Source organism: Metabacillus sp. 22489, assembly GCF_052044855.1.
Classification (GTDB): Bacteria; Bacillota; Bacilli; order Bacillales; family Bacillaceae; genus Metabacillus; species Metabacillus niabensis.
Genome location: NZ_JBQENT010000008.1, coordinates 1 through 57,671 on the forward strand (window position 1 = coordinate 1; position 57,671 = coordinate 57,671).

56 protein-coding genes and 2 other annotated features (1 of these 58 running past the window's edge) are annotated in these 57,671 nt (G+C 34.6%); of the genes, 49 read left to right on the forward strand and 7 right to left on the reverse strand.

Features of this window, described 5'->3' with window-relative positions:
- The first annotated feature begins 349 nt into the window (after positions 1-349).
- From ACTJJ9_RS06710 to ACTJJ9_RS06725, 4 genes are all read left to right on the forward strand, one after another.
- Positions 350-1,342 carry a class I SAM-dependent methyltransferase gene (locus ACTJJ9_RS06710; protein ID WP_440768557.1) on the forward strand — a complete coding sequence of 331 codons (993 nt, stop codon included), beginning with the start codon at positions 350-352 and terminating at the stop codon, positions 1,340-1,342.
- Positions 1,343-1,784: 442 nt separating this feature from the next.
- A complete protein-coding gene (locus ACTJJ9_RS06715; protein ID WP_095303448.1) occupies positions 1,785-2,972 on the forward strand; it encodes an acetate kinase in 1,188 nt (395 codons plus the stop codon).
- A gap of 304 nt (positions 2,973-3,276) precedes the next feature.
- Positions 3,277-4,131 carry an EcsC family protein gene (locus tag ACTJJ9_RS06720; protein ID WP_440768558.1) on the forward strand — a complete coding sequence of 285 codons (855 nt, stop codon included), beginning with the start codon at positions 3,277-3,279 and terminating at the stop codon, positions 4,129-4,131.
- Positions 4,124-4,636, forward strand: coding sequence for a MogA/MoaB family molybdenum cofactor biosynthesis protein (locus ACTJJ9_RS06725; protein ID WP_440768559.1), 513 nt, complete (start codon positions 4,124-4,126; stop codon positions 4,634-4,636). The genes ACTJJ9_RS06720 and ACTJJ9_RS06725 overlap by 8 nt, the downstream gene beginning before the upstream one ends.
- 99 nt (positions 4,637-4,735) lie before the next feature.
- On the opposite strand, the gene ACTJJ9_RS06730 is transcribed toward ACTJJ9_RS06725, so the two are convergent.
- Positions 4,736-5,098 carry a hypothetical protein gene (locus ACTJJ9_RS06730; protein WP_440768560.1) on the reverse strand — a complete coding sequence of 121 codons (363 nt, stop codon included), beginning with the start codon at positions 5,096-5,098 and terminating at the stop codon, positions 4,736-4,738.
- Between the two features lie 579 nt (positions 5,099-5,677).
- On the opposite strand from ACTJJ9_RS06730, the gene ACTJJ9_RS06735 reads away from it, so the two are divergent.
- The 8 genes from ACTJJ9_RS06735 (at position 5,678) to ACTJJ9_RS06770 (ending at position 13,465) form a co-directional block, all read left to right on the forward strand.
- Entirely contained in the window at positions 5,678-6,880 is a 1,203-nt protein-coding gene (locus tag ACTJJ9_RS06735) for an argininosuccinate synthase (protein ID WP_145583742.1), read from the forward strand.
- Entirely contained in the window at positions 6,877-8,253 is a 1,377-nt protein-coding gene (gene argH / locus ACTJJ9_RS06740) for an argininosuccinate lyase (RefSeq protein WP_145583744.1), read from the forward strand. Before ACTJJ9_RS06735 ends, argH begins: the two co-directional genes overlap by 4 nt.
- 120 nt (positions 8,254-8,373) lie before the next feature.
- On the forward strand, positions 8,374-8,532 hold the full coding sequence (locus ACTJJ9_RS06745) for a hypothetical protein (protein WP_170944520.1): 159 nt from the start codon (positions 8,374-8,376) through the stop codon (positions 8,530-8,532).
- A 286-nt stretch (positions 8,533-8,818) separates the two neighbouring features.
- Entirely contained in the window at positions 8,819-9,580 is a 762-nt protein-coding gene (locus ACTJJ9_RS06750; protein ID WP_440768561.1) for an SDR family oxidoreductase, read from the forward strand.
- Positions 9,581-9,748: 168 nt separating this feature from the next.
- Entirely contained in the window at positions 9,749-10,861 is a 1,113-nt protein-coding gene (ald, locus tag ACTJJ9_RS06755; protein ID WP_145583749.1) for an alanine dehydrogenase, read from the forward strand.
- 151 nt (positions 10,862-11,012) lie between these two features.
- Positions 11,013-11,693 carry a metal-dependent hydrolase gene (locus ACTJJ9_RS06760; protein WP_145583751.1) on the forward strand — a complete coding sequence of 227 codons (681 nt, stop codon included), beginning with the start codon at positions 11,013-11,015 and terminating at the stop codon, positions 11,691-11,693.
- An 83-nt stretch (positions 11,694-11,776) separates the two neighbouring features.
- Positions 11,777-12,031 (forward strand): hypothetical protein, encoded by a 255-nt coding sequence (locus tag ACTJJ9_RS06765; protein WP_186324272.1) that lies wholly within the window; start codon positions 11,777-11,779, stop codon positions 12,029-12,031.
- A gap of 117 nt (positions 12,032-12,148) precedes the next feature.
- Positions 12,149-13,465, forward strand: coding sequence for a DRTGG domain-containing protein (locus ACTJJ9_RS06770; RefSeq protein ID WP_095300666.1), 1,317 nt, complete (start codon positions 12,149-12,151; stop codon positions 13,463-13,465).
- 33 nt (positions 13,466-13,498) lie between these two features.
- Here ACTJJ9_RS06770 and ACTJJ9_RS06775 read toward each other — a convergent pair whose 3' ends face one another.
- On the reverse strand, positions 13,499-13,792 hold the full coding sequence (locus tag ACTJJ9_RS06775) for a YtpI family protein (RefSeq protein ID WP_145583755.1): 294 nt from the start codon (positions 13,790-13,792) through the stop codon (positions 13,499-13,501).
- A gap of 275 nt (positions 13,793-14,067) precedes the next feature.
- Between ACTJJ9_RS06775 and ACTJJ9_RS06780 the strand changes: the two genes are divergently transcribed.
- Positions 14,068-15,006 (forward strand): DHH family phosphoesterase, encoded by a 939-nt coding sequence (locus tag ACTJJ9_RS06780; RefSeq protein ID WP_145583757.1) that lies wholly within the window; start codon positions 14,068-14,070, stop codon positions 15,004-15,006.
- A gap of 83 nt (positions 15,007-15,089) precedes the next feature.
- Here the strand turns inward: ACTJJ9_RS06780 and ACTJJ9_RS06785 are convergent, their stop codons facing one another.
- The 3 genes from ACTJJ9_RS06785 to ACTJJ9_RS06795 form a co-directional block, all read right to left on the reverse strand.
- Positions 15,090-15,278 (reverse strand): hypothetical protein, encoded by a 189-nt coding sequence (locus ACTJJ9_RS06785; RefSeq protein WP_095300663.1) that lies wholly within the window; start codon positions 15,276-15,278, stop codon positions 15,090-15,092.
- Positions 15,279-15,765: 487 nt separating this feature from the next.
- Positions 15,766-16,266 carry a sporulation membrane protein YtrI gene (gene ytrI, locus ACTJJ9_RS06790; protein WP_145583759.1) on the reverse strand — a complete coding sequence of 167 codons (501 nt, stop codon included), beginning with the start codon at positions 16,264-16,266 and terminating at the stop codon, positions 15,766-15,768.
- Positions 16,263-16,598, reverse strand: a complete 336-nt coding sequence (locus ACTJJ9_RS06795; protein ID WP_095300661.1) for a YtrH family sporulation protein — start codon at positions 16,596-16,598, stop codon at positions 16,263-16,265. The genes ytrI and ACTJJ9_RS06795 overlap by 4 nt, the downstream gene beginning before the upstream one ends.
- Before the next feature lie 233 nt (positions 16,599-16,831).
- Between ACTJJ9_RS06795 and dnaE the strand changes: the two genes are divergently transcribed.
- From dnaE to ACTJJ9_RS06835, 8 genes are all read left to right on the forward strand, one after another.
- Complete coding sequence (dnaE, locus tag ACTJJ9_RS06800) at positions 16,832-20,224, forward strand: DNA polymerase III subunit alpha (RefSeq protein ID WP_145583761.1); 3,393 nt, start codon at positions 16,832-16,834, stop codon at positions 20,222-20,224.
- A 145-nt stretch (positions 20,225-20,369) separates the two neighbouring features.
- On the forward strand, positions 20,370-21,599 hold the full coding sequence (locus ACTJJ9_RS06805) for a malic enzyme-like NAD(P)-binding protein (RefSeq protein ID WP_145583763.1): 1,230 nt from the start codon (positions 20,370-20,372) through the stop codon (positions 21,597-21,599).
- A 16-nt stretch (positions 21,600-21,615) separates the two neighbouring features.
- Positions 21,616-22,230 (forward strand): FadR/GntR family transcriptional regulator, encoded by a 615-nt coding sequence (locus ACTJJ9_RS06810; RefSeq protein WP_170944357.1) that lies wholly within the window; start codon positions 21,616-21,618, stop codon positions 22,228-22,230.
- Between the two features lie 426 nt (positions 22,231-22,656).
- Positions 22,657-23,535, forward strand: a complete 879-nt coding sequence (gene accD / locus ACTJJ9_RS06815) for an acetyl-CoA carboxylase, carboxyltransferase subunit beta (RefSeq protein ID WP_145583768.1) — start codon at positions 22,657-22,659, stop codon at positions 23,533-23,535.
- Positions 23,529-24,506, forward strand: a complete 978-nt coding sequence (gene accA, locus ACTJJ9_RS06820) for an acetyl-CoA carboxylase carboxyl transferase subunit alpha (RefSeq protein ID WP_095300656.1) — start codon at positions 23,529-23,531, stop codon at positions 24,504-24,506. The genes accD and accA overlap by 7 nt, the downstream gene beginning before the upstream one ends.
- A 447-nt stretch (positions 24,507-24,953) precedes the next feature.
- On the forward strand, positions 24,954-25,913 hold the full coding sequence (gene pfkA / locus ACTJJ9_RS06825; RefSeq protein ID WP_095300655.1) for a 6-phosphofructokinase: 960 nt from the start codon (positions 24,954-24,956) through the stop codon (positions 25,911-25,913).
- A 192-nt stretch (positions 25,914-26,105) separates the two neighbouring features.
- Positions 26,106-27,866, forward strand: a complete 1,761-nt coding sequence (pyk, locus tag ACTJJ9_RS06830) for a pyruvate kinase (protein ID WP_440768562.1) — start codon at positions 26,106-26,108, stop codon at positions 27,864-27,866.
- Between the two features lie 142 nt (positions 27,867-28,008).
- Positions 28,009-28,398: an FxsA family protein gene (locus ACTJJ9_RS06835; RefSeq protein ID WP_307190578.1), complete on the forward strand. Its 390-nt coding sequence runs from the start codon at positions 28,009-28,011 to the stop codon at positions 28,396-28,398.
- A 94-nt stretch (positions 28,399-28,492) separates the two neighbouring features.
- On the opposite strand, the gene ytvI is transcribed toward ACTJJ9_RS06835, so the two are convergent.
- Positions 28,493-29,611 carry a sporulation integral membrane protein YtvI gene (gene ytvI, locus ACTJJ9_RS06840; protein WP_095300652.1) on the reverse strand — a complete coding sequence of 373 codons (1,119 nt, stop codon included), beginning with the start codon at positions 29,609-29,611 and terminating at the stop codon, positions 28,493-28,495.
- A 123-nt stretch (positions 29,612-29,734) separates the two neighbouring features.
- Here ytvI and ACTJJ9_RS06845 point away from each other — a divergent pair, with 123 nt between their 5' ends.
- The 26 genes from ACTJJ9_RS06845 to ACTJJ9_RS06970 all read left to right on the forward strand — a co-directional run bounded on the left by ACTJJ9_RS06845 (position 29,735) and on the right by ACTJJ9_RS06970 (position 56,395).
- Entirely contained in the window at positions 29,735-30,199 is a 465-nt protein-coding gene (locus tag ACTJJ9_RS06845) for a DUF441 domain-containing protein (protein ID WP_095300651.1), read from the forward strand.
- Between the two features lie 642 nt (positions 30,200-30,841).
- Entirely contained in the window at positions 30,842-31,960 is a 1,119-nt protein-coding gene (gene citZ / locus ACTJJ9_RS06850) for a citrate synthase (RefSeq protein WP_095300650.1), read from the forward strand.
- A gap of 178 nt (positions 31,961-32,138) precedes the next feature.
- A complete protein-coding gene (icd, locus tag ACTJJ9_RS06855; RefSeq protein ID WP_095300649.1) occupies positions 32,139-33,410 on the forward strand; it encodes an NADP-dependent isocitrate dehydrogenase in 1,272 nt (423 codons plus the stop codon).
- A 151-nt stretch (positions 33,411-33,561) separates the two neighbouring features.
- Positions 33,562-34,500, forward strand: coding sequence for a malate dehydrogenase (mdh, locus tag ACTJJ9_RS06860; RefSeq protein ID WP_440768563.1), 939 nt, complete (start codon positions 33,562-33,564; stop codon positions 34,498-34,500).
- Between the two features lie 160 nt (positions 34,501-34,660).
- Positions 34,661-35,137 carry a MaoC/PaaZ C-terminal domain-containing protein gene (locus tag ACTJJ9_RS06865; RefSeq protein ID WP_145583772.1) on the forward strand — a complete coding sequence of 159 codons (477 nt, stop codon included), beginning with the start codon at positions 34,661-34,663 and terminating at the stop codon, positions 35,135-35,137.
- A gap of 515 nt (positions 35,138-35,652) precedes the next feature.
- Positions 35,653-36,375: a response regulator transcription factor gene (locus tag ACTJJ9_RS06870; RefSeq protein WP_095300669.1), complete on the forward strand. Its 723-nt coding sequence runs from the start codon at positions 35,653-35,655 to the stop codon at positions 36,373-36,375.
- Entirely contained in the window at positions 36,368-38,137 is a 1,770-nt protein-coding gene (pnpS, locus tag ACTJJ9_RS06875) for a two-component system histidine kinase PnpS (RefSeq protein ID WP_145583774.1), read from the forward strand. The genes ACTJJ9_RS06870 and pnpS overlap by 8 nt, the downstream gene beginning before the upstream one ends.
- Before the next feature lie 248 nt (positions 38,138-38,385).
- Complete coding sequence (gene hflK, locus ACTJJ9_RS06880) at positions 38,386-39,414, forward strand: FtsH protease activity modulator HflK (RefSeq protein WP_095300645.1); 1,029 nt, start codon at positions 38,386-38,388, stop codon at positions 39,412-39,414.
- Positions 39,404-40,330, forward strand: a complete 927-nt coding sequence (gene hflC, locus ACTJJ9_RS06885) for a protease modulator HflC (RefSeq protein ID WP_095300644.1) — start codon at positions 39,404-39,406, stop codon at positions 40,328-40,330. Before hflK ends, hflC begins: the two co-directional genes overlap by 11 nt.
- Positions 40,331-40,516: 186 nt before the next feature.
- Complete coding sequence (gene polA, locus ACTJJ9_RS06890) at positions 40,517-43,153, forward strand: DNA polymerase I (RefSeq protein ID WP_095300643.1); 2,637 nt, start codon at positions 40,517-40,519, stop codon at positions 43,151-43,153.
- A gap of 39 nt (positions 43,154-43,192) precedes the next feature.
- Positions 43,193-44,017 (forward strand): DNA-formamidopyrimidine glycosylase, encoded by an 825-nt coding sequence (gene mutM / locus ACTJJ9_RS06895; RefSeq protein ID WP_095300642.1) that lies wholly within the window; start codon positions 43,193-43,195, stop codon positions 44,015-44,017.
- Positions 44,018-44,178: 161 nt separating this feature from the next.
- Positions 44,179-44,817, forward strand: a complete 639-nt coding sequence (gene ytaF / locus ACTJJ9_RS06900; protein WP_095300641.1) for a sporulation membrane protein YtaF — start codon at positions 44,179-44,181, stop codon at positions 44,815-44,817.
- 17 nt (positions 44,818-44,834) lie between these two features.
- A complete protein-coding gene (gene coaE / locus ACTJJ9_RS06905) occupies positions 44,835-45,446 on the forward strand; it encodes a dephospho-CoA kinase (protein ID WP_095300640.1) in 612 nt (203 codons plus the stop codon).
- Positions 45,447-45,719: 273 nt separating this feature from the next.
- A complete protein-coding gene (speD, locus tag ACTJJ9_RS06910; protein ID WP_095300639.1) occupies positions 45,720-46,100 on the forward strand; it encodes an adenosylmethionine decarboxylase in 381 nt (126 codons plus the stop codon).
- A 138-nt stretch (positions 46,101-46,238) separates the two neighbouring features.
- Positions 46,239-46,634: a cytosolic protein gene (locus ACTJJ9_RS06915; RefSeq protein ID WP_095300637.1), complete on the forward strand. Its 396-nt coding sequence runs from the start codon at positions 46,239-46,241 to the stop codon at positions 46,632-46,634.
- A gap of 247 nt (positions 46,635-46,881) precedes the next feature.
- Entirely contained in the window at positions 46,882-47,340 is a 459-nt protein-coding gene (gene nrdR, locus ACTJJ9_RS06920) for a transcriptional regulator NrdR (protein ID WP_095300636.1), read from the forward strand.
- A gap of 92 nt (positions 47,341-47,432) precedes the next feature.
- Positions 47,433-48,878, forward strand: a complete 1,446-nt coding sequence (locus tag ACTJJ9_RS06925; RefSeq protein WP_095300635.1) for a replication initiation and membrane attachment family protein — start codon at positions 47,433-47,435, stop codon at positions 48,876-48,878.
- A 39-nt stretch (positions 48,879-48,917) separates the two neighbouring features.
- Positions 48,918-49,856: a primosomal protein DnaI gene (gene dnaI / locus ACTJJ9_RS06930; protein ID WP_095300634.1), complete on the forward strand. Its 939-nt coding sequence runs from the start codon at positions 48,918-48,920 to the stop codon at positions 49,854-49,856.
- A gap of 222 nt (positions 49,857-50,078) precedes the next feature.
- Entirely contained in the window at positions 50,079-50,900 is an 822-nt protein-coding gene (gene ytxC, locus ACTJJ9_RS06935; protein ID WP_174879178.1) for a putative sporulation protein YtxC, read from the forward strand.
- A gap of 240 nt (positions 50,901-51,140) precedes the next feature.
- Positions 51,141-51,384 (forward strand) — a binding site (T-box leader).
- 151 nt (positions 51,385-51,535) lie between these two features.
- Positions 51,536-53,473 (forward strand): threonine--tRNA ligase, encoded by a 1,938-nt coding sequence (gene thrS, locus ACTJJ9_RS06940; RefSeq protein WP_095300632.1) that lies wholly within the window; start codon positions 51,536-51,538, stop codon positions 53,471-53,473.
- Between the two features lie 139 nt (positions 53,474-53,612).
- Positions 53,613-53,740: a sequence feature (ribosomal protein L20 leader region), on the forward strand.
- Between the two features lie 75 nt (positions 53,741-53,815).
- Positions 53,816-54,337, forward strand: coding sequence for a translation initiation factor IF-3 (gene infC / locus ACTJJ9_RS06945; RefSeq protein WP_170944356.1), 522 nt, complete (start codon positions 53,816-53,818; stop codon positions 54,335-54,337).
- A 20-nt stretch (positions 54,338-54,357) separates the two neighbouring features.
- Positions 54,358-54,558: a 50S ribosomal protein L35 gene (rpmI, locus tag ACTJJ9_RS06950; RefSeq protein WP_095300630.1), complete on the forward strand. Its 201-nt coding sequence runs from the start codon at positions 54,358-54,360 to the stop codon at positions 54,556-54,558.
- Positions 54,559-54,590: 32 nt separating this feature from the next.
- Positions 54,591-54,950, forward strand: a complete 360-nt coding sequence (rplT, locus tag ACTJJ9_RS06955) for a 50S ribosomal protein L20 (RefSeq protein WP_095300629.1) — start codon at positions 54,591-54,593, stop codon at positions 54,948-54,950.
- Between the two features lie 237 nt (positions 54,951-55,187).
- A complete protein-coding gene (locus ACTJJ9_RS06960) occupies positions 55,188-55,457 on the forward strand; it encodes a DUF1294 domain-containing protein (protein ID WP_095300628.1) in 270 nt (89 codons plus the stop codon).
- A 61-nt stretch (positions 55,458-55,518) separates the two neighbouring features.
- A complete protein-coding gene (locus tag ACTJJ9_RS06965; RefSeq protein ID WP_440768564.1) occupies positions 55,519-56,106 on the forward strand; it encodes a TVP38/TMEM64 family protein in 588 nt (195 codons plus the stop codon).
- A 124-nt stretch (positions 56,107-56,230) separates the two neighbouring features.
- Positions 56,231-56,395, forward strand: coding sequence for a hypothetical protein (locus ACTJJ9_RS06970; RefSeq protein ID WP_170944354.1), 165 nt, complete (start codon positions 56,231-56,233; stop codon positions 56,393-56,395).
- Positions 56,396-56,436: 41 nt separating this feature from the next.
- Here ACTJJ9_RS06970 and ACTJJ9_RS06975 read toward each other — a convergent pair whose 3' ends face one another.
- The gene (locus ACTJJ9_RS06975) at positions 56,437-56,847 is read right to left on the reverse strand and encodes a sigma-w pathway protein ysdB (protein WP_095300627.1); all 411 of its coding nucleotides are present in this window, start codon (positions 56,845-56,847) and stop codon (positions 56,437-56,439) included.
- A gap of 121 nt (positions 56,848-56,968) precedes the next feature.
- Between ACTJJ9_RS06975 and ACTJJ9_RS06980 the strand changes: the two genes are divergently transcribed.
- Entirely contained in the window at positions 56,969-57,460 is a 492-nt protein-coding gene (locus ACTJJ9_RS06980; RefSeq protein WP_095300626.1) for a dUTP diphosphatase, read from the forward strand.
- A gap of 84 nt (positions 57,461-57,544) precedes the next feature.
- On the forward strand, positions 57,545-57,671 hold the 5' portion of the coding sequence (locus tag ACTJJ9_RS06985; RefSeq protein WP_440768565.1) for a M42 family metallopeptidase. The gene runs 959 nt beyond the window's last position; only the first 127 of its 1,086 coding nucleotides appear in the window; it begins with the start codon at positions 57,545-57,547; its stop codon lies off the right edge, out of view.

Here is a 57,671-nt window from a genome sequence, read left to right on the forward strand (position 1 = left end):
GTCAACTAATTCATTTATTTGACGAAGCATATTATCCTTAGGGACAACGATATCGTAAATACCAGAATATGGACTGAGGTTTAGAGATTGTTGATTGGAGATCATGCGAACACCACCTAGAGTTTATATATCTATTATAAATGAAAAGAGCGAAGGCTTCCTCATAATATCGAGGAAGCCTTCGCTTTATTAAAGATATAGAGACTTTTTCAGTGGCCTCGTTTATGGTGGTCTTTTTTGATGGAAGTAGATTGGTGACCATCTTTTATCCTCGCCAATCTTCTTATTTTTTGACTTGTAGTTAAGCAATGTCTAAAATGGTTATGTATGATGGTGAGGAGGAAATGAAATGAAGACAGTTTCTAAATTAGAAAATTTGTTTGCAGTGATAAATGAAACGGCTGAACTTATTGCGAAGGAATGTCAATTAACTTATATAGAAGCGGTAGCTGAAACAGGAGAAAACATGTTTCAAGGAGCAATTCTCCAAGAGGATATGAGTGAAGTAACTGTAAAAAATATTAAGCGTAAATATGAATCAATCGATATAAATTCCTTTGAGAAGGAAGAAATTCGAAAAGCCTATCAATTAGCAATATTAAAGGGGCTTAAAGATGGGGCTCATCCAAATCATCAAATGACACCAGATACGATTGGGTTATTTTTAGGGTATTTAGTTAGTAAATTTATTGATGGTAAAAAGGAACTTTCAATTTTAGATCCTGCCGTCGGAACTGGAAATTTACTTACTACAATTCTAAATTATCTTTCAACAGTTGAAGAGATAACAAGCTATGGTGTAGATGTTGATGACCTGTTAATTAAATTAGCATATATTCAGGCAAATCTTCAAGAACACCCTATTCAGTTCTACAATCAGGATAGCTTAGAAAGATTATTAATCGATCCTGTAGATGTGACTATTTGTGATTTACCTGTAGGGTATTATCCGAATGATGTAGAAGCATCAAATTATGAACTGAAGGCGGATGAAGGACACTCCTATTCACACCATCTTTTTATAGAACAGAGCATGAAACATACGAAAGAAGATGGATATTTATTTTTTATTGTCCCTAACTCTTTATTTGAAACTAATGAGGCTCCAAAATTAAATCAATATATAAAGAAAGTTGCAATTATCCAAGGATTCATTCAACTGCCTCTATCATTATTTAAGGATGAAAGACATGGTAAGAGCATTCTGATATTGCAAAAAAATGGTGAAGAAAGTAAACGACCAAAGCAAGCACTTCTAGCTAAATTACCAAAATTTTCAAACAAAGAAGCGATGAACTCGATTATGAAACAAATTGACGAATGGTTTAAAGAAAATAAATAGATCTATAAAAAAAGTCTTTCACAAAAGTGAAGGGCTTTTTTCATATTTCCTCGATAGAACAAAAAACAAAAAATACCAATTTTATAAAAATAACCCTTTGAAAACGGTTAATAATAGAGGTTGAATTATAAGAATTATTAGACTTTTAACTGTAAACGATTGCACTTTTAACTACACCTTGAAATGTTGAATTGTCAGTGTTTAAATGAAAAAGATGGATAATAATCGGGAGCTTTTTACAGAATATATATGAAAATGGATAACGGTATGAAGAAGCTTCTTTCATAAAAAGCGCAGTGAGGAAGAAAAATACTGAAGGGAATATGAATCGGAACTAATTAGTAATTGACTTTATTCGCCTTCAGATTAACTCTTCCGACAACATCTGTCTTGATCAACTGAACACGTCCATAGTGCGATAGAAAAAAGGAGAGTAACCATAATGGCAAAAGTAATTGCAATAAATGCTGGTAGTTCATCATTAAAATTTCAACTTTTTGATATGCCAAGTGAAAAAGTTGTAACAAAAGGGTTAGTTGAAAGAATTGGAATTTCAGATTCAATCTTTACAATTTCAGTAAATGATGAGAAACAAACGGAAGTAACTGATATTCCTGACCATGCAGTCGCAGTAAAAATCTTACTTTCAAAATTAACGGATTTAGGAATTATTCAATCATTAGATGAAATCGAAGGTATTGGACATCGTGTCGTACATGGTGGAGAAATATTTAATGATTCGGCAATTATTACGGATGAAACATTGAAACAAATTGAGGACTTATCTGAGCTAGCACCACTGCATAATCCAGCAAATATTGTTGGGATTAAGGCTTTTAAAGAAGTATTACCTAATGTACAGGCTGTTGCAGTGTTCGATACGGCGTTTCATCAAACGATGCCTGAGCAATCTTTTCTATATAGTCTCCCATATGATTATTATAAAAAGTTCGGCATTCGAAAATATGGCTTCCACGGCACATCACATAAGTATGTATCACAACGTGCAGCAGAATTATTAGGAAGACCAATTGAACATCTTCGTTTAATTTCTTGTCACTTAGGTAACGGGGCAAGTATTGCGGCTATTGAAGGTGGTAAATCAATTGATACGTCAATGGGCTTTACACCACTTGCTGGGGTTGCAATGGGAACACGCTCAGGAAATATTGACCCAGCGCTTATTCCATATATCATGGAGAAAACTGGTAAAAATGTTGACGAAGTATTAAATGTATTAAATAAAGAGAGTGGAATTTTAGGTATGTCAGGTATTTCAAGTGATTTACGTGACAATATTCAAGCAGCAAGTGAAGGAAATGAGCGAGCTAAAATTGCTTTAGAAGTCTTTGCTAGCCGGATTCATAAATATATTGGTTCTTATGCTGCAAGAATGTCTGGCGTTGATGCGATTATCTTCACTGCAGGAATCGGAGAAAACAGTTCTGAAATTCGTGAACGAGTATTAAAAGGCCTAGAGTTCATGGGAGTATATTGGGATCCTTCTCTAAATAAAGTAAGAGGAGAGGAAACGTTTATTAGTTACCCACACTCACCTGTAAAAGTTATCGTTATACCTACGAACGAAGAGGTTATGATTGCAAGAGATGTTGTTCGTCTAACACATTAATAAATAGTGAAAGAGGGTGATTCAAAAGGGTCTGACTCCTCCAACTTACACAATACATAGACTAACTATTAGTCGGTATATTGTGTTTGAGGGGGGCTAACCTTTGGTTTTGAGTCGCCCTCTTTTTATTTAAACCACCTAAGAAAACCTCACTATAAATCGAAATATTTCTTTTTGGAGCAAAATTCTACCACTAAAGGAAACTCCTCATTATGTTATGATAAAAACAAAGCAAAAAAATCAATGTTGCTCTTTGTACGCACCTAAAAAAATCATTCATATCGATAATAAGGAGAAGCTGAATATGATGAGTGGAAGCGAAAAATTATTATTAGCAGAAATTGAGAAATGGGAGCAAGAGTTACAAAAAGATATTCGTACAGATGTTGAGCGAACTTTGCATAAATGGATAAATAAAAAAATGAATGAATTACCAGTTTCTGTAAAACGAATCCTCTTTAGTAAGTTTGATAAGTGCTTCTTCCATTTACATTCAATTATCCAAGGGTCTTATAGTCAGCAAGATGCAAGAAATCAAATTCTATTAACAGCGAAATCGTTAGGAGAGGATATTTACCAACTAAAGGATTTACAAAGTCTTTCGATTGATCAGCTGCATTATTTAGCAAATCTCCAAACATCTAAACATCGTATTTATTCGCTTATACAAGGTGGAATGACTGGCACGGGTGGAATCTTACTTTCAGGGGTAGAAATTCCTGCACAAATCCTCATAAATCTTCGAGCTGTTCAATTAATAGCGATGAGCTATGGATATGAAATCAATACACCATATGAAATGATGACATCACTTAAAGTTTTCCATGCTTCCCTTATGCCAAAACATCTTCAATCTGTAGGGTGGAGTGAATTGAAAAATGAAATACATATAGGAGCAGCTCAAGCTTATTTTTATGAAGGGGAAGAAAACCTTGCAAATAATTATGATGTTGAATTTCTTTTAAAGCAAATTGTTAAATTATCAGTCATTGCTTTATTGAAGAAAAAAATAATATCAGGTGTGCCGTTAATAAGTATGATGATTGGCGCAGGTATGAATTATCGTTTAACTCGTCAAGTAACAAACTTTTCAAATATTTATTATCAATACAGAATCATTTTTGAAAAAAATAGTCATGCTGGAGGTTATGATGAGTAGTATAGAGCATAAAAAGGAAGCTCCTCGATTTGTTCAATGCAAAGTAATTACAATAAGTGATACTCGGACGAAACAAACTGATAAAAGTGGGACACTTATAAATCAGATGTTAAGCGAAAATGGCCATAAAGTTGTTGACTATTGTATTGTGAAGGATGAAGAAACACAAATTCGAGAAGCGATCATAGCAGGATGTCATTCAAAGGAAATAGATGCTATAATCACAAATGGTGGTACAGGTATTGCAAAAAGAGATGTAACAATTGAAGCGGTGCAATCGATCATTGAAAAGGAAATCCCTGGATTTGGAGAAATTTTCAGGATGTTAAGCTACCAAGTTGATATTGGCTCATCTGCAATTCTTAGTAGAGCAATTGCTGGTGTATTCAATGATACAGTGATTTTGTCTGTACCTGGATCGACGGGTGCAGTCAAATTGGCAATGGAAAAACTAATTCTTCCTGAGTTGGGACACATAATGAGGGAAGTAACAAAGGATTTATAAGAAGCAAATAGAACGACATAATTTAGGGATGTAAAAGCTAAATTGTCGTTCTTTTTTTTTGTGTAAGAGAATTTGTAAAGGACCTTAAACTAAAATTTATCAATAGTGATATTGATGACTCTCTAGACTTTGCGATGTTTTTGCCTTACGTTTAATGCTAGGAGCTTCTCGAAACCAATTCCATAGGTCATTAATCATCGATGCTAGCTCTGAAATTTCTTCGTTTAATCTGCAGGATTGTTCAAAGCTTTCTTCGTCGTTCAATTCCTCCTGCTTTCGTTTTATTTTAGCTTCAATTTCGCGGATTCTTTCTGGAATTCCACCTCGAATGGTCTCCCATTTTTCGATGATATCTATTTGGGTATTCACACTATAGCAATCCCATTCCATCGTCAATGTAGGAATAAATATTTTTAATCTTTGGTCATACTTAAACACTTCTGAACAATATGCTTCCTCCACTTTGATTGCCGTCTCCTTTGAAATATTATCAGTTTTGTTCTTGCAAATTATATTAATAGTTGGAATACAACCTTCGAGATCCCTACTAAAAGGAGTGTGACACTAGAGATGTCATACAGCCATTTTTCACGGCACTCGTTGCTAAAACACTATTATTAGTATAAGCAACAATGAAAACGAAAACAGCTATTTTTTTGATAATCATAACATTCAGAATCATACTTATCATTTCATTTATTTGTAATGAACGTTGAACATACAAATCAATTATGACAAATATACAATATGTATGAACGAAAAGTGTATAAATACGTATACATTATTATATAGGAAAAATTGTCTCGTTATGAATCAGATAGCGCTGTTATTAGGTTTTGGAGGATAAAGTATTTTCCTTAAGAGTAAGAAGTAGAAATAGAAAAGAGTTGAACAATTTTATTTTTATGCAAACATTTTATAAAAATATGCATTTTTCTATTGACGAAAACAAGATACAGTTGTAAAGTGATACTTACAAAGAAAATGTATTTTTATAAAGGTATATTCATTTTTATACAACAGCCGAGGAGGAACAAATAGATGAAAAAAGTTGTGCTAGCATATTCTGGAGGATTAGATACCTCTGTTGCAATTAAATGGTTACAAGAACAAGGATATGAAGTTGTGGCATGTTGCCTTGATGTAGGTGAAGGGAAAGATACTGCATTCGTCCAACAAAAAGCTCTACAAGTCGGAGCTATTCAATCATATATGATCGATGCGAAAGAAGAGTATGCAAATGATTTTGCTTTAGTCGCTTTACAAGCACATGCACTATATGAAGGGAAGTATCCTCTCGTTTCTGCACTTTCACGTCCTTTAATTGCAAAGAAGCTTGTTGAAATTGCTGAAAAGGAAAATGCTGTTGCCATTGCACATGGTTGTACAGGTAAAGGAAATGACCAAGTTCGTTTTGAAGTTTCAATAAAAGCATTAAATCCTGAACTTGAAGTACTTGCTCCAGTAAGAGAATGGGGATGGTCACGTGAAGAAGAAATTGAATATGCATCAAAACACGGTATTCCAATTCCAATTAATTTAGATAGCCCATATTCAATTGACCAAAATCTATGGGGAAGAAGCAATGAATGTGGTATTTTAGAGGACCCATGGGCAGCTCCTCCAGAAGGTGCTTATGATTTGACAGTGCCATTAGAAAAAACGCCTGATGAAGCAGAAATTATCGAAATTCATTTTGAGCAAGGTGTACCAGTTAAAATAAATGATCAAGCTTATCCATTACATGAATTAATTCTTACATTAAATGAAATCGCAGGTAAACATGGTGTAGGACGGATCGACCATGTTGAAAATCGCCTTGTAGGAATCAAATCTCGTGAAGTGTATGAATGTCCAGGTGCTATGACGTTAATTAAAGCACATAAAGAGCTAGAAGATTTAACATTAGTAAAAGAGGTTGCACATTTTAAACCTGTTATTGAACAAAAGCTAACAGAGCTTATTTATAACGGATTATGGTTCTCTCCATTAAAAAATGCATTACATGCGTTTTTAAAAGAGACTCAAAAATATGTAACGGGTACTGTTCGCGTAAAATTATTTAAAGGTCATGCAATCGTTGAAGGAAGAAAATCAGAGTATTCATTATATGATGAAAAACTTGCAACATATACAAAAGATGATGCATTTGATCACAATGCAGCAATTGGATTTATTGAATTATGGGGACTTCCAACAAAAGTGAACAGCATGGTGAAGAACAATAAGAAGGTGGAAGTATGAAAAAGCTTTGGGGTGGTCGCTTCCAAAAAACCCCTGAACAATGGGTGGATGAGTTCGGCGCATCCATCCATTTTGATCAGGAACTAGTTGAGGAAGACATTATGGGAAGTCTTTCCCATGTCAAGATGCTGGGGAAATGCAACATCTTAACAGCAGATGAGGTAGAGCAAATAACAAAAGGCTTAAAAACATTACTTGAAAAAGCGAAAAAGAAAGAGCTAACGTTTTCGGTCAATTATGAAGATATTCATTTAAATATTGAGAAAATGCTAATTGATGAAATTGGTCCAGTAGGTGGAAAATTACATACGGGTAGAAGTCGGAATGACCAAGTTGCTACAGATATGCACTTGTATTTACGGAAACATGTTTCAATCGTTGTTGAGCTTATCGAAGGATTGCAAAAATCGCTTTTAAATAAGGCTGAAACACATGTTGAAACGATTTTACCCGGATATACCCACCTTCAAAGAGCACAGCCTATTTCTTTCGCTCATCATTTAATGGCTTATTTCTGGATGCTTGACCGTGATAAGCAAAGATTTACAGAATCCTTTAAACGTATTAATATCTCCCCATTAGGAAGTGCAGCACTTGCAGGCACTACCTTTCCGATTGACCGTGAATTTACTGCGGAAACTCTTTCATTTGATGGGATATATGAGAATAGTTTAGATGGTGTAAGCGATCGGGATTTTATTATTGAATTTTTAAGCAATAGCTCACTTTTAATGATGCATTTATCTAGATTTTGTGAGGAAATTATTCTTTGGTGTTCACAGGAATTTCAGTTTATTGAATTAGATGATACGTATGCTACAGGTAGCAGCATTATGCCACAAAAGAAAAATCCTGATATGGCAGAGTTAATTAGAGGAAAAACAGGACGAGTATATGGGAACTTGATGTCGTTGTTAACTATCCTAAAAGGACTTCCATTAGCTTACAACAAAGATCTGCAAGAGGATAAAGAAGGAATGTTTGATACGGTTAAAACGATTGAAGGAAGCCTGCAAATATTTATTGGAATGATAGATACATTAAAGGTGAATAAAGATAAAATGGAAAAAGCTACAAACGAAGACTTTTCTAATGCTACTGAATTAGCTGATTATTTATCAACGAAAGGAATGCCATTTAGAGAAGCACATGAAGTAGTAGGAACACTTGTTTATAAATGCATTCAATTAGGAATATATTTAAAGGATTTATCATTCGAGCAGTATAAAGAAGCTTCAGACTTATTTGAAGATGATTTATATGACATTATAAATCCGTATGAAGCAGTAAGAAAGCGGATGAGTGCTGGTGGTACTGGCTTTGAAATGGTTAAAAAGGCTATTGAGAAGGCAAAAACAACGGTAAATGAATAATAATAGAAGTAGATTACAGGAGAGGGAATTTTATCCTCTCCTTTTATAGTTTATTTTGAATAAGCTCCCTAATTTCAGAGACAATAAGCAAGGTCGAATGAAAAATAAGGAGATGATAATATGAAAGAAAAGAGAGTAACACGACAAACGTATTATTATGATCATCTTGGTGAGCAAGAGACGATACAGCAAATAACAGATGCATATTTTGCAAGTGGTGTTCTTGAGCAGCAATATGAACAAAATTTCTTACAAGAACATCTTCGTCCAAAGGAATAATAGTTTATTTTAGAGGAGTAGAGAAAGTCTACCCTCTTTTTTTATGATACAAGCTCTGCTAAGTTGTACTCCTCGATAATAAAGGTAAGTGTAGTCCTTCATTGAAAATTTTCATACCCTCTACAAGAAATAACAAATTTCCAAGCAACAATATTGTAAAATAGAGTTAAGTTCATTCAAAATAAAATAAAGAGATTTGGTGGATTGTTTTCTTAGCTCCTTCATAACGGGAACATACTCTTTAAAATAGTATAAGGACAAGTTTTAGATGGGGAGGAACTTTATCGTGCGACATGCCCTTATTACGGCAGGATCAAAAGGATTAGGTAAAAAGGTAACAGAGGAGTTTTTAAGAAGAGGTTTTTCTGTTACGGTAAACTATCACCAAGATTTAAATGCTGTAAACGACTTACAAACTACATATGCCCATTTAAGTAATAGACTACTTTTTGTTCAAGGGGATGTAACAAAAAAGGATGACTTAACAAATATGATTGAGCAATCACTCGATCGATTTGGAAGAATTGACTGTTTAATAAATAATGCAGGACCTTACATTTTTGAACGAAAAAAGCTTGCTGATTATACCGATGAAGAGTGGTATCAAATGATTGAGGGCAATTTAAGCTCTGTCTTTCATTTGTTTAAAAGGATTGTACCAATTATGAGAAAACAGAAATATGGTCGAATTATTACATATGGGTTTCAAGGCGCAAATTCTTCACCTGGTTGGTTACACCGATCTGCCTTTAGTGCGGCGAAGGTTGGTTTAGTATCCTTAACAAAAACGATAAGTATTGAAGAAGCAGAGCATCGGATAACAGCAAATATGATTTGTCCAGGAAATATTGTCGGTGAGATGAAGGAAGCTACTATAGAGGAAGCAAGAAGTTCACATGATAACCAAACCCCGATTGGTCGATCGGGAACAGGGGAAGATATAGCTCGTACAATTTCCTTCTTATGTGAAGAAAACTCTGATATGATCACGGGTTCAATAATTGAAGTAACCGGTGGTGTAAATGTCATTCATCGCTTTCATTCGTAGGATTATGAGAGAAGGATATTTTGAATTACAAAGGACACTTTCATTTTAATTATAAATATACATATCCAAATTGAGGAAAACATTTCATTAAACCTTGTTTTTATGAAAACATAAGATAATTTACGGTCATACTGATGATATAAGCATGGTATATGAGGAGGAAACACTATGAAAATTGGTATTCCTGCAGAGATAAAAAATAATGAAAATCGTGTAGCAATTACTCCAGCAGGTGTTTTCCATTTAACAAAAGCAGGTCATGAAGTATTTATCGAAAAAAATGCTGGGATAGGATCGGGCTTCACAAACGATCAATATGTTGAAGCAGGTGGTAAGATTGTTGAAACAGCAAAGCAAGCCTGGGAAATGGATATGGTTATGAAAGTGAAAGAGCCGTTAAAGGAAGAATATCAATATTTCCGTGAAGGATTATTATTATTTACTTACTTACATTTAGCCGCGGAAAAAGATTTAACAGAGGCTTTAATTAATCATAAAGTGATTTCAATAGCATATGAGACGGTTGAACTAGCAAATGGTTCTTTGCCATTATTAACTCCAATGAGTGAAGTAGCTGGAAGGATGGCTGCACAAATTGGAGCACAGTTTTTAGAAAAATCAAAAGGAGGCAAAGGGATACTATTAGCAGGCGTTCCTGGAACGAAACGAGGAAAGGTAACGATTATTGGTGGGGGAGTTGCAGGAGCAAATGCTGCAAAAATCGCTATAGGTCTTGGCGCAGATGTGACGATCCTAGATGTTAACCCAGAGCGAATTAGACAGCTGGATGAATTATTTGGCAATCAGTTAACAGTGCTTATGTCAAATCCACATTCAATAGAAGAAGCAGTAGCTGAAGCAGATTTGGCAATTGGGGCTGTGTTAATTCCAGGTTCAAAGGCTCCGAAATTAGTTGCTGAAAGTGTTGTTGAAAAGATGGAAAAAGGGTCAGTGATTGTCGATATTGCGATTGACCAAGGTGGGATATTTGCAACAACTGATACAATAACAACACACGATAATCCAACATATGTAAAACATGATGTAGTACATTATGCCGTTGCTAATATGCCTGGTGCAGTTCCGCGTACTTCAACATTTGCTTTAACTAGTGTTACTGTTCCATATGCCTTACAAATTGCTTCAAAAGGTTTGAAGAAAGCTTGTATCGAAAATAAAGCATTATTAAAAGGGATTAATACAATGAATGGAAATGTAACATATAAGGCAGTAGCAATAGCTCACGAATTACCTTATGTAGAGCCAACTACTTTACTATAAGCTTTATACATCTATCGAGAATATTGCGTAACAAATTTTTAAAATAAATTGGTCTCTAAATTGGAGGCCTTTTTTGTTTAAAATAGAACTATAAAAAGATATGATAAAATTAGATGTTTTTTGAAAAATAAGAAAAGAAAGGTGATCCCAAATGGAAGTATCTTATCATGGACATTCTGTAGTAAAAGTAATAGCAAACGAAAAAACGATAATGATTGATCCCTTCATTAAGGGGAATAGTTTAACAGATTTATCTGTTGATGATTTAAAGGTTGATGTTATCATCTTAACACATGGTCATAATGATCATGTTGGGGATACGGTCGAGCTTGCAAAGAAAAACAATGCCCTTGTTATTGCTCCGTATGAACTAGCTGTTTTCATCGGTAAACACAATATAAACACCCATCCAATGAATATTGGTGGGGCATATGAATTTGATTTTGGACGTGTCAAGCTTACGCAAGCATTCCATGGTTCTAGCTATGAACAGGAGGATGGTACAGTCGTTTATACAGGGATGCCTTCTGGTGTTCTCTTAACAATTGATAATAAAACGATTTACCATGCTGGTGATACTGCATTGTTCTCTGATATGAAATTAATTGGCGAGCGCCATTCAATAGATGTTGCTTTTTTACCGATTGGAGATAATTTAACTATGGGACCAGATGATGCAGTTGATGCTGCTCTATGGTTAAAAGCGAAGCAAGTTGTGCCGATTCATTACAATACGATGTCAGTAATTAAACAAGATCCAGTTGCGTTTACAGACAAACTTCCAAAGGGTGTTGGAGTACCTTTAAAAGTGGGAGAAAAAATAATTTTATAAGAATATACAAAGAAGTGGAGTGGACATCCACTTCTTTTTTTTATTATCCATGCATACAATATAGCATCAAATGAGGTGAAAGGGTGTTACAATTGAAAAATTTACTTTATGCATTGATTACATTATTCATGCTTTATATCGGTCTCCAACAAATAACATTAACAGGAGATCGGATGCAAACGGTTTTTATAATGAGCTGGCTATGCTTGGCGATTTTTGTCATAAGTGGAAACTTTGCACATTATTTATATGGATCCAAAAAGAAAGTTCAAGGGAGGAATGTTCAAAGGTATAAAAATAAAAAGCAAAAACAATCAAAGGTTTATCTTCGTCAATAGTCATACAGAATATTCATAAATTTATCCTATAAAATGAAACGTTCATTGCGAATCGTTCATACCACCCTTATAATAATAGTTGATATTAGGAAATACCTACAAAAAGGGTGAGGTAGCTTGGCTACGAAGCATGAGCGAATTTTACAATATATTAATTCACTTCCAGTTGGAGAAAAAATCTCAGTAAGACAAATTGCGAAAGAGATAAATGTAAGTGAAGGAACAGCGTACCGAGCGATAAAAGAGGCGGAAAATAAAGGGTATGTTTCAACGATCGAGCGAGTAGGTACAATACGAATTGAAACGAAGAAAAAGGAAAACTTTGAAAAACTAACATATGCAGAGGTTGTAAATATTGTTGATGGACATGTTTTAGGTGGTCGTGCGGGATTACATAAAACATTAAATAAGTTTGTTATTGGCGCTATGAAAATAGAAGCGATGATGCGATATACAGGAGCAGGAAATCTATTAATAGTAGGTAATCGTACGGATGCCCATTATTATGCATTAGAAGCGGGAGCAGCAGTTTTAATAACAGGTGGTTTTGATACTGATGAGAGTGTAAAAAAGCTCGCAGATGAACTTGAGCTACCAATCATATCAACTAGTTATGATACTTTTACTGTAGGAACAATGATTAACAGGGCAATATATGACCAGCTTATAAAAAAGGAAATTGTCCAAGTAGAAGATATTCTTACTCCTTTTGAAAAAACGATATGCCTATCACCTTTTGAAACAGTTGCTACGTGGTACCGACTAAACAATGAAACCGGACACGGTAGATATCCCGTTATTGATCAAAATAACAAAGTTCTAGGTATGGTTACAGCCAAGGATATTATGGGTCATACCCATTCAACTCAAATTGAAAAAATTATGACGAAAAATCCTGTTACTGTTATTGGGAAAACATCTGTAGCGTCAGCAGCTCAAATGATGGTTTGGGAAGGGATTGAAGTATTACCTGTTGTTGATCAGCAAAATAAACTACAAGGAATGATTAGCAGGCAAGATGTATTAAAGGCATTACAAGTCATACAGCGACAGCCTCAAATAGGAGAAAAATTAGATGATATTGTCACAAATCAGTTTGTGACAATTGACGATGAATCTAAGCGGAGTAATATTTTCCGATGTGAGGTTAGTCCACAAATGACAAACCACCTTGGAACGATTTCTTATGGTGTATTTACGACTCTTGTAACAGAGGCGGTAAATCGATATTTACGTGCACAAAAAAAGGGAGATATCATTGTTGAAAATATAACTATTTATTTCATAAAGCCTGTGCAAATGGAAGCTATATTAGAAATACAGCCAAAGATTCTCGAGGTTGGCCGAAAATTTGGTAAGGTTGAAATAGAAGCGTATAGTGATGGAATGGTAGTGGGGAAAGCGATGATGATGGTTCAATTAATCGAAAGATAGAGCAAATTGAGAAGAGATAATCTCTTCTCAATATTATTTTTGAGCCTCTTTTACAACTTGAGGTAAATAGTGCTTATACGCTCGAAACCCCGCCCAGCTACTACCAAAACCTATTAGAAGAAAGACTATGCCGACAATTAACGTGATAGTTGACCGGTTTAAAAACAATTGATTTAGACCGAAACTCGCAACGAATAATCCGAGCGCTATGCTTGCTTTTGCTGAAATCCATTGTTTTTCAACAGGCTTATTAGAACGATAAGCTTTTACACGATAGTACACATAAAAGGAAAGTGAAAATACAATCAATACGACTAAAACTGGCATAAGAATAACCTCCAATATTTTTCCGTTAAAGGGTAAAAACAATTAAAATGATTTTACCATGTCCAATGAAAATATGAAATTAAATAAAACACCTTAACCTAAAACCTCCTATTTATTTTTCACTCTCATTCACCGCGTTTCCTTCTTTTTAATTCGTTCCTTTTATGTTTTAATAACATATAAAGCGAAACTTATCAGAATTTCTATTAGGAGTTTCCTCGAGAAAAGAACTAAAAAGCTTGTTAAAAAAGGAAACCATATTAAAGGAGATACATATGAAGCGACAAATATTAGAAGAAATCAAAGCAAACAATACGATTATTATTCATCGTCATGTAAGACCTGACCCAGATGCTTACGGATCACAATGCGGCCTTGCTGAGTTATTAAAAGCGTCATACCCAGATAAAACAATTTATGTTGTAGGGGAAAGTGACCCAGCGTTAGATTTTCTTTACAAAATGGATATAGTTGAGGATGAGATTTATAAAGAAGCGTTAGTCATTGTTTGTGATACAGCAAACCAGGCTCGTATTAGTGACCAACGCTATAAAAATGGAAAAAAACTTATTAAGATTGACCATCATCCAAATGAAGATCAGTATGGAGATTTATTATGGGTAGATACATCTGCAAGTGCTACGAGTGAAATGATTTATGAATTATTTTTAGAAGGAAAGGAATTTGGTTTAGTCCTAACTAAAAAAGCTGCTAAGCTATTATTTGCTGGAATTGTCGGTGATACAGGACGCTTCCTTTTCCCGAGTACAACAGAGAAGACATTTCGTTATGCAAGTGCTCTTATCTCTGAAGGAATTGAATTTACACCTTTATATAATGAACTATATAAAACAAAACGAAATGTTGCGAAATTAAGCGGTTATGTTCTACAGAATTTTACGTTGAGCTCGTCGGGAGCAGCATCGATGTTTATTACAAAAGATATTTTAGCAGAATATGGTGTCACACCATCTGAGGCATCTCAGTTAGTTGGGATTCTTGGAGACATTGAAGGTGTAAAATCATGGGTGTTTTTCGTTGAAGAGGAAAAGCAAATCCGTGTTCGATTGCGCTCGAAAAATATTGTAATCAATCAATTAGCAAAAAAATATAATGGTGGCGGTCACCCTCTTGCTTCAGGTGCTTCAGTATATAGTTTGGAAGAAGCAAAACAAGTTGTAAAAGACTTAGAAGAGCTTTGCCAGCAAAATTAATATGTAGAGAAGGGTCGGAATAACTTTCCGAACCTTTTTCTATTCAAATATACATTACGCGTAGCTCGAAGGTGATTAAGCGCTTACTTTTCGGCGTTTGGAATAAACCAATAGCCGATTTCGGTAGCATCCTCGTACACATCTAGGTTTAATATTTGAATCTCCTTTTTTATTAATCTCGCTATCTCTGGCGATTCAACATATGCAGTAAACCCCTTTTTAATAATCTCAATTTTCTCCTTTGCAAGCTTTTTGGCAAATATAAGATCCAATTTAATCCCTCCATTCCAATTTAGTAGTCCAATGGCAAAGGGTGTGCATGCTTACTTAAGTTCTCCATAGAAAATTTCGATTAATGGATAATTGACAATAGAATACAAAGTTTTATATTAGTGTAATGCTTGAGAAAATTAGGTGAAAACGGAGCTTATTTTTGACGAAAAAACCATTAGTACGTTATTCATTTGAAAATCCGTATAAATAGTTAAGATGATAAGTGGAGTTTGAGGTTGTTATGAAAAGTGTGTCTATTTCTATAATATCGAAAATGGAGAAAAAATGTAATCATTTTTTTAACATAATGAGAAAAATGGTAAAATCCTACCTTTTTTGTGATAAATACAATAAATTATCGTTAAATACGAATAGAAAAGACAACAAAAAAACTGCTGTAATATAATCTTCAAATTACGTTTTATCGACAGCTATGTAACTGTCAATAAAATATAATATTCCAGCAGTATAGTTTAATATTTAATATTAGATTAAAGAAATTTCAACTTCAATATAAATTGTTGTATATAACATGAATTTAGTCATTTTTAATTTATAATCTTTACCGTCAACTTTATGAGGTTTATTTTCAACAATATTTTCAATTAGTTTATAATTCGCATAAACGCTTTCCATATCTTTTGCAATTAAATCTGATAAATTATCCTTTACATCATCCTCAATTTTTTTAATCCGGAAGTCTTTAAACAAATATTTTTCACCATTCACTAAATGGACATTAATTGCTTGAACAGTAATTTTCTTTTGTGCCTCTTTGTTTATTTTGGAGTACTCTTCTTGGTATAGCTCCTTATCCTTTTCTAAATCTTGTATCGTAACTTTTTGCTTATCAATGATTGTCCTATGTTTTTCTTGGAGGACACCATAAATAAATAAAAAAACAATCCAGCTAATAATTGCTCCAATCGCGACTCCAGAAAAGAAACGTTGCCAGGAAGGCTGTTGATAGTACGGAGGAATCCTCATGAGATATGCTCCTGGGTAAGCCAAAGAATGACTAACCAGCCAGTTTGTGCTCCACCCATACCAGATATAATAAGCAAAACCTGTTTGATAATATCTCTTGTCTCTCCCTGGAAAATCCCACGTTCAAAGCTGTAGAAGGCATCGAATGTTCCGCCAATTGCTGCAACAAGTGCCCATATTTTTAAACGATTAGCAAATTCAAACATTTTTGTTAATGGTGGCTCACCTGCGAGAAAAGCACCGATTGCTCCGATCAATGTCCCTCCCAAAATAACACCTAATGCGATAAAATAACTATGAATAAAAGCTGGGATAAATGCCTCATTCTCCATATCAATCAACCCCCTATAATCATATATATGGACGACCTTTTTTAAGTATGTTTTGTTTTCCAAAATAACGCTCCAGGAAAAATAAATTCATAGTTGAAATGTTTGGGTAAAAAAGCGTAAGCTCATACTTGGCTTATTCCTCATATTTGTCATTTAGAAAACGGTAGGAATATAATAAAAGAGGAATGTTGTTTAAGCTAAAGAAAAAGAACCGCTAGAAAGGAGGGATTTGTTTGTCTTTCATACACCTTCAAATAAAAAGTGCTTATAGTCTTTTATCAAGTGCAGTGAAGCTAGACAAGCTTGTAAGCAAAGCGAAGGACCTTAATTATAAAGCATTGGCATTAACAGATGAGCAAGTCATGTATGGGACAGTTGAGTTTTATAAACTTTGCAAACGAAATGGAATTAAACCAATCATTGGAATGAAATTAAATATAATCGAAGAAAATTCTACTAAATCATCTTCTACCTCACTTGTATTATTAGCTGAAAACAATGATGGATATCAGAACCTAGTAAAAATAAGTAGTGCCATTCAAACAAAATCACCAGAAGGTTTACCTGAAAGATGGCTTAAAAGTTATAGTAAAGGGTTAATTGCTCTTACATCTGGTCATGAAGGGTTAATGGAGCAATATGTTTTGGATGATCAAATTGATCAAGCGATGCAGCAAATAAAAAAATATCAATCTCTTTTTGGTAAGAATAGCTTTTACGTAGGGATACATAGCAAATGGGTAAAGCAGGCTAATTCCCTCCTTCCAAAGTTAACAGATTTATGTCATAAAATGGACGTGCAAACTGTAGCAGTAACAGATGTATCCTATATAGAAAAAGATGATGTTCTTGCCTACCGATGTTTAGCTGCTATAAAAAACGGGGAAGTACTTTCCGAGGATCAAATAGATTTAGATGACCATAAACATGAGAAATTAACATCACAGCAGGAAATGACCCGGATTTTTGAACAATACCCAGATGCACTTGAGAATACTTTAATGATTGCAAAGCGCTGTCAAGTTGATTTAAATCTTGGGGCTACACAATTACCTAAATACCCTACTCCTAACAAGGAAAGTGCAGATGAATATTTAGAGCAATTGTGCATTCAAGGATTATATGAAAGATTTGCTACTCCAGATCAAATTTATAAGGAAAGATTAGCCTATGAATTAAAAATCATTAAAAATATGAACTTTAGTGATTATTTTCTAATTGTTTGGGATTTTATGAAGTATGCTCATGAAAATGGAATTTTAACAGGCCCTGGTCGAGGATCTGCAGCGGGATCACTCGTATCGTATGTATTGAAAATAACGAATGTTGATCCAATTAAACACCGCCTTCTTTTTGAACGTTTTTTAAACCCAGAACGTATTACAATGCCTGATATTGATATCGACTTTCCAGATACGAGACGGGATGAGGTTATTGGGTACGTTGCTAGGAAATATGGTGAATTACATGTTGCACAAATCATTACATTTGGTACCTTTGCAGCAAAGGCAGCTATTCGCGATGTTGGTAAAGTCATGGGAGCTTCTACAAAGGAAGTCGATGTTCTTACAAGACAAATTTCATCGCGTCCTGGTGTTAAGCTATCTGATGCGATTACAGAATCGAAGAGCATACAAAAACTAATTCAAGAAAGTAAAATGTATAAAAAAATGATCGAGATCGCTTTAAAAATTGAAGGACTTCCTAGACATACGTCAACACATGCGGCAGGTGTTGTACTAAGCAGTCAGCCGTTAACAAATATTGTACCTATTCAAAAAGGGCAGCAAGATGTCTACCTCACGCAATTTTCTATGGATTATTTAGAGGATTTAGGTTTACTAAAAATGGATTTCCTTGGATTAAGGAATTTAACACTAATCGAAAATATCATAAGCCTAATTAAGCGTGGAGAAGGACATACAGTTGATTTAATGAGCATATCTTATCATGATGAGAAAACATTTTCATTGCTTTCAAGAGGAGATACGACAGGGATATTCCAATTGGAATCAGAGGGGATGAGAAGTGTATTAAAACGCTTGAAGCCAACAAATCTTGAAGATATTGTTGCAGTTAATGCATTATACCGTCCGGGTCCTATGGAAAATATTCCTTTGTATATTGAACGGAAGCATAAACAGAATCCTATTCAATATTTACACCCCGATGTTGAGCCAATTTTGAAATCTACCTACGGTGTTATTGTCTATCAAGAGCAAATTATGGAAATTGCATCAAAAATTGCAGGTTTTACATTAGGTGAAGCGGATTTGTTAAGGAGAGCTGTTGGGAAAAAGAAAAAAGAAGTGCTTGATAAGGAACGTGAGCATTTTGTTAATGGTTGTTTAGCAAATGGATATGATAATGAGGTAGCAAATAATATATATGATTTAATTGTTAAATTTGCAAACTATGGGTTTAATCGCAGTCATGCAGTAGCCTATAGTGTTATTGCCTATCAACTAGCCTACTTAAAAGCAAACTATCCACTTTACTTTATGACAGCACTCTTAACAAGTGCAACTGGAAATGATGAAAAAGTTGCTTCTTATATCCGCGAGGCAAAGCAAATGAATATAACGATTTTACCACCTTCTATTAATCATAGTGCATATCCATTTCTTGTTGAAAATGGATGTATTCGTATTAGCTTAGCTTGTATAAAAAATGTTGGGATTGTAGCGATAAAAGAAATTTTCCATGAAAGGAAAAAAAGGAAATACACAGATTTATTTGACTTTTGCATAAGGGTCTCACAGAAAATTATTAATCGAAGAATTATGGAGCAACTCATTTTTTCAGGTGCAATGGATGATTTTGGTGTTGATCGAGCTATTTTACTAGCGAGCCTTGATGTTGCTATCGAACATGCTGAGCTACTATCGCCAACGACAGACAACCAATTTGATTTATTCCTTAATGAAGAATTTTCGATAAAGCCTAAATATATCGAGGTTGAAAACTTCAAGATCGATGAGAAGCTCAAATTTGAAAAAGAAGCTCTTGGCTTCTATTTTTCAAAACATCCTGCAGAATTATACCGGGATCGCCTCGAGCAAGAAGGAGCTATATATATATCTGAAGTAAATCAAACTTTTGACAGAAAAATTTCTCTAGGAGCAATGCTAATTAGTAAACGGTCAATACGTACAAAAAAAGGGGAAGTAATGTCGTTTATCGTTATTGGAGATGAGACTGGAGAACTTGATGCAGTTTTGTTTCCAAGTGTATACGCAAAGTTTAGTGAAGTATTATCAACAGGGCAAATTTTCCTGTTTACTGGAAAAATCGAAAAACGTCAAGAAAAATGGCAAATGATTATTCAAGATATTCGCATTGCTCAGAACTTAGTTGAAAATGAAGGAAATGAAGGAAATGAAAAGCTATTTATTAGAATCGAAAAATCCTTTTTACCTCAAAAACTCAATGAGGTGAAAAAACATTTGAAAAAATTCCACGGAAAAACACCTGTATATTTATTTTATGAGGCAGATAAAAGGACGGTTCAGCTTCCAGAGGAATTTTTCGTATCTCCAACGGAAGAATCAATTGATTGTCTAAGAGCATTACTTGGTATAGGAAATGTTGTATTAAGAAGGAAAGAAAATCATCAAAAAACGTAGAATGTAAGTTTGGATGTTAACATGGACAAACTAGTATAGCATACTTTACAAAAGAATGAATTATGTTATCATTTAGTAATGATTATGAGTGGTCTGACCACTCTAATAATCATTACTTTACAAGGTTAAAAAGGGGATGTTTATGATGTCATTGCGTGAAGAAGCATTACATATTCATCGTGTTAATCAAGGGAAATTAGAATCGAAAGCAAAAATACCAGTTCGGAATGCGCATGATTTAAGTTTAGCCTATTCACCAGGTGTTGCTGAGCCTTGTAAAGATATTTATGATGATAAAAATAAAGTATATGATTATACAATGAAAGGAAATATGGTTGCAGTTGTTTCAGATGGGACAGCAGTGTTAGGTTTAGGAAATATCGGCCCTGAAGCAGCATTACCTGTAATGGAAGGGAAAGCGGTGCTTTTTAAAAGCTTTGCAGGTGTTGATGCTTTTCCGATTTGTCTTAATACTACAGATGTTGAACAAATCATCAATACAGTCAAATTACTTGAACCAACATTTGGCGGAATTAATCTAGAGGATATTGCTGCACCAAACTGCTTCGTCATTGAAGAGCGATTAAAGAAGGAAACAAATATACCGATCTTTCATGATGATCAACATGGTACTGCAATTGTAACGGTTGCTGGTCTTGTAAATGCGCTAAAGCTTGTTGGGAAAAGTATGTCAAATATTCGTGTCGTAGCAAATGGTGCAGGTGCTGCTGGAATTGCAATTATCAAACTTTTATATACATATGGGGTAAGAGACATCATTATGTGTGACACAAAAGGAGCAATATTTGAAAATCGATTGACTGGGATGAATGAAGTAAAAGCAGCTGTAGCTAAGTATACAAATCGCGACCAAAAGGAAGGATCCCTCGCTGATGTAATTAAAGGAGCAGATGTTTTTATTGGGGTTTCTGTTGAGGGGGCTTTGACAAAAGACATGGTGCTTTCAATGAATGAAAAGCCAATTATCTTTGCTATGGCTAATCCAGTACCAGAGATTATGCCAGAGGATGCAAAAGATGCAGGGGCTTTGGTTATTGGAACAGGTCGTTCTGATTATCCTAACCAAGTGAACAATGTTCTAGCATTTCCGGGGATTTTTAGAGGTGCGTTAGATGTAAGAGCGACTCATATTAACGAAAAAATGAAGGTTGCGGCAGTTGAGGCAATTGCATCTTTAATTAAGGAAGACGAACTAAAACCTGAATATGTCATTCCTGCACCATTTGATCCAAGAGTAGCCCCAGCAGTAGCCTCTGCAGTAGCAAAAGCTGCAATGGAAACAGGTGTTGCTCGAATCAAAGTAGATCCTGAGCAAGTTGCAGAGAAGACAAGACAGATGGCTATAATTAAATAAAGTGAGTGATTTGTCTTTGACCAATGAAAAATCAAAAGTTTATATAGATATTCTTCATTACATTCGTATCTATATAACTGAAAACCAACTTTCTTATGGAGACAAAATCCCTTCTGAAAGAGAGCTTGCCGAAAAGCTAAATGTTGGTAGATCATCCGTTAGAGAAGCTTTGCGAGCTCTTGAACTGCTAGGAATGATTGAAACAAGAAGAGGAGAAGGTACGTTTCTTAAGGATTTTCGGGATCATAATTTAATTGATTTACTTGGAACGTTTATTTTAGAAGACTCTAAGGCTATTGATGATGTAATTGAGATGAATAATATGCTAGAGTATAACGCAATTCAGTTATTATTACGTTCTAATCATGAAAGTGAATTAAGAGCTCTTGAAAAGCGTTTAGTACATGAGGGGTTAACTAGATATGAATTTATGAAAGAGCTTGTCCAATTAGCAAATAATCATTTGCTTTATCGCATTTGGATCGTTTTAAATGAATATGTATCTCTAGTTCATAAACATGTTAATGTGGAAGTTGATGCAGTAGATAAAATGAAAGAACTGGTTGCCTCTTTGCTAGAAAGAAAACAAACTGAGGTATTAACTTCATATCAAAAATTATCCCTAAAATAATTGTCGAATACCAAATGACAAATTCCAACAACATGACTGTTAGTAATTCGTTAAAGTAGGGATAACGACAAAAGAATAAGATGACCTTTCATCAATTTTTTTAATGCTCTTTATTATTGGTTCTTTCCGTAAAGATTGTTGTTTTACAAGTAACATATTTAAACAGATGTTGAAGATAGCGGAGATGCAAGAATTTTAGCGGGAGTAAAGTATTAAAGATATTTGCATAAGAGCACTCTGTTAAATGAATCTAAAACAAAAGCTAAATAGTTTTCAAGCAACAAAGTATGCGAAATAGCCTTTATTAAGAGTGAAAGAAGCTTCTTCTAATCGATTTATACATTTGGAAGAGTATGGTGTTTCATAAATACTAATAGTTAAATAAGAATTGGAGAGAAACAGCTTCAGAAAAGGAGAGGTACCATTTTGTTAAAAGATTTATTTACAAAACCAACAAAGCCGAAGAAACGGAAGTATGCGCAAATTCCTTCTGAGCAAGCTAAACAAGATGTTCCAGAAGGAATTGTAATGAAGTGTCCAAGCTGTAAAAAAATCATTTACTCAAAAGAGGTAAATAAAAATTTAAAAGTTTGTATAAATTGTGGCTATCATTATCAAATGAATGCTAAAGAACGGATTGCAAGCTTATTTGATGAGAATAGTTTCGTTGAATACGACAAGGAAATGGTTTCTAAAAACCCATTAAATTTTCCAGGATATGAGGAAAAGTTAGAGAAGGACCGTAGCAAAACGAAGCAAAATGAAGCGGTTGTTACTGGTGAAGGTCTTATCAATGGCTTCAAAACGACAGTTGCAATAATGGATGCCAGCTTTCGAATGGGTAGTATGGGCTCTGTAGTCGGTGAGAAAATCACTCGTACAATAGAGAAAGCAAATGAACAAGGGCTACCTTTTATTATTTTTACAGCTTCTGGTGGAGCAAGAATGCAAGAAGGTGTGTTGAGCTTAATGCAAATGGCGAAAACTAGCTCAGCATTAAAAATATTTAGCGATAATGGTGGCTTAATTATATCAGTTATGACACATCCAACTACTGGCGGTGTTTCGGCTAGCTTTGCATCATTAGGAGATTATAACTTTGCTGAGCCTGGGGCGTTAATTGGATTTGCCGGTAGAAGAATTATCGAGCAAACGATCCGTGAAGATCTTCCTGAGGACTTTCAGACTTCAGAATTTTTGTTAAAACACGGACAATTGGATGCGGTTATACATCGACAAGAATTAAAAGAAACATTAGCTAACATCCTTGACATTCATCAAACAGGAGGTGAAATCACTTGGTAGGTGAATTAGAATTTGAAAAGCCAGTTGTCGAGCTTAGACAGAAAATAGACGAATTAAAGGAAATTACAAAAGGTTCTGATGTTGATTTGTCATCAGAGATTGAAAAACTTGAAGCTAGATTAGAAAAACTAACAAGCGAGATTTATTCTAATATAAAACCGTGGGATCGGGTGCAAATTGCACGTCATCCAAATCGACCGACATCATTGGATTATATTAATCATATTTTTACGAATTTTTTCGAATGCCACGGTGATCGCTATTATGGCGATGATGATGCAATTGTTAGTGGGATTGCTAAATTTAGAGATCTTCCTGTTACAGTGATTGGCCACCAACGTGGAAAGGACACGAAAGAGAATATCAGAAGAAATTTTGGTATGCCACATCCTGAAGGATATCGTAAGGCTTTACGCTTAATGAAGCAAGCAGATAAATTTAAACGTCCAATCATTTGCTTCATTGACACAAAGGGAGCTTATCCAGGGAAAGCAGCAGAAGAGCGTGGGCAAAGTGAGGCTATTGCAAAAAACCTATTTGAAATGGCGGGATTATCTGTACCTGTTATCTGCATAGTCATCGGTGAAGGTGGTAGTGGAGGAGCATTAGCTTTAGGTGTAGGCAATTATATTCATATGCTTGAAAACTCTACCTACTCTGTTATTTCCCCAGAGGGGGCAGCTGCTTTATTATGGAAGGATGCTGGATTAGCAAAGAAAGCAGCTGAAACAATGAAAATAACAGCACCTGATTTGAAAGAATTAGGAGTAGTTGATGAAATTATCCCTGAGGTAAAGGGTGGAGCCCATAAAAATGTCGTTGAACAAGCTGGGTATATTGAAGAAGTACTTGCAAGTTCTTTAAAATCTTTAAGCAAAATGAATGGTGAGGAATTAATTAATCATCGTTATGAGAAGTTCAAAAAAATAGGTCAAGTATCTTATTCAAATGAGTTACTTGGAGTTAAATAGAACGTGTGACCATTGGTCCACGTTTCTTTTTGATGAAAATGGGAATAATGAGTAAGTAGAGCTTAGTAGCGCAATTTGTAGATGGTCATTTATTAAGCGCTTGTTGAACGTTTGTTTGAAGTAAGAAAAGACAATTATTTTGCAAAATTACATATTTATTTAAACATAAAGAAAAAATTTATTGTATAATGAATAAGGCTCATAAAAGTTTATTCGACAAAAGTTGACTTTTTTACTTTTGTTGTATTGATCTACCATTCATGGTATTTTTGATTTATCCGTTTGCCTGTCAGTCATTCTTCAGTCTTAAAAATAGGTTGTTAGTAACTGTTAGGAAAAACTAGATAAGTCTTACTACAATCAATGGGGGATAACGTAACCCTCCACTGATTGAAAGTCTTGCTTTATAAAAAATAAAGCTACTAGAATATAGTGGGGTGAAGAAAAGTGAAAAAAATTGGTGTCCTTACTAGTGGTGGAGATTCTCCAGGTATGAATGCTGCTGTTCGTGCAGTAGTTCGTAAAGCAATTTTTCATAATGTTGAAGTATACGGTATCTTTCACGGGTATTCTGGTCTCATCGAAGGACGTATTGAAAAATTAGAATTAGGTTCAGTAGGAGATATTATTCATCGAGGCGGTACGAAATTATATTCTGCAAGATGTCCAGAATTTAAAACCGTTGAGGGTCAGAAAAAAGGAATTGAGCAACTTAAAAAGCACGGAATTGAAGGACTAGTTGTCATTGGTGGAGACGGTTCTTACATGGGTGCGAAAAAGCTGACAGAACATGGTTTTCCATGTGTAGGGGTTCCAGGTACAATCGATAATGATATTCCGGGAACTGATTTCACAATTGGCTTTGATACTGCGCTTAATACGGTCATTGATGCAATTGATAAAATTCGTGATACTGCAACTTCACATGAACGTACATATATTATTGAAGTAATGGGTAGACATGCTGGTGATATTGCGTTATGGTCAGGTCTTGCTGGTGGAGCGGAAACAATCTTGATTCCAGAAGCAGATTATGATATGGATGATATCGTTGGTCGTCTAAAAAGAGGACATGAACGCGGTAAGAAGCATAGTATTATCATCGTAGCTGAAGGTGTAGGTAGTGCAGTAGATTTTGCGAAACAAATTGAAGAAGCAACTACATTTGAAACACGAGTATCAGTATTAGGTCATGTACAGCGTGGTGGATCACCAACTGCGTTTGATCGTGTTTTAGCAAGCCGTTTAGGCGCTTATGCGGTTGAATTATTACTTGAAGGTAAAGGTGGACGTTGTGTAGGAATTCAGAAAAATCAACTCGTTCATCATGATATTCTTGAAATCCTTGATCAACCTCATACAATTGATAAGGATATGTATCGACTATCAAAAGAGTTATCAATATAATTGTTACTAGGTGGTATCGTTTTCATATCTTCCAATTAGGTTGATTTGATAATAGATATCCTTTAGTATTTTTATTTGAGTTTTGAAAAAGTAAATCGGTAAAACCATAGTAAATGTTGGAATAAGGGAATTACATCCATATCCATTATAAATGTTTATTCCCTTATTCGTAAAATGGTAGGAGGAACATAAATGCGAAAAACTAAGATTGTATGTACGATCGGTCCAGCAAGTGAATCAATTGAAAAATTAACGGAATTAATGGAAGCGGGGATGAATGTTTCACGCTTAAATTTTTCCCATGGTGATTTTGAAGAGCATGGAAATCGTATTAAAAATATAAGAGAAGCATCTGCAAAGCTAAACAAAACAGTTGCGATTTTATTGGATACGAAGGGACCTGAAATCCGTACTCATACAATGGAAAATGGTGCGATCGAATTAGTAGCTGGTAATGAAATAATTATTTCGATGACAGAAGTTGTAGGTACAAAAGAAAAGTTCTCTGTTACATATGAAGGTTTAATTGATGATGTTCATATCGGCTCAACTATTTTATTAGATGATGGTCTAATTGAATTAGAAGTAATTGGTCTAGATCAAGCAAATGGTGAAATTAAGACAAAGATTAAAAACAGTGGAACCTTAAAAAATAAAAAGGGTGTCAACGTTCCAGGTGTAAGCGTTAAACTTCCAGGTATTACGGAAAAGGATGCAAAGGATATCGTATTTGGTATTGAGCAAGGTGTTGATTTCATTGCTGCTTCCTTTGTTCGACGCGCTTCAGACGTACTAGAAATCCGCGAATTATTGGAAGAGCATAACGCTAGTCATATTCAAATTATTCCAAAAATCGAAAACCAAGAGGGTGTCGATAATATCGACGAAATTTTAGAGGTTTCTGATGGTTTAATGGTTGCTCGTGGCGATCTAGGAGTTGAAATTCCAGCTGAGGAAGTTCCGCTAGTTCAAAAGGAATTAATTAGAAAATGTAATGCTCTTGGAAAACCAGTTATTACGGCTACACAAATGTTAGATAGCATGCAACGTAATCCAAGACCTACTCGTGCAGAAGCAAGTGACGTTGCTAACGCGATCTTTGATGGTACTGATGCAATTATGTTATCTGGTGAAACAGCTGCTGGATCATATCCTGTTGAAGCAGTAAAAACAATGCATAATATCGCGTCAAGAGCAGAACAGGCTTTAGACTATAAAGAGATCCTTTCAAAACGCAGTGATCAAGTTGGTACAACTATTACTGATGCAATTGGTCAGTCAACAGCTTACACTGCATTAAAATTAGGAGTTTCTGCTATTGTAACTCCAACTGAAAGTGGTCATACACCACGTATGATTTCAAAATATCGTCCAAAAGCACCAATTATTGCTGTTACAGTATCTGAATCTGTATCACGTAAATTAGCATTAGTATGGGGAGTTTATCCAAGAAGTGGTAACCACTCAACATCAACTGATGAAATGCTAGATAATTCTGTTCTCGAAGCGATAAACGGTGGATTTGTTACACATGGTGATTTAGTTGTTATAACAGCTGGTGTACCGGTTGGAGAAGCTGGAACAACGAATTTAATGAAAGTACATGTTATCGGTGATGTATTAGCAAAAGGACAAGGAATTGGTCGTAAATCAGCATTCGGTAAAGTTGTAGTTGCAAGTACAGCAAAGGATGCAGAAGCAAAAATGACAAAGGGATCAATTCTTGTTGCTCAAAGTACAGATCGTGATATGATGGGAGCTCTTGAACAAGCTACAGCATTAATTACTGAAGAAGGTGGATTAACAAGCCATGCCGCAGTAGTTGGCCTAAGCTTAGGAATACCTGTTATTGTAGCTGTTGAAAATGCTACATCAATCTTAAAAGATGGACAAGATATTACAGTTGACGCTGTAAGAGGTGTCGTTTATCAAGGACATGCAAGTGTTCTTTAATTTGAAGAATTGATTGAAAAGAGATGAGGATTATACGTCCTCTTCTCTTTTCTTTTTATTGGAAAGCTCTATAGCGCTTGCGCTTTTTCTCCCTCTTCACATAAAATAGAGTTAGATGTACATCCCATTTTGAGAGGGTGAAATGATGAGGTTTTTAACGATAATCTTTATCTTAATTCCGATATTGGAAATTAGTGTACTTCTTATATCAGGGAAAACAATTGGTGTATTACCAACCCTTTTATTATTATTCCTAACAGGGATAATTGGGGCTTGGCTTGCAAAGAGACAAGGATTAGAAACAATGAGAAAAATGCAGGAACAATTAAGATATGGTCAAATACCTGGCGATGCAATCGTGGATAGTATTTGTATTTTTTTCGGAGGTCTATTATTGCTAACTCCTGGTTACATTACAGATATTTGTGGATTTTTGTTATTACTTCCGTTTACGAGAAATAAATTAAAACCGGTTTTGTTTTTGCTTATGAGAAGATGGATTGAAAAAAACAATGTGACAATTATTCGATAAAACAAATTTTAGGCTGATAAAAAGGTCAGACTTATTGAACAAAAATACTGTGTTTTAAATGAGTCAGGCCTTTTTAAGCAGTCATATATGTTTTCTAATTTCTTTCTTTCCCAATAATAAACTGCCACAAATCCTCGTATACTCCCGCAGTATGTAATGTTTTTAATATAACTACAGCTACTGGTCCTACGATTAGCCCTAAAAATCCAATCAGTTGATAGCCTATAAAAAGAGAAATGAGTGTAGCGAGTGGATCTAATCCGATGCTTGACGAAAGAACTTTTGGTTCCATCACTTGTCTTTGGATCATTACGATAAGATAAAGAATACCTAGACCGATTGCCAAAGGTAAACTCCCGCTAAATGATAAATAGATAATCCAAGGTACAAATACTAATCCTGTTCCAAGGTATGGAAGAATATCGACTAAACCGATTAACAAAGCAATAGTTATCGCATAATCAACCCGAAGAATAAGAAGGCCAATTAGTACGATAGTTGTTGTAATCGAAATCAATGTTAATTGAGCGCGAATAAAGCCAAATAATGCTTTTTTTAGTTCATCAAAAACTGTTTTTCCACTACTTCTTGCTTTTTGCGGGAGAATATTTGATAAAAGACCTTTAAACTTATACCAATCCTTACTAATAAAAAAAGTAGCTAATAATGAAAAAATGATAACAGTTGCTGCATTTGGGAGCCACCGGATTAATATTGGGATATTTTCTAAAAAGCTTTTTATAAATAAACCAATGCTTGATGTGATTTGCTCGCCGATATTTTGAATATTAGTAATAATTGAATTCTGTTGATTCGTATCTAGTGTTGAAAATAAATATGTTAATTGATTATATATTGGCATGATCTTTTCTACAAAAAAAGATTCTAAATAGATAGCTAATAGATCTAAATGACCAGGTATGACTCTTGCCAAATAAGTTGTCCCAGTTACGATTTCTGCTACTAATAATATGACAAGCCCGATTATTAAACAGAGTAATAAAATAATCGCAATTATAACAGCAAGTCCTCTATGAAGTTTAGCCTTTCTTTCAAGAAAATTTACAAGAGGATTAATAAATAGAGCGATCAAAATCGCAATAATAAATGGATAGGTCAATGTAGATAAATAATATAAAATGAGAACACTAAGGATAGTTAGTCCAACAATTAATAGGAGTCTTAACAAACTATATACATATTGCAAGCTCAATTTACTTCCTCCTAAGAAAAGCTTTTAAGACATGTTTATTATAATAAAGGCTTGTTTATGAGAAAAAGATTGTGCCAAATAGAATATAGGTGAAATTGTTGAATATGTTTGGAGGATCATAAAATGTTTAATCAGCCAATGCTTTTTTTATTCATATTATTAGTCATTGGATTAATAGCGAAAAATCAATCATTAATCATTGCTGTAGGGTGTTTGATGGTTATAAAAATTATCGGGTTAGAATCGAAAATATTGCCAACGGTTGGTTCAAAAGGTATCAATTGGGGGGTCACGATAATTACCATTGCTGTGCTCGTTCCAATAGCAACAGGTGATATAGGATTTAAACAGCTGTTAGAGGCAGTGAAATCTATATATGCATGGATTGCATTAGGTGCTGGTATTGCTGTTGCACTAATAGCGAAAAATGGTTTAACCTTATTAGCAGAAGACCCACACATCACAACAGCTCTTGTGTTTGGAACAATTATCGCTGTTGCATTATTTAATGGTGTTGCTGTAGGCCCATTAATTGGAGCAGGTATTGCCTATTTAGCGATGCAAGTAGTAAAGCTCTTTAGTTCGTAAGATAAGAGGGAAAATAACTAACTAAAAAAATAGATACCTCACCTAAATAAGGGAAATTACGATCATTTAGGTGGGGAATATTCGGATTGTTTTCGTCTTATTTCATTGGATTTATTAGGAAATAATAGTGAAAATTAATGTACACTACAATAACATTTTTGTAGAAAGTTATTTAAGATAGGGATGAAAAAGTAGAAAAAATGTTAAAAAATCATTTTTCTAACAAATTTTTTTGCCGTTTCAATTGTTTTTCATTCACAAAAGTCTGATAATTGTTTATAATAAGGATAGATTCATAAATAGGCTCTAGAAACGTATGTTGTACACATCGACAGAGTCATATCTTTGATGAGATTTCTATAGAGAATTTTGAATTGCCTATTTTTGTTTCTCTTAAGAAAAAATGTAAGCATTTTCTTTTCGTCGTTAGTTTCATGAGCAAGCGCTCAATCATCTAGAAGTTTAAATAACCCATTCGATTTCGTTTGATATAAGTTAATTTTATTAACGAGAAATACATAGAGAAAGAGGATTCTCTACATATAAACGATGATAATAAAATGTGATGGGGAGATTTTTTTATTGCAATATTTGGACTTTTTAGATTAATATGGGGAATTAGAGGTAAAGGAGAGGATTTTTATGACAGTAACACGCGGTCTAGAAGGAATCATTGCTACTACTTCATCTGTAAGTTCGATTATCGATGATAATTTAACTTATGTAGGTTATAACATTGATGATTTAGCAGAACATGCAAGCTTTGAAGAAGTGGTATATTTACTATGGCATCGAAAACTTCCAAATTTAGAGCAATTAAGTGAAATTAAGAGACAACTTGCGGAAAATGCGAAAATTCCACAACAAGTCATTGACCACTTCAAAACATACCCTATCAAACGTGTGCATCCTATGGCAGCACTTCGAACAGCTGTATCATTACTCGGCTTATTTGATGAAGAAGCTGATGATATGAGTCCTGAAGCAAATTATAGAAAAGCGATTCGCCTTCAAGCACAGCTTCCAATTATCGTTACATCATTTGCACGTATTCGAAAAGGATTAGAGCCAATTGAGCCACGAACAGATTTATCAATGGCTGCAAATTTCTTATATACGTTACTAGGTGAGGAGCCTAATGAAGTAGCAGTTGAGGCATTTAATAAAGCACTTGTCTTACATGCTGATCATGAATTAAATGCGTCAACTTTTACTGCAAGAGTATGTGTTGCAACTTTATCTGATGTATATTCCGGTGTTACCTCAGCTATCGGTGCACTTAAAGGTCCATTACATGGAGGGGCAAACGAGGCAGTTATGAAAATGCTCTCTGAAATTGGTGAAGTAGAAAATGTTGAAAGCTACATTAATGAAAAATTTGCCAATAAAGAAAAAATAATGGGCTTCGGACATCGTGTCTATCGTAAAGGAGACCCTAGAGCAAAACATCTGAAGAAAATGTCAGAGAAATTGACAAAATTAACAGGTCAGCCTAAATGGTATGAAATGTCTACAAAAATTGAAGAGCTTGTTACGGCAAGAAAACCATTGCCGCCAAATGTAGATTTTTATTCTGCATCAATGTATCATAGCTTAGGTATTGATCATGATTTATTTACACCAATCTTTGCAGTAAGTCGTGTTTCTGGATGGCTTGCACATATTTTAGAACAATATGAAAACAATCGATTAATCAGACCACGTGCTGAGTATGTAGGTCCAGAGAAACAAATCTATATTCCTGTAGAACAAAGAGGATAAGGATTCAATTCATATTATTTAAAAACGGTAATCCTCCCTGCTAAATGGGGGGATTACTCTGTGAAGTAAAAAATAGTAGTGAAACACTTCAAAAAAACTAAAAAACTACTATACTAAAAAGGTATTATCTATCCAATGGATAAATAAAATATATTACATAACCTGGGAGGTAATTTTTTTGACACAAGGCGAAAAAATTCAAGTTACTAATGGAGTTTTAAATGTACCAAACAATCCAGTTATACCATTCATTGAAGGAGATGGAATCGGTCCTGATATTTGGGCTGCAGCATCACGTGTATTAGAAGCAGCGGTTGAAAAAGCATACAATGGTGAAAAGAAAATTGTTTGGAAAGAGGTTCTTGCAGGAGAAAAAGCATTTAACCAAACAGGTGAATGGTTACCAGATGAAACATTAGAAGTTATTCGTGAGTATTTAATCGCGATTAAAGGTCCATTAACAACACCAATTGGCGGAGGTATCCGTTCATTAAACGTAGCACTTCGTCAGGAGTTAGATTTATTTACTTGCTTACGTCCTGTTCGTTATTTCCAAGGTGTTCCTTCACCAGTTAAACGTCCAGAAGATACTGATATGGTTATTTTCCGTGAAAATACAGAAGATATCTATGCAGGTATTGAATATGCAAAAGGAACAGAAGAAGTAGAAAAATTAATCAACTTCTTAAAAAATGAAATGGGTGTAAATAAAATTCGCTTCCCTGAAACATCTGGAATCGGAATTAAGCCTGTTTCACAAGAAGGTACAAGCCGTCTAGTAAGAGCTGCAATTAACTATGCAATTGAGCATGGTCGCAAGTCAGTTACACTAGTTCACAAAGGTAATATTATGAAATTTACTGAAGGTGCTTTTAAAAACTGGGGTTATGAACTTGCTGAAAAAGAATTCGGCGATAAAGTATTTACGTGGGCTGAATATGATCGCATTGCAGAAGCTGAAGGTAAAGAAGCAGCTAATAAAGCTCAAGCTGATGCAGAAGCAGCAGGAAAAATTATTATTAAAGATTCAATTGCAGACATTTTCCTACAACAGATTTTAACTCGTCCTCGTGAATTCGATGTAGTAGCTACAATGAACTTAAATGGAGACTATATTTCTGATGCATTAGCAGCACAAGTTGGTGGTATCGGTATTGCACCTGGAGCAAACATCAACTATGAAACTGGTCATGCTATTTTTGAAGCAACTCATGGAACAGCACCTAAGTACGCGGGCTTAGACAAAGTAAACCCATCTTCAGTACTTCTTTCTGGTGTTCTTATGCTTGAACATCTTGGTTGGACTGAAGCAGCTCAATTAATTACAAATTCAGTTGAAAAGACAATTGCTTCAAAAGTTGTTACTTATGACTTTGCACGTTTAATGGAAGGTGCAACAGAGGTTAAATGTTCAGAATTTGCTGATGAGCTAATTAAAAATTTAGGTTAATACTAATCGAGAGTTAGTTCGTCATGACTTCTAAGGGGCGTACTTTGGACGAAGCGAATATGTTCGAAGGTTTAGAATGTATATTTGCTTATCCAAAGATTCGTCCCATTTTTCTAACAAATAAGGAAACGATAGCGAGAGGATGGTTTTTATGGCAATTACACGTAAAAAGGTGTCTGTTATCGGAAGTGGATTTACTGGTGCAACAACTGCTTTTCTCCTTGCTCAAAAGGAGTTAGCTGATGTTGTTTTAGTGGATATTCCTCTAATGGAAAATCCTACAAAGGGCAAGGCATTAGATATGCTTGAGGCTAGTCCAATACAAGGATTTGATGCAAATATTATTGGTACATCCAATTATGAAGATACAGAGAAATCTGACATAGTTGTTATTACAGCTGGAATTGCTAGAAAGCCTGGAATGAGCCGGGATGATCTTGTCTCAACAAATGCAGGGATTATGAAGTCTGTTACAAGGGAAGTAGTTAAATATTCTCCTGATTGTACGATCATTGTTTTGACAAACCCTGTCGATGCAATGACATATACTGTATACAAGGAATCTGGTTTCCCTAAGCATCGCGTAATAGGACAGTCAGGTGTATTGGATACTGCTCGCTTCCGTACGTTTGTTGCTCAAGAATTAAATCTTTCTGTTAAAGATATTACTGGATTTGTATTAGGTGGACATGGAGACGATATGGTTCCGCTTGTACGTTATTCATATGCAGGTGGTATTCCTCTGGAAACATTAATTCCGAAAGAACGCCTTGATGCTATCGTTGAAAGAACACGTAAAGGCGGCGGTGAAATTGTTAATCTATTAGGGAATGGAAGTGCATATTATGCTCCTGCAGCTTCACTAGTAGAAATGGTAGAAGCAATTGTAAAAGACCAACGTCGTGTTTTACCATCAATTGTCTATTTAGAGGGTGAATATGGATTTGATGGTATTTATTTAGGTGTTCCTACCGTACTTGGTGGAAATGGGTTAGAACAAATTATTGAGTTAGATTTAACTGAAGATGAAAAAGCTGCCTTACAAAAATCAGCGGATTCAGTTAAAAATGTCATGAAGGTATTATCTTAGTACGATTGGACGATAATCATGTAATAGATAAAAAGAAAGTTGAGTTTTGCTCAATTTTCTTTTTTTACTATCTAATTATATACGGTGCCTTCTTCTGCTTAATAATTGAATTTAAGTGATATATAAATGAATTGTAAATGATACAAAGGTGGTGCTAACCATGCTTCTTGGGAAGAAGCGAAAACTTGGAAGAAATATTAAAGATATTTCTATTGGTGAAAAATTATCGTTAACGGAAAAAATAGAGGATAAAGAATTACTCCTTTATTTAGGATTAACGAATGATGCGAATCCGCTCTACATACAGCATGACTATGCTTCTCAAACTCCATACAAAAAACCTCTTGTTCCAAGCATTATGTTAACAGGTATAATAATTTCTGCAATCTCAAAATATTTACCTGGGCCTGGAAGTCATATTTTGAAACATGAATTAACATTTCATAGACCTATTTATCATTATACAGTTATACAATTTAATTTTGAGGTAACAGAAATATTAGTATCAGAAAATAAAATTGTTGTTTCGGTTCAAGCATTAAGTTCTGAGGAAGAAATATTAATTGATGGAAGTGTTACGGTAAGTCCACCGTGTACAACCGAACAATTGGAAGGGAATGCATTAGATAATTTTTAACTTTTGGATAATTAGTTGTACGTATTTTAATTGACAATACGATTAAAGATAGATGATGGTAGAATACATAGAAAAATTGGATATGTCCAGCTTAATGATGAAACTGCAATTTTTATATGCAGTTTTTTTTCATTAGGTTCCTTTTTTAGATGTGTTTTTAAGCCCAATCTGTGTTTTGGAAGGAGTAAGTGCTTAACTACTGCTTAAAATTAAAAAATCCTCCGAAAATCCTATTAATTTGAAGTTTCTTATAGTTTGAGTTACGATATAATGAATTTACAAAAGAAGATAGAGTTTTATGAATAGTAGAAAAGTGATTTTTATATAAGAAGTCTTTTCGATTATTCGTACTTTATTTCGGCAGTCAATGTTTTGCTGAAGATTCTTTGGAAATAGAGAGAAAATGGAAATGAGATTTCGTGAGGAAAACGCTACATGAAACAAGTTTTCGAGATATAATAGAAGTAAAAACAGATTGGTTGTTTGTAGGGGAATAATGAGTGTTGGAGGATTTTATGAGTAAGAAGATTTTAGTTGTGGATGATGAGCAATCGATTTTAACATTGCTACAGTATAATTTAGAGAAGGCGGGCTATCTTGTCCAAACTGCTATGGATGGTGAGGCAGGGATACAAAGCTGTATCGCTGATGAGCCAGATTTAATTGTTTTAGATCTTATGCTTCCAAAAATGGATGGACTTGAGGTTTGTAAGGAACTTCGACAAAGAAAAATAATGGTTCCAATTTTGATGTTAACTGCTAAAGACGATGAATTTGATAAGGTATTAGGTCTAGAACTAGGCGCTGATGATTATATGACTAAGCCATTTAGTCCAAGAGAAGTTGTAGCAAGAGTTAAAGCTATTCTTAGACGATCATCACATACTCATCAAGAAGTAGAACAAAAGGAACCTGATGAACCAGAACAAATGATTATCGGTGATTTAAAAGTTTTACCAGAGCATTATGAGGCTTATTACGTGAATGAGAGATTGGATTTAACACCAAAGGAATTTGAGCTTCTTGTTTATTTAGCGAAACATAAGGGAAGAGTCTTGACGCGTGATCAACTTCTTAGTGCTGTTTGGGACTATGACTTTGCCGGAGATACAAGAATAGTCGATGTTCATATCAGTCACCTCCGTGAAAAAATTGAAAGAAACACGAAAAAGCCGCTTTACATTAAAACAATAAGAGGATTGGGCTATAAGTTAGAGGAGCCTAAAATGGATGAATAAATTTCGTTCCCGATTACTTTTTGGGCTATTTGTATTAATTGTATCGGTTCTTGTCGGTTTAGGTTTATTATTAGGACAAATTTTTCAAAACTATTATATTAATTCTTTTAAGGACATGTTACAAAAGGAAGCGAAACTAGCCAAAACTCTTGTGTTTGAGAAAGGGTTATCGAATGAAGAATCTACAAGCTTTGTCCTTGATTTGAGTGAGTCGTTTACTTCGCACATTACAATATTAAATGAGAATGACGAGGTAATTTATGATGCAGGGCAACTAGAAGGCGCACATGATCATCATCAAATGATTGAAAACGTCCTTCCGGTTATGAAAAACAAAGAAGAAGGGCATTATGCAACAGATCCTGCGAATAAAATCGGCTATTTTGGGTTACCGATTATTGAGGGAAATACGTATAAAGGGATCGTCCTTGTTAACACATCAATTGAAGAACTAAATAAGATGATTCAACATATGTGGATATTGTTAGTCGTGAGTTTAAGTTTAGCTTTTATCATTATCCTTTTTATTGGCGTAAAAATTACACGACAATATACTCGCCCTATTGAGTCTGCCACAAAGGTTGCAATGGAGCTTGCGAAGGGAAATTATAAAGCACGTACTTATGAGGATCATCTCGATGAAACAGGAATGCTTAGTCAATATATAAATATTTTAGCAAGAAATCTTCAAGATATGACACGTGCTCAAGAAATGCAGCAGGACCGTCTCCAAACTTTAATTGAAAACATGGGTAGCGGCTTAATTTTAATCGATGGAAGAGGATATATTAATTTAGTTAATCGAGCCTATAAAGAGTTATTTGAAGTGGAATCTGCGAAATTTCTTTATCAGTTATATTATGATGCGTTTACTCACAATGAAATCATTGAGCTTGTTGAAGAAATCTTTATGACCGAAGTAAAAGTAAGAAAGCAACTCCAGCTACCGTTAAATATAGAATTTAAGCATTTTGAGGTATATGGAGCGCCGATAATTGGAACGAATGATGAGTGGAAGGGGATTGTCCTTGTATTCCATGATATAACAGAATTGAAAAAATTAGAGCAAATGAGGAAGGACTTTGTTGCAAATGTTTCTCATGAGCTCAAAACTCCAATAACATCAATCAAAGGGTTTAGCGAAACTTTGCTGGACGGTGCACTCAATGATAGGGAGACTGCTGAATATTTTTTATCGATTATTCTTAAAGAAAGTGATCGATTACAAACATTAATCCAAGATTTATTAGATTTATCAAAAATTGAACAGCAAGGCTTTAAGCTATCTATTCAAGCTTGTGATGTGAAAGAAATATTAGAGGATATCGAAGTCATCCTTAAAGGTAAGGCAAAAGAAAAAGAAATCGAATTGACCTATACCGTTCCAGAGGGCTTTGTTTTTGTTGAAGGGGATTTATATCGATTAAAGCAAATTTTTATTAATTTAATTAACAATGCATTAACATATACACCAAAGGGTGGCTCAGTTCATGTTCAAGTAGAGAAAGATGAAGGAGCTGTTATTGTTACAGTTTCTGATACAGGAATTGGTATAAAAACAGAAGAAATACCGCGAATATTTGAGCGTTTTTATCGAGTTGATCGTGCCCGAAGTAGAAATTCTGGAGGAACGGGTTTGGGATTAGCAATTGTTAAGCATTTAGTCGAGGCTCATAAAGGCTTAATAACAGTGAAGAGTCAACTTGGTGAAGGAACTACTTTTACTGTAAGGTTAAATGAAAAGTTTGAGTCGGAAATCTAATTGGTGTAAATTTCGACATACTTTACAAATAATTTACATGAGGTTTATCCTATCTTAATATACAGTTGATATGATACAAAGTGAAAACCCCTTCATCCAAGGAGCCAATCTTTTGGACGAGAGCGTAAAGCTCTCGTCCCTTTTTTTATGCAGTTAAATTTTTCTATTACTGAGTAATATTTGAAACTTTCTCCGATTAAATACGTATGAAAGGTGAGGTAAAAGTACGTAGAGAAAGTAGGGGTAGGATGTTAAGTATAAAAAGAATTTTTACCATCATTGGATTTGCAATTCTGCTTATTTTACTGTCGATTGTTGTATTTACATCTTGGTATACAGTTGATGAATCCGAACAGGCGGTAATGATTACACTTGGTAAAGTTGAGGAAGGTGTAAGTGAGCCTGGTTTACATTTTAAATATCCATGGCCAATTCAATCTGTAGAAATCCTATCAAAGGAAACATTTAGTTTACAATTTGGATATAAAGAATCAAAGGACGGAGAAGTAAAGGATTTTCCAAAAGAGACAAAAATGATTACCGGTGATGAAAACATTGTTTTAGCAGATATGGTTGTCCAATGGAAAATAACTGAGCCGGGTAAATATTTATTTAATGCTGAAAATCCGGAAGAAATACTAGAGGATGCTACATCAGCTTCTTTAAGAAGTATTATTGGTAGCTCAACAATAGATGATGCTTTAACATCTGGTAAGGTGGAAATTGAAAAACAAGTACAAGAGCTTTTATCAACGCTTATAAAAAATTATGATATCGGAATTACAATATTAGCTGTTAAATTGCAAGATGTTGACCTTCCTAATGAAGAGGTGCGTAAGGCGTTTACAAATGTAACAGATGCTCGTGAAACAATGAACACTAGGAAAAATGAAGCAATGAAATATCGTAATCAACGGACTGAAGAGGCTAAAGGGGAAAAGGATGCGATTATTCATGCGGCAAATGGAGATAAAGCATCCCGTATTGAAGAAGCCCGGGGCGATGTCGCACAATTTAATGCTATTTATAATGAGTATGTCAATAATAAAGACATTACGAAAACAAGACTTGTGCTAGAAACAATTGACCAAGTATTACCTAATGCAGAAATTTATATTATGGAAGATGACGGTAATACAATGAAATACTTACCGATAAAAGAAACAACTACTAGCAAGACAGTAGTACCTGAAGAAGAGAGTTCATCAGAACCATCAGAACCAACTGAACCATCAGATACGTCAGATAGTAAAGGAAGTGAAACAAATGGCCGATGAAAAAATAGTGAACATGGGTGAAAAGAAGCTTCCATTTATTAAAGGGTATATCCGTGCGGGAATTATCCTATTGATTACGATTATATTGCTTGTAATTGTATTAACAAATATTTTTATTGTTAAGGAAAATGAATTTAAAGTAGTGAGACAATTTGGTGAAGTAGTTCGCATCATTGAGCAGCCTGGATTAAATATGAAAATACCGTTTATTCAGTCTGTAACAACTCTCCCTAAATATCAAATGACCTATAATGTTCAGGAAGCAGAAATTAATACAAAGGACAAAAAACGACTCATAATTGATAACTATACAGTTTGGAAAATAGATGATCCGAAAAAACTTATTGCGAATGCTCGTACCCTTGTAAATGCAGAAACAAAAATGGCGGAATTCGTTTTTTCAACGGTTCGTTCAGAGCTTGGACAATTGAATTATGATGATATTATAAATGATGAAAAATCGTCAAGGGGAAGTTTAAATGACCAGGTTACAGATATCGTAAATGAGTTATTAGAAAAAGATGATTATGGTATAGTTGTAACAGATGTACGAATGAAGCGAACGGACTTACCTGAAGAAAATGAACAATCGGTTTTTACTAGAATGATTTCTGAACGGGAATCAACTGCACAAGGATATTTATCGAAGGGTGATGCAGAAAAAAATAGAATTATTGCGGAAACAGATAGCGAAGTAAAGGAAATGCTTGCAAATGCAGAAGCAAATGCAGAGGAAATTCGAAGTCAAGGTGAAAGTGAAGCAGCCAAAATGTATAATTCAGCCTATTCAAAGGATCCAGAATTTTATGAAATGTATCGCACTTTGCAATCGTATAAACAAACGATAAATGATGAAACAGTCATAATTATTCCTTTTGATTCACCTTATGCACAATTGCTTAAAGGTGCTCAATAAAATTCGAAAATAAGCAATAACAACCAACCGTTTTCCATTCTATTTAGACTCGTGATAAAATAGAATGGGAAATGGTTTTTTTGTTGATAATTTCAATAAATGTTATGGTAGCATATTCGTTTAAAGTGAATTGGCAAATGCCACGACTTGTTGGTATATGAAATAGAAATCAGGGAGGAAGAAAATTTGACAAAAAAAATAGTACTAATTGACGGGAATAGTATTGCATATCGCGCATTTTTTGCTTTGCCGTTATTAAATAATGATAAAGGTGTACATACAAATGCTATCTATGGCTTTACGATGATTTTAATGAAAATTCTTGAAGAGGAAAAGCCATCACATATGCTAGTTGCATTCGATGCAGGGAAAACAACGTTTCGTCATGAAACCTTTCAGGAATATAAAGGCGGGCGCCAAAAAACACCACCTGAGTTATCTGAACAGTTTCCATTTATCCGAGAGTTGTTAGATGCATATCAAATTTCAAGATATGAGCTTGAAAATTATGAGGCGGATGATATCATCGGTACGCTTTCAAAAAAGGCTGAGAAGGAAGGATTTGAAGTAAAGGTCATCTCTGGTGATAAAGATTTGACCCAGCTAGTTACAAAACATATTACAGTTGATATTACTAGAAAAGGGATTACAGATGTTGATTCCTATACGCCTGATTTTATTCAAGAAAAGTATGGGCTGTCACCTGAACAAATTATAGATATGAAGGGACTTATGGGAGATACATCAGATAATATCCCAGGAGTACCTGGAGTTGGAGAAAAAACAGCGATTAAGCTATTAAAGGAATTTGAGACATTAGAAAATGTATTGGATTCTATTGATAAAGTTAGTGGAAATAAGCTGAAAGAAAGATTGCAAGAAAATCGTGAACAAGCATTGATGAGTAAAAAGCTTGCAACAATCGATTGTCAGGCACCGATTGATATTACGGTTGATGATGTTATGTTTGAAGGTTTTGATGTTAAAAAGGTTACGGCAATTTTTAAGGAATTAGGATTTAACACATTACTTGAAAAGCTTGGTGATGAGGCTACCGAAGAGGAAATAAGTGTTGAAGATATCGGATATGAAATCATCGTGGAAGAAAATTTATTGAGTAAAGCATTAACTAATGAAGTAGCACTCTATGTTGAGGTACTAGAAGAGAGCTATCATCAAGCAGATATTCATGGCATCGCTATTCACAATGAGAACGGAAATTATTTTATCCCTGTAGAGATCGCTTTAACATCTCAAGCTTTCAAAGAATGGGCAGTAGACGATTCAAAGCAAAAAATCGTCTATGATGGAAAGAAAACAGCTGTAGCTCTCCATTGGAAAGGAATTGAGCTAAAAGGTGTGACATTTGATGTGTTAATTGCTGCGTATTTGTTAAATCCTTCAGAAAACTTTGATGATGTTGCAAGTGTAGCAAGAAAAAATGGATTAACCATTGTACAGTCAGATGAAGTAGTCTATGGAAAAGGTGCTAAGAGGGCAATTCCTGATAAGGAAAAGCTTAGTGATCATCTCGTACGGAAGGGACAAGCAATCTATGATTTAAAAGAAAAGCTTGTCAATCAATTAGAGGAAAACGATCAATCCTCACTTTTCTATGATTTAGAAATGCCACTTTCCGTTATCCTTGCTGAAATGGAGTCAACTGGAGTAAAGGTTGATATCGAACGCTTAAAGGAAATGGGGAAAGATTTAACAGAACAATTAAATGCATTGGAAGAAAAAATTCACGAGTTGGCTGGAGGAGAATTTAATATAAATTCACCTAAACAATTAGGTGTTATCCTCTTTGAAAATTTAAATTTACCTGTTATTAAAAAAACGAAGACAGGATATTCAACATCTGCTGACGTCCTAGAAAAACTTGAAGACCAGCATGAAATTGTAAGAGAAATTTTACATTATCGCCAACTAGGTAAGCTGCAATCAACTTACATTGAAGGGCTATTAAAGGTTGTCCACAAGGATACACATCGTGTTCATACTCGTTTTAACCAAGTATTAACGACAACTGGCCGACTAAGCTCAACAGACCCAAATCTCCAAAATATTCCAATTAGACTTGAAGAAGGGAAAAAAATCCGTCAGGCATTCGTTCCTTCTAAAAAGGATTGGGTGATTTTTGCGGCAGATTATTCACAGATTGAATTACGTGTGTTAGCTCATATTGCAAACGATCAAAATTTAATAGATGCATTTCAGCATGATTTAGATATTCATACGAAAACAGCGATGGATGTTTTCCATGTAAATGAGGATGAAGTAACTTCAAACATGAGAAGGCAAGCAAAGGCTGTAAACTTTGGAATTGTATATGGGATTAGTGATTATGGTCTTTCACAAAGTCTTGGAATTACACGAAAAGAAGCTGGTGAATTTATTAAACGATATTTAGAGTCATTTGTCGGGGTACAGCAATACATGGAAGATATTGTTGTTGATGCTCGTGAAAAGGGCTATGTAAAAACATTGCTACACCGAAGACGATATATTCCTGAAATTACTAGCCGTAATTTTAATTTGCGTAGTTTTGCTGAAAGAACAGCAATGAATACACCAATTCAAGGTAGTGCTGCAGATATTATCAAAAAGGCAATGATTGACATGGCAGAGAGATTAAAGAAGGAAAATACTCAAACAAAATTATTATTACAGGTTCATGATGAACTTATTTTTGAGGCGCCAAAAGAAGAAATTTCGTTGCTAGAGAAAATTGTTCCAGAAGTTATGGAAAATGCAGTAGAGCTTAAAGTACCGTTAAAGGTTGATTATTCTTACGGCGATTCATGGTATGATGCTAAATGATTTATAAGCTCTAACTAAGGACGTAAAGGAAGTGACATTATGCCAGAATTACCAGAGGTTGAAACGGTACGTCGTACTCTTTTACAGCTTGTAAAAGATAAAACAATAAAGCAGGTTAGGGTACTTTACCCTAAAATAATTAAAAAGCCTTTTGAGATTGAACAATTTAAGGATGCATTACAAGGGCAAACCATTTATGATGTGAGTCGCAGAGGCAAGTTTATAAAATTTATATTAGATGACTATGTTCTAGTCTCACATTTACGAATGGAAGGTCGTTATGGGTTGTTTCAGCCTGAAGAGGAGATTGATAAGCATACTCATGTAATCTTTGAATTCCTTGATGGAAGTGAATTACGATATAAAGATGTTAGGAAGTTTGGAACGATGCATTTGTTTAAAAAGGGAGAGGAGGAAGCCGAGTTGCCATTATCTCAGCTTGGTCCTGAACCTTTTTCAAAACAATTTACTTCATCCTATTTAAAAGAAAGGTTGAAGAAAACATCAAGAAAAATAAAATCAGCTTTGTTAGATCAGACTATAGTAGTCGGTCTCGGAAATATTTATGTTGACGAAGCATTATTTCGCGCAGGGCTTCATCCTGAACGGATTGCGAATCAATTAACGGAAAAGGAATATAGAGCCCTCCACAAGGAAATCATTGCAACACTAAATGAAGCGGTAGAAAAAGGCGGGAGTACGATCCGTTCTTATGTTAATACCCAAGGTGAAATAGGAATGTTTCAGCTCCAATTATTAGTTTACGGAAGAACAGATGAGCCTTGTAAAACGTGTGGCACACCATTAACGAAAACAGTTGTTGGTGGAAGAGGGACTCATTTTTGTCGAAAATGTCAAAAATAATGGTAGTAAAAATAGTTGGCTAATAGCCAGCTATTTTTTTGTGTTTTCAAAGTTTACCATGCTGGACCTTTTTTCTTTCAACCTCCTTCTTTTTTTATTAACACTATCTAGGCGGCTATCATACACTATGTTAGCTTTTAGAAGGAAGGGGCTAGGCATAAATGTTTCAAATATCTTCACTTTTATTATTAGCGTTCGCAGTAAGCTTAGATAGTTTTTCGGTTGGTTTTACCTATGGAATGCGAAAAATGAAGATCCCGTTGAAATCAATTTTCGTTATTGCATGCTGTTCAGCCGGAACGATGTTAATTGCAATGGTAATTGGAGACTTACTAACGAGGATTTTCCCGGTATTTGTAACTGAAAGGCTTGGTGGGGTTATTTTAGTATTAATCGGTGCTTGGGTTTTATATCAGTTTTTTAGACCAGAAAAGGAAAATTCTGAAGAACAAGAATCGGAAACAACGTTAATTATGTTTGAAATAAAAACACTTGGCATTGTGATTAATATCTTAAAAAAACCAATGTCTGCAGATTTTGATAAGTCTGGAACGATAACAGGAGTAGAAGCATTATTACTTGGTCTCGCCTTATCGTTAGATGCTTTTGGCGCAGGAATTGGCGCAGCTTTATTAGGTTACTCTCCCATTATTATGAGTCTTCTAGTTGCATGTATGAGTTCTCTATTCGTTTCATTTGGAATAAAATCTGGCTATTTATTAACGAGGTTTTCTTGGGTAGATAAATTTACTTGCTTGCCAGGGATTATTCTTATTATGATAGGAATATGGAAATTATAGTTGATGGAGGGCATAGTGTGACAATTGTTATAGGTCTAACAGGTGGAATTGCAAGTGGGAAAAGTACTGTTTCAAATATGATACGAAAACAAGGGCTTCGTGTAGTAGATGCTGATATTATTGCTAGAGAGGTTGTTGAAATTGGGCAGCCTGCATATAAGAAAATTATTGAAACATTTGATGGAATTCTCGATGAAGATAAATCAATAAATCGTCAAAAGCTAGGCTCAATTATTTTTGCAGATGAGAAGAAGCGACAACAGCTTAATTCAATTGTTCACCCTGCAGTTAGAGAGGAAATGCTGAAGCAAGTTGAATCTGAGAAACAAAAGAATGCATTAGCTGTTGTATTGGATATTCCACTATTGTTTGAAAGTAAGCTCACTCATATCGTTGATAAAACAATTCTTGTATATGTTGATGAGCATATTCAGTTAGAACGATTAATGGGACGAAATGGTTATACAGAACATGAAGCTAGAATGAGAATCGAATCACAAATGCCTTTAAAGGAAAAGTTGAAACTTGCAGACTATGTAATTAATAATAATGGATCTTTGGAAGAAACAGAAAGACAATTACGAAACATATTGGATACAATCATTTGGAATTTATCGAATAATGATTAGAAAATAAGGATAAATTTAATAGTTATTTCCGCGTAATTCATGTAATAGATGCTCCATTTATTACCCCTTAGACTTTATGAGCACTTTCTCTAAAAGTGTTGCAAAACATATACAAACAAAGTATACTATTTTTCGTGAACTTCTTACAAAAGCCAAGGTGTAAGGCTACTTAAAGGGTTAGGACCTCTTAGGACTAACTTTCCCCCGTGGTAGTTGACTATATGCCATTAGCGAAGAATTCATGTAAAAATAGTAAAAGGGGGATCCATGAATATGGAAACAATGGGTAGACACGTTATCTCAGAATTATGGGGTTGCGATTTTGATAAGTTAAATGACATGGATTATATTGAAAAAACGTTTGTAAATGCAGCGTTAAAATCAGGTGCTGAAATAAGAGAGGTTGCATTCCATAAGTTTGCTCCACAAGGAGTAAGCGGTGTTGTTATAATTTCTGAATCTCATTTGACAATCCATAGTTTTCCTGAACATGGGTATGCAAGCATTGATGTGTATACTTGCGGTGATTTAGATCCTAATATTGCAGCAGATCATATTGCGGAATCGTTAGGAGCACAAACACGTGAAAACATTGAAATCCCAAGAGGAATGGGACCTGTAGAAATAAAACAAGCACAAGCAAAAGCTTTGTAATCATAAAAGAAAATTTCCGAGGTGCAGATTATTTAATCAGCACCTCTTTTTATTATGATGATTTTTCAGTATGATAGAGTTAGGGTAAAATTGTAGATACAATAAAATATATTTTATTGGGAAGGGGAAGCTATACATATGAGTTTCATGAATAAATTAAAGGACTTTTTTAGTACCCATCAAGAAACACGTGAAAAACATTATAACCCAAATTTACAAAGTCATTATTATAAACTTACATATAAAAAAGCGGTACAATCAGTAAAGGAATTGATTGAACAAACACCTGGAATGACAATTACATCTATTTCTGAGGAGCGCGGTGAAATGAGTGTAAATATCACTTCACCTCGGAAGGCTTTTTTAGTTGTTACAATTGTTTCCGTACGCCCACTAGAAACAGCTGTAGACTTTACTGTTACGACAAATACGTTTTTGCCAACCGATTTTGGTTATAGTAGAAAGGTTATTTTAGGGCTTTATAACAAACTTGATAAAAAAGAAAATTTTATTGGGACAAATCGAAGTAATTAATCTAAGTCTATTTTCTAAAATATTGCTGTTTTTTAAACATTGTTAAGGTTGATTTGAGCATAAGTGTAAAGTCTCCTGGGGAAACGTGGGATAGTCGGGTGACTGAGCAGTTATTTAGAACGAGGAGGCTCACCACCACCCTAAAAATCAAACCAAAGCGATTATTAATAAAAAGCAACAAAGTTAACGCAGACAACATCATTAAAAAAATCACGTTTGATTTGACATTTTTTATGGAGGTGATAAGATGAGATGTCCTTCATGTCAGCATAATGGTACAAGGGTACTAGACTCGAGACCTGTTGACGATAGTAGAGCTATAAGACGTCGGAGAGAGTGTGAAGAATGTTTATATCGTTTTACTACATTTGAAAAAGTGGAAGAAATTCCTTTAATCGTTGTTAAAAAGGATGGAGCACGTGAAGAGTTTAGTCGTGAGAAGATATTAAGAGGATTAATTAAAGCTTGCGAAAAACGGCCTGTACCACTTCAAAAATTAGAAGATATTGTTCATGAAATTGAGAAGGAATTAAGAAATCAAGGTGTTTCTGAAGTAAATAGTGAATTAGTTGGGGAAATGGTCATGGACAGGCTTGCTCGATTAGATGAGGTCGCATATGTTCGTTTTGCTTCTGTTTATCGTCAATTTAAAGATATAAATGTGTTTATAGAAGAACTGTCAGATTTAATTAAAAAGGTAAGATAGGATAATATGATAGTATAGAGAGCTATTGAAGAATTCTTCAAGCTCTTTTTTCAATGATATAAAATGAATTAACTTAAGGAAGGTTGAAGGGGATGGAACAGCAACATTGGAAAGAGTTACTTGCAATTGATCGGTACATTGTAAAAAGTAGTTCTGTCCTTCAAGAATTAGATCGGAAAATAATAACCTTATTGTACCAGCCGTTAATTGGTACAAAGGGCTTTAGCCTCTATATGACATTGTGGGGGGAGCTAGAGCAAAACCGGTTATGGGGAGAGGAATCGACTCATCATAGCTTGATGACACTTATGCAAAGCAATTTGCGCGATATTTATCATGAACGTTTAAAGCTTGAAGGGCTAGGTTTATTGAAGACATTTGTCAAGGAAACGGACGAATCGAAAAAATACATTTATGAACTGCAGGCGCCATTAACACCTGATGAATTTTTTCAAGACGGTGTTTTAAATATTTATTTATATAATCGAGTAGGTAAAAATAAATTTTATCAGCTAAAGCGTTTCTTTTCAGAAAAGAAAATCGATGAAGAGATGAAGGAAATAACCCGTTCATTTAATGAAATATTTGATTCGGGACAATCAGCAAATATGATTGCAAAAGTAAATCATGAAACGTTAGAGGATTTATCATTAGCAGCAGAACGTGAATATATCCAAACGACAAAACGCGCATCATTGGAAATAGCTGATCAAGTATTTGATTTTGAGTTATTCCTTTCTGGTTTAGCTGATGCGATAATCCCAGCTCGTGCCATTACACCAACTGTCAAAGAGGTTATCAAAAAATTGTCCTACTTATATGGAATCAATGCAGTTGATATGAAAAATGTCGTTATGAATAGCATTACTCAAGATGATAGCATTGATATCGAAATATTGAGGAAGTCAGCACGAGATTGGTACCAGTTTAGACATGGTGACAAATTACCTGGACTATTAGATAAGACACAGCCTATGTCATTACGTACTGTAACAGACGAAAAGTCGACAAAACGGACGCAAGAGGAAGAGCTCGCTTATCAATTAGAAACAATCTCACCAAGGCAGTTTTTAACAGATATTGCTGGTGGCGTACCACCAAGCAGCGGAGATTTAAAAATAATTGAAGATGTCCTCTTCCAGCAAAAATTAGAGCCAGGGGTAGTAAACGTCTTAATTTACTATGTAATGCTAAAAACAGATATGAAATTAACGAAAGCTTATGTTGAAAAAATTGCTAGTCATTGGGCTCGTAAGCAAATTACGACTGTGAAGGAAGCTATGCAACTTGCGAAAAATGAGCATCGCCAATATCAACAGTGGGCTGAGGAAAAAACATCTAAAAAGACTACTGCAACGAAAAAGAAGCCAATTCGAAAAGAAATGCTTCCATCCTGGCTTAAGGAAGAGGAGCAAACTGATAACGGTGAAAATGAAACAAAAGCTGATGTACCTGAGCTCGATCGCGAACAATTTGAGGCAGAAAAAAAGAAATTATTTGATCGAATAAAAAAATACAAGGATAATAAAAACAATTAATCCTATTAAATGTCATTGCTGGAAAGCGTGGTGAACAAAATGGAACATATGAGTAACTCATTTAAATCTTTAACGAATCGAAAAGATTTTAAAACTCGATATAATGACTTAAAAAAGCAAGTGTTAAATCATCCTGATGTACAAGCCTTCTTAACCAAGCATTCTGCAGAGATAGAGGAAGGAATGGTTGAGCGAAGTCTTGTAAAGCTATTTGAATTTATTGAACAGAGTAAAAATTGCCAGGATTGCCCCTCTTTAGCAGAATGTAAGAACTTATTGGAAGGATATCATCCGCGATTAGTCATCGAAGGCAGAATGATTAATATTCAATATGAAAAATGTCCTACAAAGGTAATCCATGATGAGCGCAAAAAACATGCATCACTTATTAAAAGTATGTATATCCCTAAAGACATTTTAGAGGCACAATTTGATAACATCGAAATTGAAATGGATGAAACAAGTCGAATTAAAGCAATTGGACTTGCACAAGACTTTGTTGAACAATACAATAATGGGAAGCGTCCTAAAGGATTGTATTTATATGGATCCTTTGGGGTTGGGAAAACCTATATATTAGGTGCGATTGCGAATGAACTTGCCTCATCAAAGGTTTCCTCTATGCTCGTTTATGTCCCGGAATTTATGAGGGAGCTTAAAGGTTCATTTCAAGATTCTTCCTTAGATGAAAAATTGGATGCAGTTAAAAAGGTCCCGGTTTTAATGTTAGATGATATCGGTGCTGAGTCAATGTCAAGTTGGATGCGGGATGAAATTCTTGGAGCAATTCTACAATATCGTATGTTAGAAAATTTACCAACATTCTTCTCCTCAAACTTTAACTTAAAAGAGCTGCAGCATCATCTCTCTTATTCACAGCGTGGTGAGGAGGAGCCTGTAAAAGCAGCGAGAATTATGGAACGAATTAAACATATGGCAATTCCGATTGAGCTTATTGGAAGGAACCGAAGAGATTAAAGATTAAGCTATTTCAGTGGTAAGGAATTCTTCTTTTTGAAGGATGTCTTTTCATTAGAAATAGCTTTTTTTAGCTGATTTCGTAACTTTATTGCTAAGCGAGAGTTCCGAACATACCCTTTTTATAAAATGTTCTTTTTGAAAAATTTATATTTCCTACTTCTATTTCATTCAGTCCCCCATATACATAGAACTAGGTGTTGGCAAATAGGGGGGACAATCATGCTTGAGATTTTATTAGGGTCTCCGAAAGAGGCAAAATTGATTTATTCAATCTTTCGTTCATTGTGTAATGATTATGAATCAGAATTAAAAATCGTTAACCAACGATGCATTAAAATTAACCCGAAAATTTGGGAGAAATCAATTGAACGATTAATTATTCCTGGTCTTGTTCAATTTATAATAAATCATAAAGAACAGCAATTAATGTTAACGATGATTAAGGAACAATATTATTTTTTAGAGGAAGAAGAGCAGCAGCAAATCATACATATTGCACAATCTATTATGGAAGGTGAACGGGAGGATATTCCAGGTGTAAAACAATTTCCTCAGCGTGAGTTGATTTTAAAAGAAGCGTTAGAACAATTTTTACGACCGGATTTATATTTTAGCTATACCTCTTTTGAAAAGTTCCGCTTACACGAATACACTACTGGGTTACGGTCAATTGTGGAGCTGGCAATTGAGGAATATAAGCTTGAACAGGAGTATCAAAACTTCATTCAAAGCTTGCGGGATTATCTCGTAAATAGAGAATGTGTTCTCGATGAAATTGCAATCGTACATGATACACATTTTCAGGTGTTCAATCATTTTGATGAAATGACTGAAGATGAATTAAAAGCCTATATTGATGAAAAATTTGTCAGACAACATCCGATGTATATTGATACAAATTTATTAGGGCCAATTGTGTCAATTGCACCGAAGAAAATAAAGCTTTTTTCTGATGATCCTTTCGATGGTATGATCCAAACGATACTTAATGTTTTTGAAGAACGTGTGAGCATACATAGCTTAAGTGAGTTTCAAAATTAGGTTAGAGTAAATACTCTTTGTACTTTCCGCTACAATTGCTATAATTTTATTCGTTTGGCATAAGCTTTTAGCTCCCATGCACCTTTAGCTTAATCTTAACCGCTTTAATTTCAGCATGAGATGCCATTCATTCTGTTTTACCAAGAGAAAAATCATAACGACTAAAGTGTATAAAAGATCTTCCTATAGAAATCTTGATTTTTAGTTAAAAAGACATTATAATTTGTGGTAATTAAAGATTAAACAGTTATGATAAGGACAATAGCTTGTTTATACGGTTTTCAGAGAGGGAGGGATTGCTGGGAGCTTCCTAACACGATAAACAAACTTACCACCTTTGAACTTCAGTTGTGAACAGTTTTCTTAGTAATAACTGACGGTCACCCCGTTATCGAATGAAAGCCAAGCTAATGTTGAAATACTTATAGTTTGGGAAATAGGGTGGAACCACGATCCATTGACTTGAGTATAACTCGTCCCTTTATTAGGGGACGAGTTTATTTATTTTCGGGAACTTTTGATGAAAACATAATATGAAAAGTTCCGATACCTTAGTTTCCTTCATATAGGATGCACTTCATGAGATGCTAGTCTTTAAGGAAAAGCACGATACAAATTAAAGGAGCGAAAGAATAATGTCAGATGTTATCAAAATTCAATTTCCAGATGGGGCAATAAAGGAATTTCCCTTTGGTACAACAACAGAGGAGATTGCTGCTTCAATTAGTCCTGGTTTAAAGAAGAAATCTTTAGCAGGAAAAATAAATGGTCAATTACTTGATTTACGGACACCAATTAATGAAGATGGAAAAATTGAAATTGTGACTCAAGATAGTGATGAAGCGCTAGAAATTATGCGCCACTCAACAGCACATTTAATGGCACAGGCGATTAAACGTCTTTTCAAGGATGAATCAGTAAAGCTTGGTATTGGTCCAGTCATTGAAAATGGATTCTATTATGATATTGATATGGAGCGAGCAATAACTCCTGAGGACCTTCCAGCTATTGAAAAAGAAATGAAAAAGATTGTAAATGAAAACCTTGAAATCGTTCGAGTAGAGGTTAGTCGTGAAGAGGCAAAACGTCGATATGAGGAGATTCAAGACCCATTAAAGCTAGAACTTTTAGAAGCAATTCCGGAAGGTGAAACGGTTTCTATTTATGAACAAGGTGAGTTTTTTGATTTATGTCGTGGGATCCATCTTCCATCAACAGGAAAAATAAAGGAATTCAAGCTATTAAGTGTTGCGGGTGCGTACTGGCGTGGAGATAGCAATAATAAAATGCTTCAACGAATCTATGGTACAGCTTTCTTCAAAAAGGCGGATTTAGATGAGCATCTACGAATTCTTGAAGAAGCAAAGGAACGTGATCATCGTAAATTAGGTAAAGAATTAGGTTTATTTACTACCTCGCAAAAGGTTGGTCAAGGGTTACCGTTATGGCTACCTAAAGGTGCAACAATTCGTCGTATTGTAGAACGATACATTGTGGATAAAGAGCAGCGTTTAGGATATCAGCATGTATATACACCTGTATTGGGAAGTGTAGAGTTGTATAAAACATCAGGTCACTGGGATCATTATCAAGAAGATATGTTTCCTAAAATGGAAATGGATAATGAAGATTTAGTCCTTCGTCCAATGAACTGTCCACACCATATGATGGTTTATAAAAATGATATTCATAGCTATCGTGAACTGCCAATTCGTATTGCAGAACTTGGACTAATGCATCGCTACGAAATGTCAGGAGCATTAACAGGTTTACAGCGTGTTCGTGGAATGACATTGAATGATGCACATATTTTTGTTCGTCCTGATCAAATAAAAGATGAATTTATTCGTGTTGTTCGCTTAATTGAGGCTGTTTATAAAGACTTTGGAATTGACAAATATTCATTTAGATTGTCCTATCGTGATCCGGAGGACAAAGAGAAGTATTTTGATGATGATAATATGTGGGAAAAGGCACAAGGCATGCTTAAGGAAGCTATGGATGAATTAGGTCATGATTACTATGAAGCAGAAGGGGAAGCTGCCTTCTATGGCCCAAAACTTGACGTACAGGTAAGAACAGCACTTGGTAAGGATGAAACATTATCAACTGTTCAATTAGATTTCCTTCTGCCAGAGCGTTTTGATTTATCATATGTTGGTGAAGATGGTAAACAGCATCGTCCAGTTGTTATTCACCGTGGTGTTGTATCAACAATGGAGCGCTTTGTTGCATTCTTAATCGAAGAATACAAAGGAGCATTTCCAACATGGCTTGCACCTGTTCAAGTTCAGGTTATCCCAGTATCACCTTCCATTCATCTTGAATATGCTAAGCAAGTACAAGAACAGCTACAAGAGGCTGGTTTACGAGTTGAATTAGATGCTCGTGATGAAAAAATTGGTTATAAAATTCGTGAAGCACAAATGCAAAAAATCCCTTATATGCTTGTAGTAGGTGATAATGAAATTGCTGAGCAAGCAGTTAATGTAAGAAAATATGGTGAACAAAAATCCGAAACAGTTGCATTTGAGAAATTTCTTAATACAATTACGCAAGAGGTTAAGAGATAAATATTAACCATAGGAAAAAAACTCTTGCAACATATTGTCGGATTTGATAGAATGAATTTTGTTGTTAAAGAAGTAAATCATTCTTGCAAAATCTTTGTTATGATGTTATAATTTGCAAGGTAATTGAATAGTCTATCATTAAATAAAGAAGAAGCACCCGCTTCTCACCTGATTGACACATCCGATTGTAGTTGGCAGGTTACGATGAACTCTTAAAGAATACAATCGTAGTGTGGGTGTTTTGTGCATCCACACTTTTTTATTTTTCGTAAATAAAAAAACCAATCAACAAATCTGGATTTAATCATTACTATTCAGTTTATTAAACCTTGGAGGTGGCTAATTATTAGCAAAGATATGATGGTAAATGACGGAATTCGCGCACGTGAGGTTCGTCTAATTGGTGCCAATGGAGATCAGCTTGGAATTAAATCTCGTCAAGAGGCGTTAGAAATTGCTGCTAGAGCTAATCTTGATTTAGTTTTAGTTGCACCGAATGCAAAGCCTCCTGTCTGCCGCATCATGGATTACGGAAAATTCCGTTTTGAACAGCAAAAGAAAGAAAAAGAGGCGCGTAAAAATCAGAAGGTCATCAATATTAAAGAGGTTCGCTTGAGTCCAACAATTGATGAGCATGACTTTAATACTAAGCTTCGAAATGCACGTAAGTTCTTAGAAAAAGGCGATAAAGTAAAAGCTTCTATCCGTTTCAAAGGACGTGCAATTACACATAAAGGAATTGGTCAGAAGGTGCTTGATCGGTTCTCAGCTGAATGTGCAGACGTTAGTACGATTGAATCACATCCAAAAATGGATGGCCGTAGCATGTTCTTAGTTTTAGCACCGAAAAATGAAAAGCAATAATACTTAAGGAGGAATACCTTATGCCAAAAATGAAAACTCACCGTGGAGCAGCAAAGCGTTTCAAAAAGACCGGAACTGGTAAACTTAAACGTTCACATGCTTACACTAGTCACTTATTTGCAAACAAATCTACAAAAGTAAAACGTAAACTACGTAAATCAGCAGTAGTAAGCAAAGGTGACTTCAAACGCATTCGTCATTTATTAGATAATATTAAATAATCGTAAACACCGTAATATAGGAGGGAATTTACATGCCAAGAGTAAAAGGCGGTATCGTTTCACGTAAACGTCGTAAAAAAGTATTAAAATTAGCTAAAGGTTATTTCGGTTCTAAACATACATTATATAAAGTTGCAAACCAACAAGTAATGAAATCTTACTTATATGCTTACCGTGACCGTCGTCAGAAAAAACGCGACTTCCGTAAGCTTTGGATTACTCGTATCAACGCAGCTGCTCGCGTAAATGGTCTTTCATACAGCCGTTTAATGCATGGCTTAAAGCTTGCTGGTATTGAAGTAAACCGTAAAATGCTTGCAGATTTAGCTGTAGCTGATGAAAAAGCATTTGCTCAATTAGCAGACGCTGCAAAAGCACAATTAAACAAATAATTTTTACGATTAAAGAGCTGACTTGCAATATATGTCAGCTCTTTTTTATAGGCTATTTTTGAACCAATTGTTTAAGTAGAAGGTTTTAAAGCATGTGACACTTAAAAATCAACTAAATTTATTAGAGGGGATTTTTAATCGCACGATAGTATGTAAAGACAATCATTTTAACGACTAAATGAACTATTATGCAAGGGAGACTAATCCTTTTATTGAATTGAAGATAAGGAGAAAACGATGGTTTATTTCATTTGTATTTATTTGTTACTTAATTTAATTTGCTTTATTTTAATGGGGCTTGATAAACGAAGGGCTAAACGTGGTGAATGGAGAATTAAAGAATCGACATTATGGACAATTGCAATTTTGGGAGGTGCTTTAGGGGGGACATTAGCAATGAACATATTTCGTCATAAAACGAAACATGCTTCGTTTAAATTTGGATTCCCGACTGTTTTACTCGTTCATTTCCTTCTAATTATCTATCTTTTTAAAACGATGGCATAATCATAAATTTCTCTCGTAAACTGTATCGAACACTACATCATCAAAGATTGCTAACAAGAAAGTGGTGAGGACGATTGACCTTGCAACGTCGTCTGTAGTAGATGCGATTGAAACGACTGGTTTTTTTGCTCCAATTGTTTTTATTTTGTTTCATCTTATCAGGCAATTTTTACTCATTCCTGTAGCGGTTGTTTGTGTTGTTGGCGGTATTTTATTCGGTGGGGTATTTGGAACGATTTATTCGATTGTTGGTTTGACGGGCTCGAGTATATTATTTTATTTTTTACCAAAGCTCTTTCCTTCGTTTTATCAGAAGCTTGTAAAAATGAAGGAAAAATATATTGGAATGTATACGACATTCTCAATCGGACAAATCATTGTTCTTCGGTTAATTCCATTTATGAATTTTTCCCTAATATGTTTATGTATTTTAGAAAAAACAAAATCTTTTCGACGGTATGTAAAAATATCATTTTTAACACATATTCCTTCATGCATATGCTTAACATTTTTAGGTGTGTCATTGCAAAGTTTATCACCTATCATTTTGGGGGGCATCGTGATTATCTTATTCGTTCTTGTTTATTTGTTAAGAGAAAAGCAAGCGTTTATTAAGTGGGAAGAATTTTTTGTTAAGGAAAAAGGCTAACGGTGAAAGGGCTCCTTATAGGAACTTTCTTATTAGTTGAAGAATATGTGTGCATTCCCATTTGGATGTTCCGGCTTATTATTGTGCAAACTAATGACAAAAAAATTGAAGGTGACATGACAAAATGGAAAACTCGAAAGCTAAGGAACGCCAAAAACATGATGATACGTATGGGATTTTAAATAAGTCTATAGAAGTTGACACAGATGTAAATGAGGATCCAGTGAGAGAAAAACTTTTGGATGATTCCCTCGAATCATTTCTAGAAAATGAAAGTGAAGCTAAATAAAATGATTAAAAGCTGTCGGAGAGACAGCTTTTTTTGATCTTTTATTCATCTTTCATCTTGTTTTCACGCTTTTTTACTAATAGCTCCTTTATCGGACTTTTCCAATCTATTTTTGCATGTGGATAGTGCTGCTTTACGTTCTCTTCGATATATTGAAAATCATCAAGTGACAAGCCTTGTAGTTCACTAGTTGATTTTGCCCAAATAAAGATAGAAACAACTTCAAATGAATTAGTGGTTGTACCTAAGTATTTTTCACCTTCAAAAATAGCACCCTTATACGTAATCATAAAATTTTTCCGAACATTATTTTTATCATCTAAAAAATAATATTGCTTTTGTTCATGAGCTAATTCTAATTTTCTTTTAGGGTTAACTAAATATTTGAATCCACTATAGATTAGAAAAATTATCAGTGAAATAAATAGTAATCTAATAAGCAACACAATCATAATAGGCCCTCCTGAGGGAGATTTTTTCTCATATATACGAAAAGGTTCGAAAAAGGTTTCAAGTTTTTTTCAATTTGATATAATTTTTTTAGAACGTTAAATAGATATTGGAGGTAGCATTTTGAATATTGAAAGATTATTTTCCTTGCAAGAAGCATTGGATCGTAAAATAGAAACTCAGCATGGGTTGCAAAATGAAAATTTAGTAGAGAAGAAAATATTAGCATTACTAGTTGAGGTTGGCGAGTTAGCAAATGAAACAAAATGTTTTAAATTTTGGAGTTTAAAACCGTCCGCTCCTATTGATGTCATACTTGAAGAATATGTAGATGGTGTTCATTTTATTTTGTCGTTAGGATTAGAATTAGGCATTGCCCATGAACAATTAGAGTTAAGAGATATCCAAGGTGAAATTAGTTTAACAGAACAATTTTTAAATGTGTTTGCTGCCATTAATATATATAAAGATAACCAATCGGTGTCAACTTACATAGAACTCTTCAATCAATATATCTATTTAGGTCAATTACTAGGCTTCACTAACGAGCAAGTTGAGATGGCCTATTTTTCAAAAAATGAAGTAAATCATGAGAGACAAAAACAAGGGTATTAAACAGTTGAATATGTGGAACATTTCTTATGATTAGACTTTTCATGTATACTTATTGTTAGGCTGTTAACTGAAGGAGGTAAATTGATGAAAAAGCTAGATGAAACATTAACAATGCTAAAGGATTTGACTGATGCACGCGGAATTCCTGGAAATGAACGAGAAGTACGTGACGTAATGACTAAATACATAAAGGATTATTCTGATGAAATAG

Coding starts and splice junctions, on each gene's coding strand:
- ACTJJ9_RS06715 (WP_095303448.1), top strand. CDS start 1,785: ATGGCAAAAGTAATTGCAATAAATGCTGGTAGTTCATCATTAAAATTT.
- ACTJJ9_RS06780 (WP_145583757.1), top strand. CDS start 14,068: ATGAAGCGACAAATATTAGAAGAAATCAAAGCAAACAATACGATTATT.
- ACTJJ9_RS06760 (WP_145583751.1), top strand. CDS start 11,013: ATGGAAGTATCTTATCATGGACATTCTGTAGTAAAAGTAATAGCAAAC.
- ACTJJ9_RS06870 (WP_095300669.1), top strand. CDS start 35,653: ATGAGTAAGAAGATTTTAGTTGTGGATGATGAGCAATCGATTTTAACA.
- ACTJJ9_RS06845 (WP_095300651.1), top strand. CDS start 29,735: ATGTTTAATCAGCCAATGCTTTTTTTATTCATATTATTAGTCATTGGA.
- citZ (WP_095300650.1), top strand. CDS start 30,842: ATGACAGTAACACGCGGTCTAGAAGGAATCATTGCTACTACTTCATCT.
- ACTJJ9_RS06975 (WP_095300627.1), bottom strand. CDS start 56,847: ATGATTGTGTTGCTTATTAGATTACTATTTATTTCACTGATAATTTTT.
- ACTJJ9_RS06835 (WP_307190578.1), top strand. CDS start 28,009: ATGATGAGGTTTTTAACGATAATCTTTATCTTAATTCCGATATTGGAA.
- ACTJJ9_RS06710 (WP_440768557.1), top strand. CDS start 350: ATGAAGACAGTTTCTAAATTAGAAAATTTGTTTGCAGTGATAAATGAA.
- speD (WP_095300639.1), top strand. CDS start 45,720: ATGGAAACAATGGGTAGACACGTTATCTCAGAATTATGGGGTTGCGAT.
- ytxC (WP_174879178.1), top strand. CDS start 50,079: ATGCTTGAGATTTTATTAGGGTCTCCGAAAGAGGCAAAATTGATTTAT.
- ACTJJ9_RS06865 (WP_145583772.1), top strand. CDS start 34,661: ATGCTTCTTGGGAAGAAGCGAAAACTTGGAAGAAATATTAAAGATATT.
- ACTJJ9_RS06970 (WP_170944354.1), top strand. CDS start 56,231: ATGGAAAACTCGAAAGCTAAGGAACGCCAAAAACATGATGATACGTAT.
- ACTJJ9_RS06725 (WP_440768559.1), top strand. CDS start 4,124: ATGAGTAGTATAGAGCATAAAAAGGAAGCTCCTCGATTTGTTCAATGC.
- hflC (WP_095300644.1), top strand. CDS start 39,404: ATGGCCGATGAAAAAATAGTGAACATGGGTGAAAAGAAGCTTCCATTT.
- pnpS (WP_145583774.1), top strand. CDS start 36,368: ATGAATAAATTTCGTTCCCGATTACTTTTTGGGCTATTTGTATTAATT.
- ACTJJ9_RS06915 (WP_095300637.1), top strand. CDS start 46,239: ATGAGTTTCATGAATAAATTAAAGGACTTTTTTAGTACCCATCAAGAA.
- mutM (WP_095300642.1), top strand. CDS start 43,193: ATGCCAGAATTACCAGAGGTTGAAACGGTACGTCGTACTCTTTTACAG.
- rpmI (WP_095300630.1), top strand. CDS start 54,358: ATGCCAAAAATGAAAACTCACCGTGGAGCAGCAAAGCGTTTCAAAAAG.
- ACTJJ9_RS06925 (WP_095300635.1), top strand. CDS start 47,433: ATGGAACAGCAACATTGGAAAGAGTTACTTGCAATTGATCGGTACATT.
- ACTJJ9_RS06795 (WP_095300661.1), bottom strand. CDS start 16,598: ATGGAGAATGAGGCATTTATCCCAGCTTTTATTCATAGTTATTTTATC.
- dnaI (WP_095300634.1), top strand. CDS start 48,918: ATGGAACATATGAGTAACTCATTTAAATCTTTAACGAATCGAAAAGAT.
- ACTJJ9_RS06735 (WP_145583742.1), top strand. CDS start 5,678: ATGAAAAAAGTTGTGCTAGCATATTCTGGAGGATTAGATACCTCTGTT.
- argH (WP_145583744.1), top strand. CDS start 6,877: ATGAAAAAGCTTTGGGGTGGTCGCTTCCAAAAAACCCCTGAACAATGG.
- ACTJJ9_RS06720 (WP_440768558.1), top strand. CDS start 3,277: ATGATGAGTGGAAGCGAAAAATTATTATTAGCAGAAATTGAGAAATGG.
- pyk (WP_440768562.1), top strand. CDS start 26,106: ATGCGAAAAACTAAGATTGTATGTACGATCGGTCCAGCAAGTGAATCA.
- ACTJJ9_RS06960 (WP_095300628.1), top strand. CDS start 55,188: ATGGTTTATTTCATTTGTATTTATTTGTTACTTAATTTAATTTGCTTT.
- nrdR (WP_095300636.1), top strand. CDS start 46,882: ATGAGATGTCCTTCATGTCAGCATAATGGTACAAGGGTACTAGACTCG.
- ytaF (WP_095300641.1), top strand. CDS start 44,179: ATGTTTCAAATATCTTCACTTTTATTATTAGCGTTCGCAGTAAGCTTA.
- ald (WP_145583749.1), top strand. CDS start 9,749: ATGAAAATTGGTATTCCTGCAGAGATAAAAAATAATGAAAATCGTGTA.
- hflK (WP_095300645.1), top strand. CDS start 38,386: ATGTTAAGTATAAAAAGAATTTTTACCATCATTGGATTTGCAATTCTG.
- ACTJJ9_RS06775 (WP_145583755.1), bottom strand. CDS start 13,792: ATGCCAGTTTTAGTCGTATTGATTGTATTTTCACTTTCCTTTTATGTG.
- thrS (WP_095300632.1), top strand. CDS start 51,536: ATGTCAGATGTTATCAAAATTCAATTTCCAGATGGGGCAATAAAGGAA.
- mdh (WP_440768563.1), top strand. CDS start 33,562: ATGGCAATTACACGTAAAAAGGTGTCTGTTATCGGAAGTGGATTTACT.
- rplT (WP_095300629.1), top strand. CDS start 54,591: ATGCCAAGAGTAAAAGGCGGTATCGTTTCACGTAAACGTCGTAAAAAA.
- ACTJJ9_RS06745 (WP_170944520.1), top strand. CDS start 8,374: ATGAAAGAAAAGAGAGTAACACGACAAACGTATTATTATGATCATCTT.
- ytrI (WP_145583759.1), bottom strand. CDS start 16,266: ATGAGGATTCCTCCGTACTATCAACAGCCTTCCTGGCAACGTTTCTTT.
- ACTJJ9_RS06805 (WP_145583763.1), top strand. CDS start 20,370: ATGTCATTGCGTGAAGAAGCATTACATATTCATCGTGTTAATCAAGGG.